The sequence below is a fragment of the Paenibacillus sp. KS-LC4 genome, from assembly GCF_036894955.1.
Lineage (GTDB): Bacteria > Bacillota > Bacilli > Paenibacillales > Paenibacillaceae > Pristimantibacillus.
On the sequence record NZ_CP145905.1, the window covers coordinates 1,759,285 to 1,816,955 of the forward strand.

A 57,671-nucleotide genomic window follows, 5' to 3' on the forward strand; every position below is an offset into this window, starting at 1 on the left:
ACAAAGCTATTGTTGAAAAATAAATCGGCCAACCGTGACAGCAGGCCAGCGCCAGACCGCGAAAAATGCAGCCGCGCTGCTGTATGCTTGTCGTTCTATATGCCGTCTACGATTCTACGTGCTCGAAGGCCCGCCTTATAAAGCAATACCTCCTCGTCTATGGAAAGCTTGGCTCTCCAATAAACATCCTCTTGCGTCATCCGCGCCTCCGCAGGCAGCATTTTATGCTCCAGCCACTCCATCAGCCTGCAATCATCGTTAAAATTTGAACGTTTTGAATTAGAGTTCTCATCTTTGTCCCCTCCTTGGTATACTTAGGAGGATAAACGTTGACGCTGCGTTAAAGTCAAGGGCAAGAAAGGGTGTTTCGCCAATATGAAATGGTTCCATACCGCAGACTGGCATCTAGGCAAGCTGGTTCAAGGTGTTTATATGACAGAAGACCAGCGTTATGTGCTGGAGCAATTGATTGACGATATTGAACGCGAACGTCCAGATGCCGTCATTATTGCCGGTGATTTATATGATCGGGCCATTCCACCTATTGAGGCAGTAGAGCTGCTCGATGAGGTGTTGCAGCATATCGTTATTAAGCTTGAAACGCCAGTGCTGGCTGTGGCTGGCAATCACGACAGTCCGGATCGAATTGATTTTGGCACAGCGATGATGGCAAGCCGAGGGCTGCATATTGCCGGAAGAATGAAGCGGGAGCAGAAGCCGGTTGTGCTCCGCGATGAGCATGGCGAGGTGCATTTTCACCTCGTGCCTTATGCGGACCCTGCACATGTGCGTTATGCGCTCGACGATGAGAGCATTCGCACGCATGACGATGCGATGAAAGCTTTGACAGAGCGGCTGCAAGCTCAGCTTGATCCTGCTGCGCGACATGTTTTTATCGGCCATGCTTTTGTTACGGCAACCGGAGAGGCGGAGCCGAATACGAGCGATTCGGAGCGTCCGCTGGCGATTGGCGGGGCGGAGCATGTGCGTGCCAGTTATTTTTCGCCCTTTCATTATACGGCGCTTGGCCACCTGCATCAGGCGCATTATGTTAGCGACGATAATATTAGATATGCGGGCTCTCCGCTTAAATATTCGGTTTCCGAGGAGCATCACGCCAAAGGCTATTATGTAGTAGAAATGGAAGACAAAGGCGCAGTAACGGTAGAAAAGCGGCCATTCCAGCCGCTGCGCGATTTGCGCCGCGTTTCCGGAACGATTGAAGAAATTGAACAGCATGCGAAAAGCGAGGATTATGTATTTGTTACGCTGCTGAATGAAAATCCAGTGCTGTTTCCGATGGAGAAGGTGCGTGCCATCTATCCAAATGCGCTGCATGTCGAGCGCAGGCCGGAGGCGGGACTGCTCGCAGATGCGGAGGCTTCTGCTGATCGAGAAATAGAGGCGGTTCGCCGCCGAGAGGCTGATCCGGTAGCGTTATTCGCTTCCTTTTATCAGGAGGTTAAGGGCAGTCCGCTCAGTGAAAGTAAAAAGCAGCGTTTCGCCGATGTCTTCGGGAAGCTTCTGCATGAGGAGGGAGGGGGCGCATGAGACCGCTCAAGTTAACGATGAACGCCTTCGGTCCATACCGGGATGCGGAAACGATTGATTTTGCTCAGCTGGACGAGCATCGGCTGTTCGTTATTTCCGGCAGCACAGGGGCGGGCAAAACCTCGATTTTTGATGCGATTTGCTTCGCGCTTTATGGCGCGGCCAGCGGGGAGGATCGCTCGGAGGCACGCATGCTGCGGAGTCATTTTGCCGGGGATGATACGCATACGTCGGTTGAATTTCATTTTGCAGTTGCGCAGCGGGAATATCAGGTTTTTCGTCAGCTTCCGCATCGTAAAGGCTCGAACAAAAGCGAGACGGGCGGCAAGGCAGAGCTATATGAGCTTGTAGATGGACAAGCTGTGCCGCTTGTCGACCGTTTTCAAGTTCGTGACGTCGATGCAAAGCTGGAGTCGATCATAGGCCTTACGAAGGAGCAGTTTAATCAAATCGTGATGCTGCCGCAAGGAGAGTTTCGCAAGCTGCTCACCTCGGATACGGATAATAAAGAAGAGATTTTGCGGCGAATTTTTCGTACGGAGCTGTATGAGAAGCTGGAGCTTAAGTTTCAGCAGCAAAACCGCGAGCTGAATGAAACGCTTAAGGAAGCACGGCTGCGCAATGACATGTATATGAAGCAATCGGGCGATGCGCTTCCTCATCGCGAGGGAAGCTTAATGGCAGCGACGCTGAGCCAGGAGGTGTATAATGCGGCGCAGTTGCTTGCCAGCTTGGAGCAGGAGGCAGCTTATTATAGCGAGCTAGTGCAGCAAGGCGATATGCAGCGGCAGCAAATGGACGAGCAGCTGCTTGCACATGAAGAGAGGCTGCGCGCCGCGCTGGCGCTGAACGCGCGGTTTGAAGAGCTTGCGGGGGAGCGAAGCAAGCTTGCGCAGCTTGAGCTGGGCCGCGCCGCGCAGGAAGCGAAGGGGCGCGAGCTGCAATTGGCTGAGCGGGCTGCGCTGCTCACGCCTTATGAGGAGCAAGCGAGCCGCGCCGGCAAGGATGCGGAGGCGAAGCAGCAGATCAGCGCGGCGAAGCAGCAGGAGGCAGAGACTGCGAAGCAGGCGCATGCCGCGGCGTCGCAGCGGCATGCTAGCGAGGAGCAGCGTGAGCCAGAGCGGCGGGAGGCGGAGCGTGAGCTGAACCGGCTGGAGGAGCTGGCGCCAGTGGTGCAGCAGATGGGGGAGCAGCGGCAGGTCGTGACGGAGCTAAGGGCAAGGGCGAAGCAGGCCCAGATGCAGCTGGAACGGGAAGAGGCAGCTATTGCGGCCGAGAAGGCAGCGAAGCAGCAAGGTGCTGCGCGGCTGAAGCTCATGGAGAGCGACGGCCAGCAGCTGCAAGCGAAGCAAGAACAGCTCAGGCGCGTTGAGCAGCAAGGCAAATACGTCTCCAAGCTAATCAAGCTGGAGCAGGAGCTGGCTGAGTTCAAGCGGTTGGAAGCGAGCCAGGATCAGGCGCTCTCCACCATTCGTGCCCGGCACGATCAGCTGGAGCAGCAATGGATTGAAGGCCAGGCAGGCTTGCTCGCCGCTCATTTGCATGACGGGAAGCCTTGTCCAGTATGCGGCAGTGTCGAGCATCCCGGCAAAATACAAGCGGCTGCCGATGTGCCTTCACGAGAGCAGCTTGCCGAGGCAAAGGAGCAGCTTGCTGTCTGCGAGCGTGAGCTGAATGCGTCAAGGCTGCAAGTAGCGGCGGCCCGTTCCAGCTGGGAAAGCAGCGCCGCCGAGCTTGCGGAATACGGCGCCTCTGCTGAGCATCTCGCTATGCAGCAAGCTGACCTACGCACGCAATGGAAGCAGCTGAAGGAAGAGACGGAACGGCTGCAGCAGCAAAGCGAAGAAATGCGCGTGCTTAAAGAGCAGACGGAAAAACGGGAAGCGGAGCTTGAGCGGCTTATTCAGGTAAAAGAGCAGCGGCAAGCAGCGCATCAGCAAGTACAAATTGAGCTTGGTGCGAAGGAGTCGCTGCTCGCCAGAGAGCTGGAACGCATACCCGAATCGCTTCGCGAGCCCGAACAATTGCAGCAGGCGCTCGCTGCCCAGCAGATGAAAGTTCGTCAGGATGCAGATGCCTGGCAGACTGCTGTCAAGCAGCTGCAGCAAGCCCAGCTTAGGTTGGCGGAGGCTTCCGTCCATGCCTTGCAGGCTAGCGAACAATATGAAGAAGCACAGCGAAACAGGGAGGAAGCTGAGAAGAGGCTGCTGAGCGAGCTGAAGGCTGCGGCATTCGATTCATTGGAGGCTTATCGCGCCGCCGTGAAAACGCCGCAGGAGCGGCAAGCGCTCAAGGAGCAACTGGACGCTTATAAATCTGCGGTTCAGGCGCTGACGAGCCGCGTAACAGATATGCAGCTGGAGCTTGCTGGAAAGCAGCCTACGGATATGCAGGAGCTGCATGCAGCGGGCGCCGAGCTTAAGCAGCAGTTGGGGACGATTGTCGCTGCACTGCAAACCGCTGCGCGTTATGGAGAAGAGGCCGTTCGGCTGATTCGCCAGCTCACAGCGACGAGCGAGCGTGTGAAGCAGCTCGAGGCGGAGCTGGAGCAGGTGCTCGACATTTATCAAATGCTTAAAGGAGACAATGCGCTTAAAATTTCCTTTGAACGTTATATATTGATTGAGTTTTTGGAGCAAATTTTGCAGGCGGCAAATGTGCGTCTGCAGCGGCTTTCAGGCGGGCAGTTTATGCTGCAGCGCAGCGATCGTTTGGAGGTCAGAGGGAAGCAAAGCGGTCTAGGCCTAGACGTGTATGATGCGTATACAGGACAAAATCGCGATGTGAAAACGATGTCCGGCGGGGAAAAATTTAATGCGTCTCTCTGCCTTGCTTTAGGAATGACCGATGTGATACAGGCGCATCAAGGCGGAATTTCCATTGAGATGATGTTTATTGACGAAGGGTTTGGCTCCCTGGATGAGGAGGCGCTGAACAAGGCGATTGAGGCTTTGGTTGATTTGCAGCGCGCCGGCCGCATGATTGGCGTCATTTCACATGTGCAGGAGCTCAAGCAGGCTTTTCCCGCTTGCCTTGAAGTTCATAAGACAAAGGAAGGCTACAGCCGCACGGCTGTAACGGTTCGTTAATAGAAAAAGGCAGGAAACAACGCGAACGCTGCTTCCTGCCTAGCTTTCTGAATATTAGTAGCCGGATAATGCGCTTGCTCCAGCAGAGATTACAGCAATGGAAAAAATAAAAAAGACGACAGTGCCCATTACGCCAAGTCCGTTCAGAATAATTCCGATAACCGCAAAAACCTTGCGGCGCTGCTTGGAGCATGCGCCAATAATACCAAGAATAAGGCCGACAAACGTAATGCCGACGCTGACGACAACCGCTACAATTGATGCCATAAAGGAGCCGACGCCTCCCCTAAACATGTCCTCAAGGTAGGAGGGATCTTCAAGCAGGTACTCATTTCCTGTAGAAATGTAACTGCCAATGGCCGTGAAAAACAGGATGATGCTAATAACGCCTATAAAAATAGAAGCAATGGCCATAATGAAGGAAGCAATGCCAAGGCCTGAATGCTTTAGCGGCTGGCTCGGCTGATAAGGTGTAGGATCGGAAAAGCCTGTTGATGGTGCAGATCCGTAAGGATTATAATCCGGTGTCTGAGTCTGGTCGTTATCCGATTTTGTAAATGAAATCGGTGTGGAATGGTTTTTATTATCTTCCATTAAGGTGTTCTCCTCCAGTTATATGTAAGTCGTATTAACACACAATTACAGTAAATTATACTCAATCCTGAAAGGAATGAAAACGGATGTTCCAAAAATATTTTACAATCGGTGCGATTGGTGCCGCTATTGCCGTAGGATTAGGGGCCTTTGGCGCTCATACTTTAAAGGAAATATTACCAGCTGATTTGCTCGCTATTTTTGAAACGGGTGTGCGTTATCATATGTATCATTCGCTTGGCCTAATGCTGGTCGCTCTGCTTGCGGATCGCTTGGGCGAGAGCAAATGGCTGCTTTCCGGAGCAAGGCTGCTGCTTGCGGGCATCGTTATTTTCAGCGGCAGTCTCTACATCCTTGCAATAAGTGATATTCGCGTGCTGGGAGCTATTACACCAATTGGCGGCGTAGCTTTTCTTGCTGGCTGGGTTTGCGTCATCGTTGCGACACTAAAGTCTCGAAAAAAAGCCGTTTGATTTGCATAAAATTTCTATGCCGAAACGGCGGTTTCGATTATAATAAGTCTAACCTTATTGGATTCGAACGTAGGAAGGAAGGTAGTGCGTGACGAAACGAGTGTTTGGTCGGCCTGATAGACCGCCACGTGACGCGCTTACACAATGGTTGTCCAAGTTGTGGAATCCGTGGCTGCAAGGCAGCTTGCTGCTCATTATCGTAGGAGTATGGGGGGCAGCGATGATTGTACCAGCAATACCTTCGCTTTTTATTTGGCTGGCTTCTTGTTTGACTGTGGTATTTGTTATAGGAAGCTTCGTCCTGATGGTCAGGCAGACCAAGACTTCAAATCCGCGTAGCTATCATAAACCAATGGGTGAGGCGCTGCTTCGCTCGGAAGCGGTCCCGCTGGCTATAATCGACCCGCAAGGCGTTATAATCGAGCTGAATGAAGGCACAGAGCGTGCTTTTGGCTATGAACGCGTGGAATTAATGGGAAATTGGCTGGCCTCTTTCGTAGATGCAGGCAGCCGCGATGCCTTACATACGATGCTGGAGCATTCACTTACCGGTTGTTCAAAGCAGGGAAACATTCATATTATACATCGGTCAGGCTATCCGCTTGAGCTGCATCTCGTATGCTCCCCAATGGTGCAGAATGAGAAGGTCATCGGAACGCTTGTGGTAAGCCATGACTTAAGTGATCGCAAGCGCAATGTGGAGCGAATTCGTTATATGGCCTACTACGATGATAGAACAGGATTGCCGAATCGAACGCTTTTTCAAAGGAGTTTGAATGAAAGCCTTGCTTTTGCCCACGATCATAACCAGCTTGTAGGGCTGTGTTACATGGACTTGGACCGCTTTAAGCTCGTCAACACCTCCTTCGGCCGCGAATTTGGCGATATGCTGCTTATGCAGGTGGCAGAGCGCTTTACAAGCGTTATGAACGAGCAGGATTTTGCCGCCAGGATGGAAGGCGATGAGTTCGCTCTGCTATTTAAAAATTTGGAGTCGGAGGAGCAGCTTCTAAGTCGTGCCCGCACGGTGCTAAAGGCGATTGAAGAGCCTTTCGAGCTTAAAGGCTTTCCGATTCAAATTACAGCAAGCATAGGTGCGGTCACGAGCCGTCTGGTCGAGGATGACGGTTATGTGCTGCTTAATAAAGCGGATATGGCATTAATGAAGGTGAAGCAGAATGGCAGAAACGATGCGCTGCTGTATTCCGAAAGCTGGAGCAATTATTCATTTGAGCATTTGTCGATGCAGCATGAAATGTATCGTGCCATTCAGCGCAAGGAGTTCATTTTATACTATCAGCCGCAATATGATATGATTTCTGGCGGTATGATCGGCGTCGAGGCGCTGGTGCGCTGGAAGCATCCGATTCGAGGAATGATCCCTCCGGGCGATTTTATTCCTTTGGCTGAGGAAAGCGGCATGATCGTGCAAATTGGCGATTGGGTGCTGGAAGAGGCTTGCCGCCAAAATAAATACTGGCAGGAATCAGGCTTGCCGCCTATGCCGGTTTCGGTTAACCTCTCCATTAGGCAGTTTGTTCAGCATGATTTGGCGAGCAAGGTGGCAGACGTTTTGGCCCGTACCGGTCTTGAATCGCAATATTTGGATTTAGAAATTACAGAGTCGATGACGATGGATGTGAACCATGTGTCGCGCTGCCTGCTGGATTTGACGGCGCTTGGCGTTGGCATAAGCATCGACGATTTTGGCACAGGCTACAGCTCTTTTCATTATTTGAAAAATTTCCCGATCGACCGGCTCAAAATTGACCGTTCCTTCGTCCGTGACATTCAGCAGGACCCAAGCGATGCGGAAATTGTAGCAGCTATTATTGCTATGGCACATAATCTTAATATTCAGGTCATTGCAGAGGGCGTGGAGACGCAGGAGCAAATTGAATTTTTACGCAAGCATAACTGCGACGAAATGCAGGGGTATTTCTGGAGTGCGCCAGTCCCAAGCGACAATATAGAGCAAATGCTGGGCGGCGATTACATGTAGAAAAAAGGTCTGTTTGAATGACTGGGAATGCACCCGGCTCATTCAAACGGACCTTTTCAATTTGTGCAGCTTCATAAATCAGGTCGTATAATCTTCTATTTCATTAAGCTTGAAGGTGTAGACTTGCTTCTCATCTACGTGGTAGACCGTAATCATGCTCGTTGCATCATCCACATTTAAAATTCGGCATGGAATGCTGAGCGTAATGCCAAGCCCCTTGTTTACAATAAGACGAATGAGAGTGTTGCTTTTCATAAATCTGCGAATGTCTGCAAATCCGTCATAAGGATCGGAGAGTGAAGGCTCAACAACCTTAGGCTTAGCGGCCTTAACAGATGGTACGTCTTTTTCTTTGACGGACTGTGGAGACTTGCTATTAGCGGAAGATTTATTGCTTTGCGCTTGTTTTTCATTTTGCGCAGGCGCTTTCTTATCGATTTGCATAGGAACCTGAACAGCAGCATCAGCTTTGCGTTGATCAATAACTTGTCCCAGATGAACACCTGATAAAATTCGATAATCCACAAATCCGCCAGCATTTAAGGCATGAATGACCTGCTCCAAGGCAGCAGCGTTGCTAACGTTCTCTACTAGCAATTCTACCTGGAGTACGTATGACTGTTTTTGTGTATTTTCCATCTGCTCTATAGTTCCTCCGACCTAATGTTAATTTTTGCATAACTACTATACCATTAATCAGATTGGATATATAGTGCTAAATTTTGTTAATCGTCCAATTCGGTAAAAACTTTTTTGCATATAATGCTTTGGCAGCTTTGGCAGCTAATTGATGGCAAAGGAGGTGAGCATATAATGATGCGAATGGTTCCTGCCACACTGCAAAATGGGCTGACCGTGATAGGTATTGAGGTAAAGCTTCCTAAGACGACATTGCTTGCTTGGACGACGGATAAAGGATATATCATGTGCGGTGCGCTTGATGTTGGCTTACTGAATGAACGATTGCATGATCGTGGGATTATCGCTGGAAGAGCCGTTGGCGTACGCACATTAGAGGAGCTGCTTGTTGCACCTTTGGAATCGGTCACGACAACAGCGGAAGGTATGGGAATTCATGTTGGAATGAAAGGAACAGATGCTCTTACCTTAATGGCATAATTTAAAAGAGCCTGTATCCTTATCTTTTGAAAAAATGGGATATAGGCTCTTGATTTTTATTTATTGGTTAAAAAGCTTTTTGAGATTGACATCATAAGGAGCTTGGACGATGCCTTTCTCCGTAATAATAGCTGTGACAAATTCATTCGGTGTAATATCGAAGGCTGGGTTGTAAACTTTCACCCCTTGCGGTGCTGTGCGTTTGCCAAACCCTTCGGTAATTTCCTCGGCGCTGCGCTCCTCAATCGGAATTTCTGCGCCAGTCGGCGTATTAAGGTCAATCGTGGACAATGGGCATGCTACATATACGGGAATGCCATGAGCCTTGGCAAGGACGGCAACGCTATAGGTGCCGATTTTGTTGGCGACATCTCCATTAGCGGCTACGCGGTCCGTACCAACAATGACAGCCTGAATCCAGCCTTTGGACATGACCATGCCTGCCATATTATCACAAATCAAAGTGACATCGACGCCAGCCTGCTGCAGCTCAAAGGCGGTTAGTCTAGCGCCTTGCAGTACAGGACGAGTCTCATCAGCGAATACACGCAGCGATATGCCGCGCTCAAGCGCAAGATAGAACGGCGCCAGTGCTGTACCGTATTTAGCAGTTGCAAGTCCGCCAGCGTTGCAGTGTGTGAGCACCCCCATGCCATCTTCAAACAAAGTGAGCGCATGCTCGCCGATTAAACGGTTGGTTTCTTCATCTTCACTGTGAATGGCGAGCGCTTCATTTAGCAGAGCCTGCTTCACTTCTTCAAGTGATAAATCGGTTGCAGCAAGCTGCTCTGCACAGGCCTTCATACGATCAAGAGCCCAGAATAAGTTGACAGCGGTCGGCCGTGAGGTGGCCAAATATTCAGCCTGGTTCAGTGCCTCTTCAAGCCAGCGCTTAAGGGTCGTTTCATTTCGGCTGCCAAGCACGACGCCATATGCAGCCGAAATGCCGATTGCAGGGGCACCTCTCACCTTCAAATGGCGAATCGCTTCCCATACATCCTCCGAAGTAACAAGCGGCAAGTATACGATTTCTTCAGGCAAAAGCCGTTGATCCAGCAAATCCAGACGGTCTTCCGCCCAAATCAAGGATTGTAGTGGGGTATTCTGGCTAGTCATTTTGCAAATTCCTTTCTTCTCGAAACATAAGGATGTATTTTTAAGCGTGCTTTGCTGTTGCTGACAAAACAATATCAATGGCTTGCTCTATTGAAATCGCCTGGCGATTCAGGTGAATGAGCGAGGTGCCGATTTCCAGCGCTAAGCGCTGTGCTTTCTCGCGCTCCGCAGCATCCTCGATACGGTCGATATCCGCAACATGGGCAAGGCCTACAATGCGTCGTACCATTTTGCAGCCAGCGAAACCGATGGTGTCCTGAAGCAGCTTGTTCATATAATATTGTTTATAGCCTGGTGTGCTTGATGCTAGTCGATCTACGTTATGTTCATCCCACAAAGCGCCAAATTTGTTCTCAAATTTATTCCAAATCTCGCGAACACTGCCGAGCAGATAGCTGCGGAAATCGGCAAGCTCTCCCTCATTTTTGATCCAGTGAGCTTGTCCTGCATAATTGAGCAGCAGATTGGCAATAACCGCACCTATGTCAAAGCCAATAGGGCCATAATAAGCAAATTCAGGATCAATCACTTTCGTCGATTGTGCCGTCACAAATACGCTGCCAGTATGAAGATCGCCGTGGAGCAGCGCCTGTGCACTCGTCAAAAACTTGCTGCGCAAAATAGCGACCTCTAGATGAAGGGCATCATCCGTGCGAAGTGCTTCAGCGGCATCAGCGATCGCCGCTTCAAAGTTATTGTTTGGCGAATCCGTATACGGATCATCAAAAATCAAATCTTCGGTTATTTTGCACAAGTCCGGGTTAATAAATGCTTTGACGCGTTCTTTCTTATCCTGCTGGTTCATGCCTAAATCGGAAGTGAAAAAGAGTGTATTCGCCATAAAGGTGGAAATGTCCTCGGCGAATTTCGGATATTGGTTGCCGTCTATAAGGCCCTGGCGCATAATCACATGGTCGCTGAGATCCTCCATTACCGTAAGGGCAAGCTCTGCATCATATTGATAGACGGTTGGCACAAGTCCCGGAGCCAGCTCATTTTGCAAAATCAGCGCTTCGCTCTCAATACGCGCCCGGTCAAGCGTAAGCGGCCAAGATTCTCCGACAACCTTGGCGTAAGGGAGTGCTTGTTTGACAATCAGCCCTTTACCGCTGGCGGGATCGGTAATATGGAATACCAAATTCAAATTGCCATCGCCGATCTCACGGGACGCAAGCTCAGCCCCGGCAGGGAAAAAGTCAGATATAGAGCGGGAAAATTCAATTGCTTCTTGCTCGGTTAAAGGATGATAAGCAGACAGTTTGTCCACCTCCGACTGTATTTTTCAAAATATAAGCATTTCTATATGCTTAGTATATCGAATATTATTTCGACTTGGAATACCTACAAATGATAACAAATGATATAATGTTACGTAAAGTAGGCAAGGATTTTGTCCGTTAAACACGAATAGCCGTGAATGGCAACGAAGGGCTTGGCGGATTTGCTGGAGTGGAGGAATTGGCATGAGTAACAGCATGACGCGGGAGCCGGTCGCTCTGAAGGAGTGGGCCGTAACCGTTAACGCATTGCGTGATGGTGAGCTCATTATGGTTTTGCGCAAAGGCGGAATTGAAGAGGAAACACGTGATTTTCAATTGGTTAGCAAAGGCTTCTACTTAATGCCTGCCTATGAGCATCAGAAGGAGCATCTGCTTAAGGCGCCATATCAAGGCAGAATCGAAAGTATAATGGAAGGCTGGTCGCCTGATAGAGATAGCATAACGCTTGGCGCCTATGCGGAAGCCACTCATGATATCGAGATTAACGATCAGGAAACGCTTGACCGGCTGCGGGATTTTCATATTTGGACGGATAAATTTTCAGAAGAAAGGCTAAAATGGAAGCGGACGAAGCCGTTGCATTTGCTGCTGCTTCGCGTATACCGGCTTGCAGAGCCTGCTGAATTAGAAATGTTCCCTGCCTATACGGGCTGCAAATCTTGGGTAAAGCTTGAAAGGGATCTAACTCATGCTGCAATGGTTCCTGTATTATCCGATGAGGAATTTGCGTCGCAAGTTGCCCAAATTAAAGCCGCGCTTTGCTTAGAATAGAGATAAAGCCTTATTTATGGCGGTTTCTTGTACATTGAGCGCTCTTGGCGTTGCTTTATAACAAAACTTATAATAAAATGATTATTGAGAAGACACTGAGAATTATATTGAATCACATTATAATAGAAGTCTTTTTGATAATATAAGACTTTATAAGTGATCCTTATAAATACGCTTATATTTCTCGGACTGAAACGCGCCGGGCCGCCAGAAGACGGCTTTCGGCCGTTTCACCTTGAAATATAGGAAAGTACATGATTTCGTCATACTTTCTCTATATTTCTCGGATTGAAACGCGCCGCGCTGCCAGAGGACGGCTTTCGGCCGTTTCACCTTGTTATAGGTGATTAGGTAAATAGACTAACCATGGAGGGATCAGCATATTATGGCAACACATTTTGTCATTGATGGCCTGAAGGCGGCTATCGAAGGAAAAGAGATTTTGAAAGGCATTAACCTTGAAATCAAAGGTGGAGAAATTCACGCAATTATGGGACCCAACGGTACGGGTAAAAGTACGCTGGCTTCGGCTTTAATGGGCCACCCGAAATATGAAGTAACAGAAGGAAGCGCATTTTTGGATGGAGAAGATCTGCTTGAGTTGGGTGTTGATGAGAGAGCGCGCGCAGGGCTGTTCCTTGCTATGCAATATCCAAGCGAAATTCCTGGCGTAACGAATTCCGATTTCTTGCGCAGTGCGATTAACGCTCGTCGTGAGGAAGGCAGCGAGATTTCTCTCATTAAATTCATTCGCCAAATGGAAGGCAAAATGAAAGCATTGGAAATGAACCCTGAGTTTGCCCATCGTTACCTGAACGAAGGCTTCTCCGGCGGCGAGAAAAAACGTAATGAGATTTTGCAAATGACTTTGCTTGATCCGAAAATCGTCGTTCTTGACGAAATTGACTCGGGTCTTGATATCGATGCCTTGAAAATCGTATCCAAAGGCGTTAACGAAATGCGCTCCGAAGATCGCGGTTTCCTCATTATTACTCACTACCAGCGTTTGCTGAACTATATAACACCTGATTTTGTACACGTTATGATGCAAGGCCGCATTGTAAAATCTGGTGGTCCTGAGCTTGCTGAGCGTTTGGAAAATGAAGGTTATGACTGGGTCAAAGAAGAACTGGGCATCGTGGACGAAACGGTTGGCCAGGCCTAAGCGGAGAGAGGGGTATAACGTATGAGTACACAACTATCGACTCCGACGGACCGCCAATCTGCAGAAGCTTTGTCCCGTAGCAAAAACGAGCCTAATTGGCTGGTTGATTTGCGTGGTGAAGCGGCTGAGCTTGCTGGCACATTAGAATGGCCAAAGCCGGAGAAAGTCAAAATTGAACGCTGGAACCTGACAGCTGTAGGCAGCTATGATCAGGCAGCTCCAGCAAATGCACTAACCGATTTGCCAGAAGTTGTTCGTGAATTGGTTGCTGAGGGCACTGAAAATCTCGTTATTCAGCAAAACTCAAGTCCGGTATGGACGCAGCTATCTGCTGAGCTGTCAGCGAAGGGCGTTATCTTTACCGATTTGGAAACTGCTTGCAAAGAGCACGGCGATCTTGTTAAGCCTTACCTATTCCAAGCGGTTGCCAAGGATGAGGACAAATTAACAGCTTTACACGCAGCATTGTGGAATGGCGGGGTATTCGTATACGTTCCTCGCAATGTAGAGGTGGAAATTCCACTGCAAGCTATTTTATTTAATACGAAAGCAGAGGCTGCCTTTGCACCGCATATCGTAATCGTAGCAGAATGCAACAGCCGCGTTACTTATGTCGATTATGTCGTTACGGAGCCAGGCGCTGTTACTGAGCCTTTCGTCTACCATTCTGTAGTTGAAGTTTATGTAAAAGCAGGCGCTCACGTTCGTTTTGGCTCTATCCATCATCTGGGTAGCAGCGGAGTGGATTTAACCGTTCGCCGCGCGATTATCGACAACGACGGCGTAATGGAATGGGTACTAGGCGATTTGAGCGATGGCAATACGCTTTCAGACACGAAGTCCGTGCTGAAGGGCAATGGCTCGCAATCTGATGCTAAAGTAATCAGTATTGGCAAAAACGCTCAGCAAATGAGCTTGACGACGCAGGCTGTGCATTTCGGCCTTCGCTCAGACAGCAACATGGTTACGCGTGCAGTAATGAAGGAATCTGCTTCGGCCATTATTAACGGTATCACTAAAATCGAGAAGGGCGCTACGAAAGCTAATGGCGTTCAAACCGAAAAAGTGTTGATGCTTAGCCCGAAAGCACGCGGTGACGCGAATCCGATTTTGCTAATTGATGAAGATGATGTTACAGCAGGACATGCGGCGAGCGTTGGACAGGTCAATCCTGAGCAAGTTTATTATCTGATGTCCCGCGGTATTAGCAAGCAGAATGCGGAACGCCTTGTAATCTACGGCTTTCTTGCACCCGTAGTATCTGAAATTCCGATTGATGCGGTACGCGAACAGCTTGAGAAATTGCTTGTGCGGAAGCTCGAAGGATGAATATAGCAGCAATTCGGGAGCAGTTCCCGATTTTGCATCAAGAGATAAACGGGCATCCGCTCGTTTATCTGGACAGCGCGGCATCTTCCCAGAAGCCGCGCTCCGTCATTGATGCGATTAATCGCTATTATGAGAAGGACCATTCCAATGTGCATAGAGGCGTTCATACGCTTGGTTCGCGGGCGACTGACGCTTATGAGGGCGCAAGGGAGAAAGTGGCTTCTTTTCTGAATGCGGCACTGCCGGAAGAAATTATATTTACGCGGGGTACAACAACCGCGCTGAATTTAGTTGCTTCAAGCTACGCCAGAAATGTATGTAAACCTGGCGATGAAATCGTGATTACGCAAATGGAGCATCATAGTAATCTCATTCCGTGGCAGCAGGTTGCGAGAGCTACCGGCGCTACGCTGAAATATATTCCGCTTCAGCCAGATGGCTCCTTTACGCTAGCTGATGCTGAGCTAACGATTACAGCCAACACGAAGGTCGTTGCGATGACTTATGTATCGAACGTGCTAGGACTCGTCAACCCCGTCAAGGAAGTTGCGGCTATTGCACATCGCAATGGCGCCGTAATGGTCGTTGACGGTGCGCAAAGCACGCCGCATATGCGCGTTGATGTTCGTGATTTGGATTGTGATTTTTATGCTTTTTCGGGTCATAAAATGTGCGGCCCGACGGGAATTGGCGCCTTGTATGGCAAGAAGGCGCTGCTCTCCAAGATGGAGCCGATTGAATTCGGCGGAGAAATGATTGACTATGTTGACTTGTATGAGTCGACATGGAAGGACATTCCTTATCGTTTTGAAGGCGGGACGCCGATTATTGCGAACGCCGTAGGGCTCGGTGCGGCAATTGATTTTCTGCAAGAAATTGGCATGGATGAGATTGACAAGCATCAGCGTCAACTGGCGGCATATGCTTATGACCGACTATCTGAGCTTGAAGGGGTTACGATATATGGCCCCAAGGCTGATCGTGCTGGGCTCGTTACGTTTAATTTGGGCGACGTGCATCCACATGATGTGGCGACAGTTCTGGATACGGAAGGCATTGCCGTTCGGGCTGGGCATCATTGCTGCCAGCCGCTTATGCGTTTTCTGAACGTTTCTTCGACAGCCAGAGCAAGCTTTTATGTATATAATACCGAGCAGGAAGTTGATCAGCTCATTGCTGGACTGCTCAAAACAAAGGAGTTCTTCGGTCATGCAATTGGATGATTTATACCGTAGAGTCATCATGGATCACTATAAAAATCCACGCAACCATGGAACATTGGAAGCCGATGCCGTTACGATTAAACTGAACAACCCTACCTGCGGCGACAGCATCGCACTCCAGCTTCAGGTGGACAACGGTTTAGTCACGGACGCGAAGTTTAGCGGAGAAGGCTGTTCCATCAGCCTGAGCTCTGCCTCCATGATGACGGAAGTCGTTAAAGGAAAAACATTTGATCAGGCGCTGGAGCTAGCGGATAAATTTTCTTCCTTAATGAAAGGTGAACCAGTCGAATTTGAAGGTTATGAGGACATTGAGGCGTTGTCTGGTGTCAATAAGTTCCCAGCACGAATTAAATGTGCCACCCTTTCGTGGAACGCTTTGCGTAAAGGAATCGAACAACAGCAAGAATAACATCATTTATGAAAGAGGAGAGTGAATACGATGGCTAAAACAATGCCGGAAATGGAAGAGTATAAGTATGGTTTCCGTGATGAGCATAAGTCGATTTTCCAATCAGGAAAAGGCTTGACGCCTGAAATCGTTCGCACTATTTCGGAAATGAAGGGCGAGCCGGAATGGATGCTCGATTTCCGTCTGAAATCACTGGAACAGTTCAACAAGATGCCAATGCCTAATTGGGGCGGCAATATGGATGATCTGGATTTTAATGATATTCAGTATTATGTAAAGCCTTCTGAGAAGCAAGGCAAAACGTGGGAAGAGGTTCCTGCTGAAATTAAGGAAACGTTCGATAAGCTTGGCATCCCTGAAGCGGAGCAAAAGTTCCTTGCTGGTGTATCCGCACAGTATGAGTCTGAGGTTGTTTACCACAGCATGCAAGAGGATTTAGAGAAGCAAGGTGTCCTGTTCACTGACATGGATACAGCGCTTCGCGAATATCCTGAGATCGTACGTGAGTATTTCAGCACAATTATCCCGCCGAACGATAATAAATTTGCTGCTTTGAACAGTGCGGTTTGGTCGGGCGGCAGCTTCATTTATGTACCAAAAGGCGTAAAATGCGAAATTCCGCTGCAGGCTTATTTCCGGATTAACTCCGAAAACATGGGACAATTTGAGCGTACATTAATCGTGGCTGATGAAGATAGCTTCGTTCACTACGTCGAAGGCTGTACAGCTCCAGTCTACAGCACAAACTCTTTGCATAGCGCAGTCGTTGAAATTTTGGTTAAGAAAAATGCCCGTGTTCGTTATACGACGATTCAAAACTGGGCACCAAACATTTTCAACCTCGTTACAAAACGTGCTGTTGCGGATGAAAATGCGACAATGGAATGGGTGGATGGCAACATCGGCTCCAAATTGACCATGAAATATCCGGCTGTTGTGCTTCGTGGCCGCGGTGCAAAAGGTATGGTTTTATCAATCGCAGTTGCGGGTAAAAACCAGCATCAGGATGCAGGCGCGAAAATGATTCACCTTGCTCCAGATACAACCTCGACAATTGTTTCGAAGTCGATCAGTAAGCATGGCGGTAAAGTAACTTACCGTGGTCTTGCTTCATTCGGTCGTAATTCAGATGGTGCAAAATCTAATATTAAATGTGATACTTTGATTTTGGATAATGAATCCACTTCGGATACGATTCCTTACAATGAGATCATGAACGATAACATTACTTTAGAGCATGAGGCAACAGTATCCAAAGTTTCTGAGGATCAATTGTTCTATCTGATGAGCCGTGGCTTGTCGGAAGCGGAAGCGACACAAATGATCGTTATGGGCTTTATCGAACCATTCACGAAAGAGCTGCCAATGGAATATGCGGTCGAAATGAACCGTCTCATCAAGTTTGAGATGGAAGGTTCTATTGGTTAAGCAAACATGCTTAACAATTTAAGCGAATAAACGACAAAAATGCCTGTTTCCTCACTGGTTGGCTTCAATCAGCTAAGGGAACAGGCATTTTGTTATACGAAAATTTCCTTGATTTTTAGATGACGTTCAACGGTCAAATCAATAAATTCATCATTGATTTGCAGAAGTGGCCTGAAAAACTCGGTTGGGTGAGTCATGACGATAATTCCGGTTTCGCCGGTTTCCAAATAAGCTTTTTTTCCAATGAAGTTGGGGATCATGTGCTTTATGAATGTATGTGTAATATGTGGATCTAGCTCTCTGAAGCTCAGCCTGTAAAGTTCCTTCAATACATAAAACAAATCGCGTTTTTTCTGATAAACTCGTTCGGAAATCATTGCGCTATAAATATCGACAACCGAGATAAGCTTGGAAACAGGCTCAATTTGGTCGCCATTAAGACCTTTCGGATAACCGCTGCCGTCATTACGCTCATGATGCTCAAGCGCACTTAAAGCAATGTAGCGTTCATCAAAGGATTTCTTTATAATATCATAGCCATAAGTAGTATGGTTTTTGATTTCATCGAACTCTTCCTTCGTAAGCTTACCGGGCTTGTTAAGAATGGATTCAGGGATTTTACTTTTTCCGATATCATGAAGGAAACCAGCTTTACCAATTTGCACCGATTTTTTTACGGAGTAGCCGAGCCAGGTAGCCAGATAGTAGGCCAGCATGCCCACTTGTACGGAGTGTTGGTACGTGTAGTCGTCTTTCGTATTAAGCAGTAGAAGCATAGATACGACGTCTCGCTCCATATTAAGATGCTTAATTAGCGGCTGGAAGGCATCTTCGACTTCTTGCTCATTAATGGTCTGATCCTCGCTAGCCTTAGCAAAAAGATTATGAAAGCCTTGAATTGCATTATCATAATCCGGTTGTACAGAAGGAAGCCACTTAGGGTTAACGGTTTGCTCTAATGTGCGCTCCGGTAAATTAACAATAGAGACAGATTCAACTTCAACATAATCAATTTGATGTTGAAGCAGCTTTGATATTTCTTTATTTTCCAGCAAGGTGCCTTTAGAAAGCACATGGAGACCGTATCCATTAAAGGTATCTTTTAATAAACGGTCTCCCGTTTTTAAATCAGTTACGTGAACCTTCATCGCTGCACCTCTATTGAATAGTTGATCACTTAAGTAGTATAGTAGCAATGATTTGAGGGTATGGCAATATGAGGGACTTTAATTTGAGTCAAAAGTCCTACAAATTTCGACAAAAAACGCTCATTATTTATCTTGATAATGTTTGAAATAGTCTAAATTCCTAATTTTTATTGCTTTTGAATAGAAAATTTTTACAATCGCTTGCTATTAGGCTTCATCCGAAAAATTTGCTAGCGGCATATCTGGATTCCAAGGGCCAAGCTGATGACCTTTCCACTCTGAGCCATCCTCCCAAATTTCTTTTTTCCAGATCGGAACAATTTGCTTCAATCGTTCAATAGCGTACCGGCTTGCATCATAGCAGCTGGCTCGATGTGGTGAGGAGATTGCAATGACTACACTAGTTTCTGCGATGTCGACAACACCAAGCCGATGTGTAATAGCACACAAGGTCCCTGGCCACTTCTGTGAAAGCTCATCACCGATTTGCTGCATCATGTTAACAGCCATCGGTTCATAAGCTTCATATTCCAAGCGAACGGTACGCTGTCCTTTCGTCCATTCTCGCGTTGTTCCGACAAAGGCAAGGGAAGCACCGTGCTCTGCAACAATAACTTTAGCTAAAACCTCCTCCGTCGTAATTTTCTCATTAGTAAGCATGTACAATTGTTCTAAGGTGGATTTTTGCTCATCTTCATTAGATTTTTCTTCTTGTCCTCCCGAAACCGGGGGAAGAAGCGCAAGCTCATCAGAAGCGTTTACAATGCTGTCTTCTTGAGCGTAAGCATGGTTGCAGGCAAGAAAAGAAATGCTTAAAATATCCGCTTGTTCGGGATAGGAAGCGATCAAATGCTTCTTCAATTCTGCCGCCGTCATTTTTTGCTCAATAGTCTCTATAATAAGAGAACGCACACCGAAGCGCTCTGACAAACCTGCAAACAATTCAATTTTCCATTCCATAATCATGTTATTTAACCTCACGTAATGATATAGCCGTACTATAACAGCATACCATAATCTATAGAAAAATGTTATGCTAATGAGACAGTCTAATACAGTTAGGCGACCGTTTATAACTTTTAAAATTAGGGGAGGCAGGCATGGATTCCGAACTACGATTAGAGCGAAATATTGTTATTTTACACACCAATGATATTCATAGTCGCTTGGAAAATGCCGCACGAATTGCTTCCTATATAGCTAATCAACGTCGCGTTCATGGTAAGGACAACTTGTTAGTCCTCGATATCGGCGACCATATGGACCGAATGAGAAGTGAAACAGAGGGCAGTGACGGTATGGTGAATGTCGCACTGCTTAATGAAGCAGGTTATGATGCGGTAACGATTGGTAATAATGAAGGACTAACTTATTCTAAGGAAAGATTGGCCGAGTTATATGGTGAGCATGCCAAATTTGCTGTTTTAGGGGCAAACTTGCTGGATGCGGCAACGAACAAGCAGCCTTCGTGGCTGTTGCCCCATATTATTGTAAATAAAGGCCATTTAAAAATTGGTTTAATTGGTGTTACGGCAAATTTTACAGATTTTTATGTTTTGCTCGGTTGGAATGCAACAGACCCTTTCAAAGCTATAAAACAACAAGCGGAGCAAATGCGTAAAGATGTGGATTTGATAATCGTATTGTCACATCTAGGGCTGGCGAATGATGAACGGATGGCGGAAGAATTGACTGGAGTTGACTTGGTATTGGGCGCCCACACTCATCATTTGCTTGAGGAAGCGTTGCAAGTCAGGCGCACTTCAATTTGCGCGGCTGGAAAATTTGGCGAGCATATCGGGCGTATCGAAATTTCGCTTGGTACTGCTGATGCAAAACCGCAATTTAAGGCGACTTGTGTCCCTACTGCTGCTTTTGAAGAACACCCTGACGCTTCAGTTATTATCGCAAAATATAAAGAAGAAGGACTCGTACGACTCAATCGTACAGTCGCGTATATAGATGAGCCCCTTTCGTCGGCTATTGCGTCAGAGTCGCCGCTTGCCAATTTGCTTGCTGCGGGTCTAAAGAGACATACGGAAGCAGACATCTCGATTGTCAATACCGGACAACTGCTTGGAGGCTTACAGCAGGGAGAAGTAACTGTTGGACAATTGCATGCGTTATGCCCGTCTCCAATTAATCCTTGCAAAATGCAGCTTACAGGCAGGCATATTAAAGAGGCTCTTGAGCAATCTCTATTGCCAGAATATACGGATAAACGAATTAAAGGTTATGGGTTCCGTGGCGAAGTATTAGGAACACTTTCTGTAGATGGTCTTCAGGTTATTTTTGATTCTGAGCGGCCGCCACTTGACCGAATCGTGAAGATAATGGTCAATGGGCAACCTCTAATGGAAGAAAAATGGTATAATGTAGCCTCCATAGATATGTTCACCTTCCATATCGGCTATTTGTCTTTAGGACAAGGAATCAATGTTGTTTATTATCTGCCGGAGTTTATTCGGGATGTATTGGCTGAAGCATTGAAAGAAAAGGCTAATATTGCTGACTGCAAGCTGCCAAGGTGGAATAATCTAGCATCATCGATATAACATTTTTATTAATTTTATCCGATGTATTAATATAAGAAGAAACCACTCAGTCAAGGAAGGATCGAGAAAATGCGTTTGATGCCTATAACAAAGACTCAGCCCGGCATGCGATTGGCCAAAAAGATCTTCTCACATGATGGTTTAGTGCTGTTAGGGGAAAATGTTGAGCTGACCAGTCGGCTTATTACTCGGCTCAAACAATGTGGAATACAGTATATATATATTCTTGATCCGAAAACCGATGATATTACGATGCCAGAAATTATTCGCGAGGAAACGTTATTAGTTGCTTTAAAGGAAATACGCACGAATTTTCGTGATATGATGGACCGACCAAAGCGTAAAAAAGGGGTTACGTATCCGTATATTGGCCAAACCTTCAAACAAATGATGAATTTGATTATTGATGATTTGTCCGCTCATAAGGATGCGATGATTATGCTGATGAATATGGGAACGGTAGATCATTATTTATATCAGCATTCTTTAAATGTGTGTGTCTACACGACGATTCTTGGAATAGCTTATAATTATTCGCATGAGGAACTAATGACGCTCGGTATGGGGGCTTTGCTTCATGATATTGGAAAAACACAAATTCCAATAGATGTCCTCCAAAAACCAGGATCATTAACCCCAGAAGAATTCATTATGATGAAAAATCACGCTCGTTTCGGCTTTGAACTCTTAAAGGATGAGCCTAATCTGCCGCTTATTGTGGCTCATTGTGCTTATCAACATCATGAACGTTTGGATGGCAGTGGATATCCAAGGGGAATTAAAGGCAATGAAATTCATGAGTATGCAAAGTGGATTGGGTTAGTGGATTCGTATGACGCTATGACGACTAATCGTATATACCGCGCACCGATGCTTCCGCATCATGCTATTGAGCTTCTGTATGCAGGAACGGGAACTTTATACGAACAGCATATGGTACAGTTATTTCGGGATAAGGTAGCCATTTATCCGATAGGTATTATGGTGAAAATCAATACAGGTGAATCTGGTGTAGTAGTGGACTTTAATCATGCCTATCCGCATCGGCCTATTATTCGTATATTAAACAACGAGGTCGGTGAAGAGCTTACCGTGCCTTACGAAATCGACATGTCTAAGCAGCTTAGCATTATGATTATAAGCGTAAATGATGAGCAAAATGATTTGCCTGCACGCTCTACTAAAAATGGGTAATTGTATGAGGAGCCTTCTGTCGTGGGCTCTTTATTTCTTTTTTCATGTCCATTTTATTGCTTCTTTTGGGCTCGAACATTACAATGGTACTAGAAATTATACAATCGAAAGATGCAGAAATCAGGTGTTGATAAAATGAATACATTAAATGCTATAGCAACAAATCCACTAGCTATGAATGGCAGCCCAAAGGTTTTGCCGCAGCTAACCCCAGTTAATGACCCATGGGATCCAATTCGTTCAATCCAGAAGTTCGGCAAGCATCAATTGACGAGCGTGGAAATGACGATTTCAAACTTATGCAATATGCGTTGCGAGCATTGCGCGGTTGGAGATACGCTAGTTATGTCGGAGCCGGCCAAATTGCCTCTAAAGGATATGCTTAAACGTTTGGATGAAGTTGAACATCTACAGACGATCAGCATTACTGGCGGAGAGCCCTCCTATTCGGCTAAAACAGTCAAGGAATATATGCTGCCGCTGCTCCAATATGCAAGAGATCGCGGTATTCGTTCCCAAATCAACTCCAATGTAACGTTGCCTTTCAGTCGCTACGAGGCGATTATTCCTTATTTGGATGTCATGCACATTTCCTTTAACTACACGAATGCGGATGATTTTCACCAAGTAGGCTTTGCTAAAGCGGGGCATCAAGTTTCCAGCGAAGCCTCGGTTAAGCTGTATGAGAGAATGATAGAAAATGCGCGTCTTCTAAGCAAAGCGGGTGTATTAGTATCTGCCGAGTCTATGATTAACTTCCGTACGCATGATAAAATTGATGAAATACACCGATTGATTGTAGAAATGGGTTGCGGGCGACATGAAGTGCATCCTATGTATCCAAGTTCATTTGCTAAAGATTTGCCAGTCATCTCCCCCTTGCAAATGCGTCAAGCTATTGAACGATTATTAGATAACCGGGATCCGTCAGTGTGGATGTTGTTTGGAACTCTGCCTTTTTATCAATGCAGTAACCATGCAGAGGAGCGTGCACTGCTCAGCCGTTTGGCTGCAGAGCCAAATGTCACGGTGCGCAATGACCCAGATGGACGCAACCGCCTAAATGTCAATTTATTTACGGGAGATGTGTTCGTTACCGATTTTTCTGATGTTCCATCATTTGGAAATATAGCAAGCTCTAAGTTGGATGACTTGTTCTCAAAATGGCTGAATCATCCGCTAGCTCAGGACGTAAACTGCTATTGCCCTGCTGCCTCTTGCTGCGGACCCAACTTACTGGTGAAGGACATGTACTATAAAGATGTAGATTTCCACCAACGCACCGCTCGTTTCGACTAAAGTTGCTATTTATAAAAAAGCTGACAAAATGACTGAAGCCCCTTCGTGCGCGTCAGTCATTTTTACGTATTTGCATGTAAATAAAAGAAAAATAAATCTAAGTGTGTCATTTTCAAAGAAAGTGAATGCACGTTTATTACAGACATGACATTCTGGATGTTGCCTTACTGTAAATCTTGCTTTAGCCCATTATCCCCTTAGCTCAGAAAAACGATCGCAGATGTTGACGGAACGAGCCATAATAAGTGTGTTATTGTTGTTCCATGGAGTCTAAAACAATAGGAATAGGATCACCCCCGAACACGGATGGATAATAATTTATGTAGGGAAAAATTGTTCTGAGGTATGGTCACAGTATAATAATATAAAAATTGGAGATATCAAATTGCCAGTGGCAGTAGAGTACTCTTTAATATGGGTCCGTTAAAGCATAAAGATGTAAGTTTGAGTAAGAGGGAATGCTGGCCTAGGATGGCATTATTCAGAAAAAAGCAAATGTAATCAAGATAAGACTGCAAATGAAGAATGCTAACTCCCTTAAAACAGGCTTTTAATTTAATGATGGAATGTTTATATTGCTTTCTAAGAAATCTAGTATCTGCCATGCAGTACAAAGGATGAATGATTATATCATTAGTACATGAATGTGTAACGTAGTTGCGAGTAAAGTTCATTATACCAGAGCGTAATAAGCGCCTCTCACTTAAATGAGCAGATGGAATAACTTTGAACTTAAAGTGCGATGCGGAGCAAAAGCTGGAAGAGCAGGCAATAACAATTGAAGACTCTTTAGATGAGTCATAATTAGGTGAATGTTGCTTTTTAGCATACAACTCCACTGCAGCTTTAATAACACCGGATAACTTTTCATTTTCATCGGCGTGGCTGATCAATTGACGGATTTTATAAAGTATGCTCCAGGCGGTTTTATAAGTTATTTGCAAAGCTAATGCTACTTGGGCCGCGTTAATCTGAATTTCGTGCAGGGAAATGAGAAACATCACAAGTAACCATTTGCGTATCGGTGTTCGACTCTTGTCCATGAGAGTACCAGCTGTTAAAGTCGTCTGATGTCGGCAGGAATAGCATTGATATAAAATAGAGCAGCGTGAAGCAATTCTATAGGCTGAGTGGTGATTGCAACGAGGGCAGCGAAAACCTGCTGGCCATTTAATTTTATACAAAAAGGAATAGCATGCTTCATCAGTGGAAAAGCAGCTATCAAACTTTGCAATAGAATCAGAAATGGCTTGCATCGTGATCACCTCTTATTTTTAGGAACGTATGTTCTTATTTTAATGGGATTATGATGTGAAGTCAATGAGTTAGATCGGTTGATAAAAAAGTTATCTGAGCTAAGGGGATAATGTCTGTAAGCAACAAAAACAGCAAAGCTATTTTAGGATAGAGTTCATCTTCGATAGAGCGCCAATGATAGATTGAGCGGGGAGTTGCGGGGGCTTTGCATAATTAGTATGATAAGGGCACACAATTCGAGGAGGCATTTACATATGGCTGGAGCGAAATGGACGAAGCCGGAAGCGGTTATTTTTGATATGGATGGCACGTTGTTTGAGACGGATACGCTGCTAGTATCTGTTCATGAGCGCTTGTTTCAAACTCTGCGTGCAGAAGGACTTTATAATCATCCAACACCGCCAATTGAGCGATTGCTCAGTTGTCTTGGCATGTTGCTGGAAGATATATGGCGAAAAGTAATGCCTGATGGCTCAGAAGAGGCACATAGGCGTGCTGACGAGCTTATGCTGCGCTATGAGCTGGAGCAATTGGAAGCAGGAGAAGGAAGGTTGTATCCTCAAGCGGAGGAAATGCTGAAAAGGCTTAAGGGTCATGGTATCAAATTGTTCGTAGCCAGTAACGGACTGGAAGAATATGTGCGCGGGGTAGCACGGTACAAGGGCATATACGATTTGTTTGACGGGTTGTATAGTGCAGGGGAATACCAAACGGCGACCAAAGTAGATTTGGTTGCTCAACTGCTAAATGACCATCAAATTGCAACGGCATGGATGGTCGGGGATCGTTCTTCTGACGTGGAAGCGGGAAAAGCAAATGGACTTAAAGTAATTGGCTGTGCTTATGCAAGCTATGGTCGGGATAGCGAGCTGGTGGGAGCAGATTTGCTGATCGCCAAGCTGTCGGACATCGTTGAACTGTTGGATGAGGGGTAAATGAAATAATAAGAACCTGGAAATGGCGTCTATATGGACGTCAAAGCCAGGTTTTTTTAGATGAATCATTAGGCGGAATCGGTCGTGGATTTGCTTAAGCCGTCCATATGGGTCAAATTACTGTTGTTGGTATTCGTAATAGTATTTTTGGCTTTTCCAGATTTATTCTGCCTATAAAGCCATAGGGCATATTCTAGAGGTTTAACAATCGCTTGGTTATAAGCTTCCTTCTCGCCCGCTTGGGCGAAAACCTCCCTTGCAGGTTTCGGGTTGACCTCAAGCAGCCAGATTTGGCCCTTGCGGTCAATAGCCAGATCGAGAGCAAGCTCACAAAGCTGTCCATAAACCTGCTCAAGATGTTTGGCGACGCTAATGCTGAATTGTTCGGCGTCAGCCTCAATATCTTTAACGAGCGAGGCATCGCTTACCCACTGCTGTAACAGTTCAGTCATGGGAACGGCATGGCCACCTCCGTGCAGATTGGAAGTTACACTGCCAGAAGGTCCTACTCTGCCTGCGCAGCCTGTTACACTCCAATTGCCTTCTCCATTTTTTTGGACGAGCATCCGGTAGTCATGCACGCGTCCGTTTGGCAGCTTGAGGTGGATGCCCTGCTGGGCAATGTAACGTGTCCCTTTTAAATCCCATGCGGATAAATAACCGTTCAAGGAGGCAGCGCTTATTTTTTGCGGACTAATAATTCGTCTTGCTTGGTCGCGGCCTTGAATCAGAAGGTTTCCGCTTTTTTTGCGTTCAATACGCAAAATGCCTCTTCCGCCTGTGCCGTTTATGGGTTTAAGGTAAATAAGCGGATATTTGCGCAGCATCTCGGATACGACCTGGGCACTTTCTGCAATGCGTGCTGCCGGAAGATAGCTTTTAAATCGGGAGTCCTTTATTAACGTTCGGTGTATCGTCCACTTGTTGCGAAGCGGACGGTTGAGGAAGTTCAGGTGACTATAACGGGAACGAAAATGCAGCAGTTGATCAAACCGATAAGTACGTTGAATGCGACAGCGGTCAAAAATCATGTGTGGAAAAGAAGTCCATTTTCGCGACCATTTTTTGGACGCCTCATTATAAATTAAAGCATGAATGCGATTTTGTTTGTAGTTGACGTCTTGAGGAGTGAAAATAATAATGTCGAGACCTAGCTTTCGGCCAGCAGTCGTCATTTTACGGTAAATATCTCGTTCTTCAAGCAATCCATTCTCATTGAGATATAACGTCAATATTCCGAGTACAGGCTGCTTCATTAGGAGCTCTCCTTTCAAAACGGAGCGTCGGCTTGCCGGTCGGTCCGGTGAACATAGATACTGCTTCCATTCCAAGGCGGAAGCAGAGTGCCATGCTTGGGATATTGTCGACCGCAACATGACAAGTTAATTGGCCCAATCTGCTAATCAGACTCCGAGCGACAGCCGTTCCGACCCCAAGTTTGCGGGCTTGTGGTTGGACGACGAAAAAGCATTCCTTATTTTGCTTATCGCCTTTTACTGCGAAGCCCACGCCAAGTAACCGCGAGCCTTGCCTGGCGATTGAAACGGCTGCCTCGGAATAGCCGGTTTCATGCGATTGGATGAGCTGGGCAGCATCTAGGGCGCGAAAGGCCTGAATGGAGGCAGCTGTCAGCCTTTTATCGCTATATTGAACAGCAAAGTCAGCCAGTCGCCTGCGATAGCTGTTCCATTGTTGTGGAGTGAGCAGCTGCACTTCCATCATTAGGGGCCTCCTACCTTGCTTGCTTTTTTATTGGTTAAATATAATCCGTATTGAAAAATACGCTCCAGCGATTTTTGGCGAATGTGAGGTTCGTCGAACTTCATTGGTTTGGAATTGGCTTCGAAAAACCAAACGCTGCCCGAGCTGTCTATTCCAAGATCCATTGACATTTCGCCAAGCGTTTGCCCTGAGGCACGTTCGATTTGCCTCGCAATTAGCAAGGCGGTGCGTTTAGCTTTCAAAAGTATTCTACGCGCCTGTTCTACATTAAAAGAACTAATGAGCAGCTTCTCCGGATCTTCAATCATTCCGCCGCGAGGCACATGAGTTGTAATGCTTGAGGAGCCGGCGACCCTCGCGCCGATTCCCGTCATTTCCCATCTGCCATTACTGTTCTTCTGTACAAGCGCACGGAGGTCGAAGCGGCGGTCATTAAAGGAAGCGAGCTGGATACCCTGCTGGGCGATGTAGGCCTCGCCTGCGCTTTGCTTCTGAATGCGGCTCCAAAGCTTCGTTATCGTGGCGCAATTATAAGTAGCGCTTTTGCGTTCCTCCTGGATCTTCAAACGAAAGGGCAACTGCTTCTCTGCTTTTACGGTAATGGTCATGATGCCTTTTCCTGCTTTGCCGCTTTCTGGCTTCAAATATAGAAAGGGATGTTTTTGCATCATTTTGCCGAGTCCAGTGAGGGACATTAACTTGCGGGTTAAAGGGATGTAGGGCTTAGTTGTTTTGGACTGGCGAAGCCACTCGAATAAATGCCACTTGTTGAAAAAAAAGGGGTTGAATAAGGTAACCCTTGGATCCTTAATACAAGCATTGATTTTATTTTTGACGGCTGGCAGCAGCTCATCCTCCCGTTGAGGGATGCGATTGTAAATGATGTCTGGAAAGGGGAGCAGACGCTGCTGCCATATTTCCTGCTGCTCGTTAAAAATAAAGCCCTTTAGACTAGTACGGCTTAAATATAAGTTTTTTGCAGTAAGCACATAAACGATGAAGCCCTGCTCTCGGCCTACACGAATTAAATCGGCAAAATTACTGCGGTTGCCACGAAATAGCTGGATATCATCCTCTATGGTCAAAATAGCGAGTACGGGCCTTCCGGCCCGGATCTCTGCTGTTGTTTCCTGTTCCTTAAACAGCTGTTCCATTAGCTGTCACCCCCTTGGAACTTGCTGAGGTACAGGCAATGTTCAATAATATAATCCAGTGAGGCGCGACCTTCCGATTTTAAGGAAGGATGCTTGAAAATAGAACGTCCAGGCTTAGCATTGGCCTCAAACATCCATATCTCGCTATTTTTATCAATGCCGATATCAAGCCCCAGTTCGCCAAGACGGTGAGGATAGTTGCGTTCAATGGCTTCCGAAAGGTTGATGGCTACTTGTTTCGCTTTGTCCAGCACATCGGCGGCTTCACTGCCGAAGGTCCGGCTTAGCGCCTGCTGCGGTGTCATAAGGGAGCCGCCGTTTTTGACGTGGGTAGTGACGCTGCCACGTCCGGCTTTTTTTGCGCCAATTCCTGCGGGCACCCATTCGTTCTGGCCATTTTTATGCATATGAAAACGGAAATCAAGCGGACAGCCGTCAATTTCGGCGAGCCGTATTCCCTGTTGGACGACATAGTTATTGAGTGAGCTGCCATGGCGGGCATGCAGCATGCGGATCATGCTTTGGAAGTTCGTAAAGCGCAGCAGCACATTTTGATTTCCTTTGCGGTACCTTGCGAAATAGCCCCGCTTAGGATGATAGGTCAAGCGATAGATGCCGATGCCAAGGCTGCCGGCTGTAGGCTTGAAATATAAGAATTGATGCTCTTCAAGCATCTCCTTAATTTTTTCTGGTGTAGGACCCGACACGGATTCAGGCAAATGCTGTAGAGCTTCAGGGTCTTTATCGAGTAATTTATAAACATCCGATTTATTGAAAAAGCTCCAGTTAAAGAACGGGATTTTCTTCCTTACAAACCGCTCGCGCAGCGAGTTGATTGTGGTCGAGGTTTCCGCTTTTCGGCTGGGAAGCCGGTTGTAAACCACGTCAGGGAGCGGCACCGTTTTGCGATACCAGCTGCCTTGGGCGTTCAAAAAGTAGCCATTGACGGTTTCCTGCTGCCAGTTGATGTCGTTTGGAGTAAAGCCGAATAGATACGCCTTGCGTTCTCCTGACCGGATGACTTGCTTAATGAAGCCGGTTCTTGCTCCAAATGGCGCACTATCGGAGGAGGGGGAGCCAGTATCGCTTAAGATGCCGACCAAGGGTCCAAGCTGAATTTCGTTGTTTCCAGATTGAAGCAAAGAAATATTGCCAGTCTTCGGTACTTTGATAGACTGGCGGACGCCCGCCGATAAATACAGATGGTTGCCTTGGCGCTTGACTGGGCGGATGGCAGCGGTAATGACTTCTCTGCCTAGCTTGAGGTGCATCGTTTTTTTGCCAGACAGCTTTAGTTCTTTAAGAAGCGGACTGGACAGATAGACGACTCGATCAGTTTGTTGGGAAAAGTGTACGTTGCAAGTTGTCAAACTCATGGAAGAACCTCCTGAACGTTGTCATACCGAGAACGGTCTAATACGGGTGATGGAGTAATTAACGGCGTATGGAGACGGCGGGCCAGCATTTGGGCATAGCCTAGTGGCCGCTCAAGAGATTGTGCAGCACATCCCTCAAGGCCAAGTCGCCTAAACGCCGATCTTCCTGGTCTGGAGTTCGCTTCCAGAAGCCATAATCGTCTGCCCTGCTCAATGCCAAAATCAAGCCCAAGCTCAGCAAGTCTGCCGAATCTTTGTTCAAGCTGTATTGCTGCATAGAGGCTTATATCGTGTATTTGCTTCAATAGCTGATCTTTTACCGCTTCGCTGTATTCAGCTATAAGCAGTTCCTTCGCAGATCTGACTCCGCCTCCTCCGTGCAGGTTGGAGGTGATTGAGCCGGTCTGTCCGCAGCGGGCTGCAAGGCCGGTTACTTGCCAGAGGCCTAATGCATCTTTTTGTACCAAAGCCCTTATATCGAAAGGTTCGCCCGTTTTTAGCTGGAGCTGCAAATACGGTTGAATAATATAGCTGGCTGACCCGATAAACTTGGCTAGCCAATGCTCCAGTGCGTCCTGACTGCCTAGCCGCTTCTGGAAAGAGAGATTGTTTTTGCTGCGCCCTGAGACAGACCAATAGCCGGAGGTATGACGCTGGAGCAGCAATGCGCCTTTGCCCTGCATGCCTGAGGCGGGCTTGAGAAACAGCCCGGAGCCTGGAGCGGATAGTCGGCTGCGCAACATAGCGCCATGGCTATAACGTTGGGTAACCGGCAGCAACGGCTGTATACGCTCATCATTCGCGAGTGCTTCGTAGACGTCCAACTTGGAAGGGAGGCTGCCGTTCAAAATGATGTGCGGCTTGCGGGCCGCAATAGCTTGCAGGGTGCTGCGACAGGCAAGCTGCTCTTCTGTGCTTTTGCAGAAGCGCCGATCGTAAATAATATCGGGAAGCTTGCAGTTGCCCTTCTCCCAGCGCTCATTCAGAAAGCGATAGCCCTGAAGCTGGCCGTCATCTCCGTTAAATTCGCTGGGGGAAAAGATGTACAGATCCATCTTTTTCCTTCTAGCGGTTTCCGCAAGCTGCTTGTAAAAAGCAGGCTCGGGAAGCTTAGGCTCTTCCTTATGGGCATGCATCTCAATGGAAGCAACATATAATCCAATCGTCATGCCTTCTGCTGTCATAGGCGCCTCCGCTAGAAGCCCGATAAAAATCGGGAATATTGAATAACCATGCGAACGGATGGACGAATTTTATTATCATTCAGTGGCGTATTGTCATTTTTGGAAGGCTTGGAGTTGACCTCCAGCAACCATACTCTGCCGCTTGTATCAATGGCCAGATCGATGCCGAGCTCACCGAAATGGGCGGGGATATGCGTCTCAATCCCTTTGGCAATGAGGAGCGCTGCTTGCTGTAGCCTGCTCGAGGCATCCGCTCGGCCGCTCGTCAAATTTGATTTGGAAATCGCCTCGCTAACGGTACTTAATGTGCCGCCTCTTGCGAGGTTGGAAACAAAATGCTGACCGCCAGCTGTCCGGGCAACAATCGAAGTGATTTTCCATTTGCCGCTGACATTTTTCTGTACAAGTGCCCGGAAGTCGACGGGCCGCTTCTGAATTTCAATTAGCTGGAGGCCTTGCTGCACCTGATAGCGTACGGTTTTCATTTTCGCTGAGATGGCAGAATACAGCTTGAGCTGGCTCGGATAAAGCTGCTTCCGCGAGCCTGTCGTTGTAGTAAATTGGGCTTGGTAACCGCCATTTTCAGTCTTTGATACCCGGATGATCCCTTTGCCAAGGCTTCCTCTGACAGGCTTCAAAAAGATGTTGGCGTGTTTGCTGCACATGCCTTTAAGGGTGGCGAAGCTGCGCAAGGAATAGGACTCTGGCAAATAGCGGATGGCAGCTTCATCCTTCTTGAGCGCCTCGAATACTTCCGTTTTATCAAGAAACTTTTCATTAAAAACAGTTGTCTGAAACCTGGATTTTACTTCTTTGAAAAAATGTTGTACGCTGGGTTTGTTCTCTAGTTTTCGTGAAGTAAGTCGATTGTTAATCACATTTGGAATGGGAAGCGACGTCCTTTGCCAGCCATCCGCATAGATCCAGCCTTCCACGGTTTTCTGCTCGCCAGTAATTTGGCCGGGAGTGAAGAAGCACACATGCCCGCCTTGCGCGGCACAGCCATCAACCAGCTCCTTGCAGAACATGGTGATAGAACCAAACGGCTTATCGGGCGTTCCTGGATAATCCCTGCTGATTAGAATACCGATAAGCGGACCGAGTGAAAGGGTGGCTGATCCGGATTTATAGTTGATTCTTAAGGCAACGCCATTCGTAATGCCCATTTTGCGCGCTAGGCTCTGGCTAATTCGAATGCCATCATAACGTGCGACGGGTAATACTTTGACATGTTGCTTAAGTGAGCCGAAAGTCATCGCTACAGGCTGGCCCTGAGGGATTTTCCACTGTTTCATATAGGAATCGCCCAGCATGAGCGTATCCTCGGCGAGCATGCCTGAGCTGATAACCTGGACGGCTACTTTCGATTTGAGCATCGTAAATCTCCTTCCAAGCAGGAGGATTCCGGCAAGCGGGTAACAGCCGCTGGGTGTTTTGCACGAATTAATTCATCATATGAGGACATCTATCCCTTGGTGATAAGATACTAACAGCTGTTTACGCAAATAATGGAGGGGAAAAGCCATGAATGTTTACGACAAAACGTATGAGCTGGCAAAAGCATTAAAGGATAGCGAGGAGGCCCGTTTGCTAAAGGACGCAAAGCAGGCTGCGGACGCTGATCCTGATGCCAAACGGATGCTTGCTGAATTTCGCGAGCGCCAAAACGAGCTGCAGCAAAAAATGATGGCGGGCGAGGAGCCGTCTGCTGCCGATATGGATACGTTGAACAAGCTGTATGAGGTCATTTCGCTGAATCCGCTTATCAGCAGCTTGATGGAGGCAGAGCGTAGGTTCTCCATCGTTTTTGAGGACATCAATCGCATTATGTCCGATGTGCTGAAATCCATCGTTGATTAACGCCTTCGGTCATATCCCTCGTCCTTGCCTCATATAATGTGAGGAGTGCTACAGAGGAGCTGAGGAATATGAGAAAAGGCAGGAGCCGTCATGTATTATATTTACTAGTTGCGGCAGCGATGCTAGTCTACGGGGTGCCAAGACTGGATTTGGGCGCTCCATGGAGCGGGACAAGCCTGTTTGGCATCGTCTGGCTGGTGTTTTCGCTAGTCATTGTGGCGGCGCAAATTGACGCGCTGATGCAAGGCGAAGCGCGGAGGCAGCAGATGCAGCGCATAAAACGCGTCAAACGCCAGGCGATGGAGCGCAAGCTGCAGCAGGTCATTGCGAGGCGGGGCGCCAGGGGCTAGCTAGCAAGCACGAAGCAAAAACAAATAAGGCCCAGCGATGGTCGCTGAGCCTTATTTGTTTTTTCAATCATGAATCCAATTCTTTGAACTGGACGAGCTGCTTTACGAATTTGTAAACCGCTTCTTGTTCTTTGACGGTTAGTCCATGTAGTTGATGGGCGATTTTGTCAGCGTAGCTATTGTCTTCTGGGCTTGTCTGCTGCGAAGCATCCAAATGAACAAGCTGTTCCAGTGGAGAATCGAGCGCTGCGGCAATTTTGCCGAGCACATCGACGGTTGGACTTTTCTCTCCTCGCTCGACTTGCCCCATATACGAAGCATTAATGTCCGCTCTGAGCGCCAGCTGCTCCTGGCCTAAGCCCTCGTATTTTGCGCAGTGTGCGGATGTTATCTCCAATGTATCGGGCAAATTTACTCAAATTGTTCACCTCAGCCTAAAGATAGAGCTTTAGATGCCAACCAACAACGTTCTATAGAACCTATTAAATATAATGACTAAAGTCATTGACGAAAATACTCGACTTCACTATAATTATGTAAAATGGTCCTTATTAAACTTCTTTTTACTTAAAAAGGTTCTTTTTACAAGGGGATTGGGAGATGGTAGACGAATTTGAGTTTTTCCGAAAAGTTCAGCTGTATTACCGTCAAGTGCGCTTCAACGTGCGCTTGAGCTATACGATTTTTCATAAAAAGGAGAAGCTGCTGCTTGCGCATGGCGTGTTGCACTGCCGGGTTGAGCCCCATGCGCAATTGGTTGAGTATCGAATCAGCTTGGAGTCGGAAGCGGCCTCGCGTCCTTATAGCGAGAAGGCCTCCATTTTATTTTCCACTGTATACGAGGAATTTCCGCAGCAGTCGATTAAGCTGGAAGATGTGCTTGCCTATCAGCTGAGATACTCCGTACCGATTGTTTATGATTGGCAAACCTTTATTATTGAAGGAATGAGTACGGCTTTAAGCAAGAGTGTATTGCAACCTGTTTTCGATAAATATAGATTTGTGAATAAGCAGGGTCAGGAAATAGACGCCAAACTTAAGGTCGCTGCCGTTATGGTGGATTGGTATAATGAAAATATTAAAAGTTAGCCAGCAGTGTTGAAACCCAAAGGGAGGTACAGGTGTGTCTAAAGTCGGTTCCGGTTCAGAGACCAGCACCAAGCATGAACTGATTCTTGCACATATACAAGAGCTGAAGATCGGAACAAAAATCTCGGTCAGAGTGATTGCAAAAACGCTGGGAGTCAGTGAAGGAACAGCCTATAAAGCCATTAAAGAAGCGGAAGCAACCGGGCTCGTCAGTACAAAGGAACGTATTGGGACGGTTCGCATCGACCGTAAAAGAAAAGAAGCACTTGATCAGCTTACGTTCGGCGAAGTGGCGGAAATTGTGGAAGGCCAGCTTTTTGGCGGCGCATCAGGCCTTGAGAAAACGCTGCATAAGTTCGTCATTGGAGCTATGGAGCTTGATGCTATGCTGCGTTATATTGATGAGGACAGCCTGCTTATTGTGGGCAATCGGATCGGTGCACACAAGCGGGCGCTGGAGCAAGGAGCAGGCGTGCTCATTACAGGCGGCTTCGAGACGAGCGAGGAGGTTAAAGCGCTTGCTGATGAGAAGGGACTTCCAATTCTCTCTTCGCGCTATGATACGTTTACCGTTGCCTCCATGATTAACCGCGCTATGTATGACCGTCTCATTAAGCGAAAAGTAATGCTGATAGAGGATTTGGTTACGTTCAGCAGGCCCGCTGATGTGCTGCGTCCGAGTGAAACGGCAGGCAGCTTCAAGGAGCTGCGTCGCAGAACAGGCTATTCCCGGTTTCCCGTGGTGGATGATCGTGGTAAAGTCGTAGGCATGATGACAGCAAAGGATGCTTCCGGCGCACTAGATGAGCAGACCGTGGATAAGCTGATGACTCGCCATCCGATTACGGCTGCGCCGAATATTACCGTTACATCCGCTGCTCATACGATGGCGGCGGAAGGGATCGATTTGCTGCCCATCGTTGATCGGCATCGCAAGCTGCTTGGTGTCATTAGCCGCCAGCAGGTCATTGATGCGCTCCGGTTTGCCGGCAAGCAGCCGGAATCGGGCGAAACGTTCGATGATTTAATGTGGTCAAGATTTATGGCTAGCGAAGATGCAGCGGGCGAATTTGTTTATAAAGGGGTTGTAACGCCGCAAATGTCAGGCTCGCTCGGCATGATATCGGAAGGCGTGCTCGTTACGCTTATGACACAGGCGGGCAGAAGAATGATTCGCGAGACGGGGAAGCGCGATTATTTGCTTGAGAGCATGACGACTTATTTTGTTAAGCCGGTTGAATTGGACAGTGAAATAACGATTATACCGCGGGCGATGGAGATGAGCCGCAAATCAACAAAGCTGGAAATTGAAGTATGGGATCGGGGCGGGCTGGCAGCGAAAGCGATGATGTCAGCCCAGATGATTGATCCGTAAAATAGCGCAGCGTTCGCCGCTGCCTTTTTATTAGCGGCGCGGCGTGCGCAGCAGGCTGAGATTGCGCAGGCCAGCGAAAAGATTGAATAGGCCAATGACCATGAATAGCGAGCCGATAACGATACGCACGGTGGATTCATTAGACAAAAACAGCTGAACGCCGGCAATAAATATGAGCATGACGCCCATGCTTATATTCATTCTAGCTCCGTACAGCATACGAATTGCGCCATCAGTTGCCCTGCGGGATCTGTAGCTGAATATAACCGTCAGCAGCAGGGTGAGGAAAATTACGGGTGCAAATAAATATTGCATCAGTGAGTCCATTGGTTTTAAAGCAGCTCCTTTGCATGCGGAATGATGATGCTCTATTCCGTATTTCTGCTGCTATTGTAGCATGAATGGCACCCAAAACAGAAGCAGTGCAGCGCATGTCTTTACGCTGCACTGCTTTTTATAATAAATCACTAGAAGCGTGGTGAAAAAGGCGAAGCGGAATGAAAAGGTTGAGCTGGAGAAGCGTCAGCGTTCGTTTTTACCCTTTTCATGCAGCATAGCCTCTTTTTCACCACGCTTCTAGCTCGGTCCGCGATCATGCAGGCGGACTTTAATCCACAGATGCAGCACGTTCTCGACAACAAGCATCGTTTTTACCTCGACCTCGTAATCTTTCTCCAGCACATCGTTGTAAATTCTCTTGCTTAGCAGCTTCCTTGCAAATTGGGCATTGGAATCAATTTCGTAAATGCTTTGCCCGATAAACACGGAAAGATCGGCCTTAATTCGCCGAATCAGTTCGGCCTCCGTCACTTTATCCAGCTGTGGACGACCTGCCTTTTGTCCGGCTTCCAGCTCGATTCTCGGCAAAATACTCTTAATAACCGTATGCTGATGCTTGAAATCCTTTAGGTTGTTAATGTCCTGCTCATACTGCTCCAATTGAATTTCGAGCTCGCTTTTGAGACTGACTAGCGCCTCGAATTGTGCTTGATAGAGGGAGTTGTAAACGACCGCGCCGATAATCATGCCGAGCAGAAGTATGCCAAACATTTGCAGCCCTTTCATATATCGCTCAAACGGGGGCAGCCGCATCGCCTAACCCGTCCCTTTGCATATGAGCTTGACTAGCTCTGTGCCCATATGAGCCCCTAGAAAAGCAGCGATAATATAGCCGACCTGCTGTGCCGCGGGGGACAGATGCCCCTCCATAATGTTGCTTTCTATGACACGCATTGGATCAATGGAGCCGCCTACAGCGGCTACTATAGCCCATATTTTTAAATTCGCTGCTGTATTGACCATCATGGAGGTGGGGGGCATCAGCAGAAACACCGATCCAATGCCAGCAAGCATGGAGCCGCCTAAGACGACGCCAAAGGCAATGAAGAAATCGAGACCCGCCTTCATCAAAAAATAATTCACTTCGCTCACCAGCTCTCTTCTCCAAGTGGAGCCCGTCCGGCTCCTATTATCATTGTATGGGCGGTGCCTTGGCGATTATGATAAAATAGACAAATAGAGTTGGAACACCTGAGGGGGCGAGGCGCAATGACCGCTAATGAGTCGCCATTCGTGCATCTGCACGTTCATAGTGAATATAGCCTGCTTGATGGCGCGGCGCGAATACGCGATTTGACAGCCCGCGCTGCGGAACTGGGGATGAAGGCGCTGGCGCTTACGGACCATGGCGTCATGTATGGAGCTATTCCATTCATCCGTGCCTGCCAGCAGCATGGTATTAAGCCGATTGTAGGCTGCGAGATGTATATGACCGCAGGCTCGCGGTTTGAGAAGGGCTCGCGCAAGGAGAACCCGATCTATCATTTAATTTTGCTTGCCAAAAATGAAACCGGGTATCGCAATCTTATGAAGCTGAGCTCGATCGCTCATTTGGAGGGCTTTCATTATCGGCCGCGCGTCGATCCAGAAATGCTGGCTAAGCATGCGGAGGGCATCGTCTGCCTAAGTGCTTGTCTTGGAGGCGAGGTTTCACAGCATTTGCTGCATGACCGTCCAGAGGAAGCGCGCAAGGCGGCGGAGCGGTACCGGGACATTTTTGGCGATGATTTTTATTTGGAGCTGCAGGATCATCATTTGCTGGAGCAGAAAAAAGTGAATGCAGCGATGATTGAGCTGGCACGGGAAACAGGTATTCAGCTGGCGGTTACAAACGATGTCCATTATATGACGGCTGCTGACGCGGAAATGCAGGATGTACTGATTTGCATTGGAACGGGAAAATCCGTCGATGACGAGGACCGTATGAAAATGCAGACGGACCAAATGTATTTAAAAAGCGGGGAAGAGATGGCTGCCCTATTCCGCCATGTCCCGCAGGCTATTGCAAATACGGCAGCTATCGCGGACAAATGCACGCTGGAGCTGGCTTTCGGTCGGGCACCGCTTCCGGTATTTCATCCCGTGCCAGAGGGGGCAAGCTCAGCAGGGTATTTGCAGCAGCTATGCAGCGAAGGACTGCTTGCGAGATATAGCTTGCTGCCGGAGTGGACGCAGGAGCCGGACTTCCGCCGGCAGGCGGAGCAGCGGCTTGCCTATGAGCTGTCCGTTATTGAAAAAATGGGCTTTAGCGATTATTTTTTAATCGTCTGGGATTTTATTCGTTTTGCTCATGAGCAGGGTATTCGTACAGGCCCGGGACGGGGGTCGTCAGCCGGCTCTCTGGTTGCTTATACACTGCGGATCACCGACGTTGATCCGCTGAAATACAAGCTGCTCTTTGAGCGTTTTCTAAATCCGGAGCGCATCTCAATGCCCGATATTGATATTGACTTTAATGATGAGCGCCGGGATGAAGTCATTGCTTATGTCGCCCAAAAATATGGCGAAGGGCATGTTGCCCAAATTATTACGTTCGGCACGATGGCGGCGAAAGCGGCGGTTCGCGACGTCGGACGCGCGATGAATGTGCCGTTTGCCGAGGTGGACCGCGCGGCGAAGCTTATTCCGCGTCAGCTCGGCATTACGCTTGCCGAGGCGCTGCGGACGACTGAGGGACTGCGCGAGGCGGCAGAGCGCCTGCCTAAGACGGCAGCGATGCTGGATATGGCGCTTAAGGTAGAGGGGATGCCGCGCCATGCCTCTACGCATGCGGCTGGCGTTGTTATTGCCAGCGAGCCGCTTACGGAGTATGTACCGCTGCAAGCGGGCGGTGAAGGGGCTGTTTTGACCCAATATTCGATGGAGCATCTGGAAGCGATTGGGCTGCTCAAGATGGACTTTCTGGGACTGCGCACCCTTTCGATTTTGGAGCGGACGCTGAATTGGGTGAAGGAGCAGTACGGCGAGACGATTGATTTTCGCACGATTCCTGACAACGACCCGGAAACGTATGCGATGCTCGGCCGCGGCGAGACGACGGGTATTTTCCAATTGGAGTCCTCCGGTGTGCGCCGCGTGCTGCGGGACTTGAAGGCGTCGGAGTTTGAAGATATCGTATCGGTCCTAGCTTTGTACCGGCCGGGTCCGATGGAGTTTATTCCTAAATATATTCAAGGCAAGCATGGCGAGGTGCAGGTGGAGTATCCTCATCCCTCCCTAGAGCCGATTCTTGCGGATACGTATGGCATAATCGTGTATCAGGAGCAAATTATGCAGATTGCCTCCAGCATGGCGGGCTTCTCGCTGGGCGAAGCAGATTTGCTGCGCCGTGCCGTTTCGAAGAAAAAGCGCGAGGTGCTGGATGAGCAACGGGAGCATTTTGTGAAGGGCAGCGTGACGCAGGGCTACAGCGAGGACGAGGCGAATCTCGTTTACGATATGATCGTGCGTTTCGCAGACTATGGCTTCCCGCGGGCACATGCGGCTGCTTACGGCGTGCTGGCTTTTCAAACGGCATGGCTGAAGGCGCATTATCCGGTTCCATTTATGGCTTCCATGCTGGCGTCTGTGAATGGCAACCAGCGGAAAACAGCGGAATACGTCGATGAATGCCGCCGAATGGGCATTCAGGTGCTGCCGCCCGATGTCAACGAGAGCGGCGTCACGTTCACGCCAGTTGAAGGAGCGGTGCGCTTTGGGCTCGCCACGGTTAAAAATGTTGGTACGCAGGCGATCGAAGCGCTGCGGAAGGAGCGGGAGGACAAGCCGTTTGTGAGCCTGCTCGACCTATGCCGCCGCGTTGATTTGCGCGTCGTGAACAAGCGCGTGCTGGAGTCGCTGATTCAAGCAGGAGCCTTCGATTCGCTGCCGGGACACCGGGCGCAATTGCTCGGTGCCCTAGAGGAGACGGTCGAGGCGGCGGTGAAATGGCGCAAGGAGCGTGCTGAGCTGCAAATCGAGCTGTTCGGCTTCGATGAGGTGCAGAACTGGGATGTGGAGCTGCCGGATATTAGACCGTTCTCGACAGCTGAGCAGCTGGAGTTTGAGCGCGAGCTGCTAGGTATGTATTTGTCCGGGCATCCGCTCGACGCCGTGGAGGAGCAGCTTGCGCCGCTTGGGCTCGACCGGCTGTTCGAGCTTGCGGATGCGGCGGAGGGAGCGCCGGCGGTAGCGGCGGTGCATATCGTATCGCTGAAGCCGTTCACGAACAAGAAGGGCAATGCGATGGGTTTTCTGGAGCTGGAGGATCGCATCCTCCGCGTCGAAGCCGTTGTGTTCCCGGCCGTGTGGAAGCGCTGCGGGGATAAGCTGGAAAAGGGAGGCCTCGCCATTGTGCAGGCGACCGTGCAGCATCAGGATGAGGAGTTTAAACTCATCCTGGAGGATGTTGTGCCGCTTGCAGGCGGAGCTGCTGCGGCCGGGGCGCCGCTCGCAGAGCAGGCGCAGCGCCTCTTGCGGCAGGCGCAAGCCCGCGCCGCGAGAGGCGCGTGGCCCGGTCCCGGACAGGCGAAGCCGTCCGGGCAGGGCCAGAGCGGGGCGCGGGCGGCAACGCCAGCCGCCCCGGCGGGCCGCAGGCCCGGCACGGCTGCTGCGAGCGAAGCGCAGCAGGCGCAGCCGCGGGCACCGCGGCAGGAGCCCGCTGGGCGAAAGCGCCAGCGGGTTTACATCAAGCTCGCAGCCGCGCGCGAGCAGCTTGCCGCGCTGGAGCGGCTCAAGCAGCTGCTGGCCGAGCACCCCGGCCAGCTGGACACCGTTCTGTTCTACGAACGCGAACAGAAGCTGATCGCCCTTAGCGACAGCTACCGCGTCAAGCCGTCGCCGGAATTGTTCGGCGAAATTGAGCAGCTATTTGGCGAAGGCGCGGTCGTCGTCAAATAGGCGAGAGGCAGAAAAGCATGAAATAGCGTTCCCTTATAGGGCTGGTCTTTGCAGTCAAGAGCGAAGACCAGCCTTATTTTAACCCCATCCCTCAAGCTAGGTATCCTCTCCGCAAGCGAATTCAAAATGATGCACATATCTACTGATATTCGCATACATTTAGGGATACAAGCGGAGAAATGCGGGAGGCCAGCTGCTGCTTGCGGGCTTAGGGATACAGCTTCCGCGAAGGGCTGCAGCTTGAATAAGGCTGCGAAAGCCGCATTGCCGCTGCTTACGCTGCATTGCAGCGTACAAGCATGGGAGGGATGGATATGGCTTCAACATCCAGAATTGAAGCGTGGCTTAGCAAGCGCGGAGTGAAGGTTGATGATATTGCTGAAATTGTATATTCACTGCAGCGGCCTTACAATGCGAGCTTATGCATGAAGGAATGCGAGGATAGCGTCCGGGCTGTACTGGGCAAGCGCGAGGTGCAGTATGTTTTATATACGGGCATCGCACTAGACGAGCTTGCGGAGCGCAAATTGTTGCCCGAGCCGCTACAGGCGATAATGGAAAATGACGAGTCGCTGTATGGCGTGGACGAGACGCTTGCGCTTGGCATTACGAATGTGTACGGAATGATTGGCTTGACGAGTTTTGGTTATTTGGATAAAGTGAAGCCTGGCATAATAAGTCAGCTTAATCTTAAGGGGAGGCATATTCATGTGTTCCTCGATGATCTCGTAGCAGGACTTGCGGCAGCGGCCTCAGCAAGAATTGCCCATCAGGACCCGAAAGCGCAGCAATACCATTTGCCCGATTCCCCATGATTATGATATTATTATAAGATCATATGACCTGTTAACGGGACTTAGCTATGTTTAAGATGTAAACTTTGCCCGTAGCAAAGTTTTCAGGAGGTACCACAATGTGGACGGTCATTTATATCGCACCAACAGCAAAAATCGCAGAGAATATCAAGAAACGGCTTACGGAAGAAGGATTTCTCGTGAAGATCCGTCCAGTCAATCTGTCTAAACAGCAATTCGAAATATTGGTGCCGTCGGGTGAGCTGGAGGAAGTTCAAGAAGTATTTAACTCCTTGTTTCAGCCGTAATGGATTCCATTATTCGATTGCGCCTTGAGAGGTGTCATACGTGCAAATAAAGGACTTGTTTACGAAGAAGAAATACGCGACAGTACCTTCGGAGCGCCCTAAACGCGACATTCCAGAAGGACTGATGAATAAGTGTACGCGGTGCGGAACGATTCAATACAGCAAGGAGCTGGAGAAGAATCTAAAGGTCTGCTCCTCCTGCGGCTATCACTTCCGACTTTCGGCTTGGGAGCGCATTGCCTTAACGCTTGATGAAGGACAGCTAACGGAATACGATACCGATCTTGTATCGGAAGATCCGCTTGGTTTCCCAGGCTATGTGAGCAAGCTGGAGCAGCAATTGGCTAAGAACCCGAACTTGCGTGAAGCAGTTGTTACCGGCGAAGGAACTATCGGCGGTCTACCTGTCGTTGTCGCTGTCATGAGCTTTGACTTTTTCAGCGGCAGCATGGGCTCAGTCGTAGGGGAAAAGATAACACGGGCTGTAGAAGCGGCGCTTGACAAGCGCCTGCCGCTTATTATTTTCTCGACATCGGGTGGCGCACGCATGCAGGAAAGCATTCTCAGCCTCATGCAAATGGCCAAAACAAGCGCAGCGCTTTCGAAGCTTCATGAAGCGGGCGGCTTGTTTATCTCGGTATTCACCGATCCAACGATGGGTGGCGTATCGGCGAGCTTCGCAAGTCTTGGCGACTACAATTTGGCCGAGCCTGGCGCGTTAGTAGGCTTCGCAGGCCGCATTGTAATCGAGCAGACGATTCGTCAGAAGCTGCCGGACAACTTCCAGACGGCGGAATTCAATTTGCAGCATGGACAGCTTGATATGGTTGTACACCGTAACGACATGAAGCATATGCTGACCAAACTGCTTGATATGCATACCGCAGGGGAGGGATTGTCTAATGGCGGGTGAGCTTCCGTTCGAGAAACCACTCAGTGATTTAAGAGAAAAGATAAAGACGCTGGAGGCGCTCGCGGCGGGCAATGGCATGGATTTTTCTGAGGAAATTGCCCGGCTTGAAGAGCGCTGCAAGCAACTGGAACAGGAAATGTACCAGGAGCTGACCCCCGCGCAAAAAATGCATGTAGCGCGCCATCAACAGCGTCCTACCACGCTGGATTTCATTCAGGCGGTGTTTACCGATTTCATCGAGCTGCATGGCGACCGCTTGTTTGCCGATGATTTAGCTATCGTAGGCGGACTTGCCAAGCTGAACGGCGTACCGGTAACGGTTGTCGGACACCAGCGCGGCAAGGATACGCGCGATAACATCGCCCGTTTCTTCGGAAGTCCCCACCCGGAAGGTTTCCGCAAGGCGCTGCGCTTCATGCAGCAGGCCAATAAATTTAATCGTCCCATTATTACATTTATTGATACGAAAGGTGCGTATCCTGGCAATACTGCTGAGGAACGGGGCCAATCGGAAGCAATTGCCCGTAATTTGCGGGAGATGGCTAGTTTCGGCGTTCCGATTATTTGCGTCGTTATTGGCGAAGGCGGCAGCGGCGGCGCGCTTGCGCTTGGCGTAGGCAATCGGGTGCTGATGCTGGAAAATGCGATCTATTCTGCGATTTCGCCGAATGGAGCAGCCTCGATTCTCTGGAAGGATGCATCGAAAGCCGATCAGGCCGCTGAAGCGATGAAGATTACAGCCAAGGATTTACTCGCGTTTGAAGTCATCGAGGACATTGTGGAGGAGCCGCAGGGCGGTGCGCATCGTGATCTTGCTTATACAGCAGAGCACTTGAAGGCCAAGCTGTGGAGCCATTTGCAGGAGCTTCGCGCGATGACTCCGGAAGCGTTGAAGGAAGACCGCTACAGCAAATTCCGCAAAATAGGCAAGTTCCAGATTGCTAAGCAGTTGCAGGTTGAAGAGAAGCAAACCGCTGAGCTGGCGGGCGAGCTTGTCGAGGCTGCGGCAGCAAGCGGAGAACCAAGCACCGAGAAAGCCGTGCAGCCACAATCGGCGCAGGTATAGTTTACAAATATTTTATACTGTACAAGCTGCCCGTAATCGTGTAATTTAAGTTGTGGTCAAGGTGAAACGGCTGTCGCCATCCTTTGGCAGCGCTGCTCGTTTCAGTCCGAGAAATAGAGAGAAAGTATGGCGAAATGATATACTTTCCTATATTTCAAGGTGAAACGGCTGTCGTCGTCCTTTGGCGGCGCTGCGCGTTTCAGTAACGGAAATATAAGCTTATTTATATGTGAACAGCTTATAAATACTTATATGTTTAAAAGAAGATAAACTAGCAAGGCCTACCAATCAAGCAGGCAATATAACGGAGGAAAACTAAACATGCGTAAAACAAAGATTGTATGTACAATCGGACCATCCAGCGAATCACTTGAAAACACGAAGAAGCTTATTCAAGCGGGCATGAACGTTGCTCGTCTGAACTTCTCCCATGGCGATTTTGAAGAGCACGGTAACCGCATCAAGAATATTCGTCAAGCAAATATCGAACTCGGCAAAACAACAGCCATTCTACTTGATACGAAAGGTCCAGAAATTCGTCTGGGCAAATTGAAAGAAGAGCCAATTGAGCTGGTTCAAGGCGAGAAGGTCGCGTTGACAACAGAAGAAATTCTTGGCGATGTAACGCGTATTCCAATTACGTATACGGATCTGCCTAACGACGTATCGGTTGGTTCAACCATTTTGATTGATGACGGCCTCATTGGCTTGACGGTTGAAGATGTGCAAGGTACAGAAATCATTTGCCGTATCGTCAACAGCGGTCAAATTAAAAGCAAGAAGGGCGTTAACGTACCGGGCGTAAACATCTCGCTTCCTGGTATTACAGAGAAAGACGCGAATGACATCGTCTTCGGTATTGAGCAAGGCGTAGATTTCATTGCGGCTTCCTTCGTGCGTAAAGCAAGCGATGTTTTGGAAATTCGCGAGCTTTTGGAGCGCCACAATGCGGGTCATATCCAGATTATTTCTAAAATTGAGAACCAGCAGGGCGTAGACAACCTTGATGAAATTTTGGAAGTTTCCGATGGCCTGATGGTTGCCCGTGGCGACCTTGGCGTTGAAATTCCAGCAGAAGAAGTACCACTCGTACAAAAAGCAATGATTCAAAAATGTAACCGCGCTGGCAAGCCCGTTATTACAGCAACACAAATGCTGGATTCGATGCAGCGCAACCCGCGTCCGACTCGCGCTGAGGCGAGTGACGTAGCGAATGCGATTTTTGACGGTACAGACGCGATCATGCTTTCTGGCGAAACAGCCGCTGGTAAATATCCAGTTGAATCGGTACAAACGATGGCCCGTATCGCTGAGCGTGCAGAATCCGCTCTTGAATACCGTGAAATTTTCACGAAGCAAGCGAATGCACAGCAAACAAGCGTAACGGAAGCGATCTCCCAAGCGGTAGCTAATTCCGCATTTGATCTGAAAGCGAAAGCGATCGTTACTTCGACGCAAAGCGGCTTCACTTCCCGTATGGTATCCAAATACCGTCCGAAAGCGCCAATCATTGCGGTAACAACAGAAGAAACGGTTATGCGTCGTCTGGCACTTGTATGGGGCGTTTATCCAGTTAAAGGTGCGCTCGTTGATTCCACAGACGGTTTGTTCGAAAATGCAGTAACGGGTGCGCTTAGCACGGGCTTGCTTGCTCTTGGTGATACAATCGTTATTACGGCGGGTGTGCCAGTTGGCCGCTCTGGAACAACAAACCTAATTAAAATTCACCACATTGGCGAGCTTCTGGCAAATGGACAAGGTATCGGCAGCCAAACGGCTACTGGTAAAGTAGTCGTTGCCCGCACGCCTGAAGAAGCGATTGCAAAAACAACACAAGGCTCGATACTGGTAACTGTTTCGACCGATAAAGAATATATGCCTGCATTTGAGAAAGCGGCTGCTGTCGTAACGGAACAAGGCGGTATTACTAGCCATGCAGCAGTTTGCGGCATCAACCTCGGAATTCCAGTTATTCTGGGTATTAGTAACGCTACGACGATTTTGGAAGATGGAATGGAAGTTACGCTTTATGGCGAAACAGGCGTCATTTACTCCGGTCAATCCAAATCCGTATAACTTTTGAATTAGAATGGCTTTCGGCCGTTGCAATTTAACTGCATATTCTCTGCTCGTATAGGACAGAGCAACAACAAGCGATGGTGAATTCACCGTCGCTTTTGTTGAAATTTAAGGGAGGTTTACATTTTGAGCAGTCCGTTATCTGGCTGGTTCGCACATCCGCTACGCGTTCGTTATCAGGAAACGGATCAAATGGGAGTTGTGTATCACACCAACTATTTGAATTGGTTTGAAATTGGCCGCACCGAGCTGATACGATCGGCAGGCTTTGATTATAAATCTATTGAACAAAGCGGAATGCTGCTGCCGGTCATTGATTTGCAATGCCATTATGCTTTGCCGGCGCGATATGACGATACGCTGCTTATTTGCACTCGCATAGCGGACTTTTCCTCCGTGCGCTTAGCCTTCGAATCTGAAATTCGCAAAGTGGATGAGGCGTCATTTAAGCCGGCTTTTTACGAGCGGGGAGATAGCCTTCCGGGGGAACGGCTCGTTTCGGGAGGAACGAAGCATGTTTGGGTGAATAAGGAGTGGCGTCCCATGCGTTTGGACAAAGGGCTTCCTGCGCTGTATGATTTAATAAGGCAGATAATAAGCTAAAGGATGGCTGCTGCTGCCTGCATATTGTGGACGGGAGGAATTTGTAATGAAAAGGTGGATAATCGCAGCATTAATCATATTGCCTTTAATAGAGCTTTGGGGCATCGTACAAGTAAGCGGCTGGCTTGGCGGCTGGCAGACATTTGGGCTCATCGTTCTGTTCAGTATGGCGGGTGCGTATTTAACGCTGGCGGAAGGACGCAAGGTGTGGACAGAGGCGCAGCTTCAGTTGCAGCAGGGTCAAATACCTGGTCGCAAGCTGCTTGAAGGTTTATGTGTGCTGGCAGGCGGTTTGCTGCTGCTGATTCCCGGATTTTTCACCGATCTGATCGGAATTACCTTTCTGCTGCCGTTTACGCGTTCCTTTTATCAGCAGGTCATGCTGCATTGGCTGGAGAAACGGATACGCGGCGGGTCTTTTTCTATACGCAAGTTTTAATATATTTACATTAGCTTAACAAATTTATAATATGACACGAATAGTTGTAGCGCATAATAGGGGCATATATGAGGGAGGCGCACATAATGACAAAACATTTGTCCCACTATGTTAACAGAGATTTGAGCTGGGCCGAATTTAACTGCAGGGTGCTTCAAGAGGCGCAGGATATAAACAATCCTCTGCTGGAGCGGGCCAAGTTTCTGGCCATTGTATCCAGTAATTTAGACGAATTTATGAGTGTTCGCGTAGCGGGCATTCAAGAGCAAATTAAGGCGGGTTATTCTAAAATTGATTTTACAGGCTATACTCCCGCTGGCTTATGGAAACGATTAATTAAACGCACGAATCAAATGGTGCATGAACAATATAAATCTTATCGGGATGTGCTGCGCGGCTTGGGACGGGAAGGCATTACGATCCGTTCAATGAATGAGCTGAATCTGACCCAGTCCAAGGCCGTATCGGAGTATTTTCATGAAATTGTATTTCCTGTCCTGACACCGATGGCGGTTGATCAGAGCAGGCCTTTTCCACTTGTACATACGAAGGAGCTATATTTGGCTGTTTTATTGCGTCATCCAGATGCCGCGCCTGAGGAAGATCCGCTGTTTGCGATGGTGCAGGTGCCATCCATTTTAACGAGATTTGTGCCGCTGCCTGAGCGTCCGAATAGCAAAAAACGCGAATATGTGCTGCTTGAGGATCTGATTGAGCAATTTATTGATACCCTTTTTAATGGTTATGGCGCTTATGCGGTACATGCATTTCGGTTGACGCGTAATGCTGATTTTACGCTTAATGAGGATGCCGAGGACTTGCTCGAGGAGATTGAGAAGGAGCTGCGCAAGCGCCGTTGGGGTATTTCCGTACGGCTTGAGGTTGCTCGCGGCATGCATCCAGATGCACTTGATATTCTCAAGGATGAGCTGGAAATCTCGGATAACCTCATTGAAATTGATGGTCCGCTCGATTTAAGCTTTTTGATGAAATTCGCCCATGCCATTCCAGGCTACGACCATTTGCGATATGAGAAGATGGAGCCTGTCTATCCTATGGAATTTGATGACACCGACGACATGTTTGAGGTGATTCGCCAGCGCGATGTGCTGATGTACCATCCGTATGAATCGTTTGATGCGGTTAATGATTTTGTAATGCAGGCAGCGACCGATCCAGATGTGCTTGCAATTAAAATGACGATGTATCGGGTCAGCGGCAAGTCTGCGCTCGTTCAGGCGCTTGCTAAAGCGGCCGAATCCGGCAAGCAGGTGACGGTTGTTGTTGAACTGAAGGCGCGATTCGATGAGGAGCGCAATATTGCATGGGCTCGCCAATTGGAGAAAGCAGGCTGCCATGTTGTTTACGGTCTGATCGGGCTGAAAACCCATGCGAAAATATTGCTTGTTGTGCGCAGGGAGCAGGACACGCTGCGCCGTTATGTGCATGTTGGCACGGGCAATTACAATGACAGCACAGCGACGCTGTACACCGATATCGGCCTGTTTACCTCGCATCCGACAATCGGCGGCGATGCATCGGCGCTGTTTAATGAGGTGACGGGTTATTCTGATCCGTATGACTGGAAAGCCTTTGGTGTAGCTCCAACGGATCTCAAGCAGAAGCTGTTCCGTCTCATTGACCGAGAAATCGCCCATGTAGCGGCTGGCAAGAAGGGCCGTGTCATTGCGAAGATGAACTCGCTCTCCAATCAGGAGATGGTCGATAAACTTTATGAGGCATCGCAGGCAGGCGTGAAAATCGATTTGATTGTCCGCGGCGTATGCTGCTTGCGCCCTGGCGTGGCTGGCCGAAGCGAGAACATTCAGGTAATCAGCATTGTGGACCGTTATTTGGAGCATGCACGGGTTATGTATTTCCACAATGGCGGGGAAGAGGAAGTGTATTTGTCCAGTGCCGATTGGATGACGCGCAATCTGATGAAGCGAGTGGAGCTGATGTGTCCAGTGTACGACGCCCATTTGCGGCAGACGCTTATCAACATGCTGAGCTTGAATTTGAATGACAATGTCAAAGCGAGGAAGCTTCTGTCTAGCGGTACTTATGTTCATGTTGAAAATGATCATAAACCGTTTCGCAGCCAATTCGAGGCTAGACACATTCCAGGCTGGAAAGTACAAGTATAGAGAAATGAAAAAGCGCGGTGATAAAGGAATGCTCGTTTCCTTTTCACCGCGCTTTTTAGGTATGGAAGGAAAGCACCGCCGACTAAGCTTAAATATAATCAGGCAGCTCAAGCACAGGAACTCGTTTCCATAGCTTGGAAAACTCGGCAGCGAGCTCTCCTACCTCCAGACGCTCAACGGTCAGCGAGCTGCTAGGGCGCACAGCATGCAGCTTAAGCTGCTCTGGAGTAAGGGAGACGCTCAATCTGCTTAGCGCCTGTGTCTCGCTGCGGTCAAGCGCTGATGCGAGCTGCAGCAGCGTACCCAGCCTGCCGATTAACTCGTAGTCGGACTCGACAAGCATCTCTTTGTAGGGACGGAGCTGCTGCCGTGCCCGACTTTTGCTTTTGTAGGAAGCGATGGAAGCCGTAATTAAAATTTCTTTATGGGACAATCCGTTCAAATGAGAGTTGACGATTAAATAAAAGGTATGCTTGGCATAGTCGTAGTAGTCGATGGAAGCGCCGATTCGAAATAGGCTTGAAGCGGCATCAAGCAAGATCCGCGAGCGCGAAGGCATTTGGTGCAGCTCTCTGAGCTCATCGTAAAGTTGCAGTGCAAGCCGGTTCACCTGCGATACATGTTGCATCGGTGCAGCGGGATGGAGCATGCTAATGTTGTGCAGGCTGAAGCCAAGCACATCCTGATGCTGAGACCCTTGTGGAAACCTGGTATCATGGAAAATACCGTCGCGAAGTCCAGCACCGCAAATAATATAGCCGGTAGCCTTAGTCAGCTTGTAAAGCTGGCGCAGCACGGCTAGGCCGGGCACAATAACGTCCACCCGATCTTTGGACAGTCCGGGAAACTTGCTGCGCTTGTCCAGCGGCAGGGCACGCAGTTGATCAAAAACCATTTCGGCCTCTGCGCCGGGTAGCGCGTAATTATGCGTTTGCTGAAAAGGGTAGCTCGTCGCCGCTTGATGAATTTTGCCCAGCGCCCTAGCGGTGCCGCCGACGCCAATCAGAGGCAGTCCCTGCGCTTTGGAGAGCCATGGAACGGACTTGAAGGCATCAAGCGCAACGCTGTCAAGCGCGCGCAGAGCCTCGTCGCTAAGCATGCCCTTCGCCGCGAAACGCCGATTCAGACTGACGCAGCCAAAAGGAAAGGAGACGGAGTGCAGCAGCTTGCGTCCGCGAAACAGCGATACCTCTGTGCTGCCGCCGCCAATATCGACTAACAGCCCATCCTCCAGATCCATTGCATTAATCATCCCAAGGAAGCCAAAGGCGGCCTCCTGTTCGCCGCTAAGCAGTTCTATATCAAGCCCGGTTTCGGCTTTTATTGCTTCCAGCACAACCATGCGGTTCGAAGCATTGCGGATCGCTGCCGTAGCCACTGCGCGAATTTCCCCGGTGCGGTTATGGGCGCAAATTAAGCGGAAATGGCTAAGTGTGCCGAGCAGCTCGCTAATTGCCTCAGCCGAGAGATTGCCTTGCTCGTCAATTCGCTCACTAAGCCGTGCTGGACGTTTGCTCCCATCAATGACGCGGTGAGCTCCGTTTGCTGTGCGTTCATAAACGACGAGCCTAACCGAGTTGGAGCCTATATCTATAATACCTATGCGATGCTCATTCATAGCGAACCTCCGTTTTTTTTGAAATATAGAGAAAGTGTAACCTGACGATCTCCCTCTCTCTGTATTTCTCGGAATGAAACATGCTGCGCCGCCAAAGGCTGGCGACAGCCGTCTCACCTTGCAATAATTTATTTTAACATAGCGGCTGCTGAATGTCTTAATAAGCGTAAGGGATATTAGAGGGAGCCACCAGGCGCATCAATCAAAATAACCGAAATTTGTCGAATTAAGAATAAAAATGGATTTGCAAGTCATATTAAAGGAGGCAGTTTATTAAACTAAATGGAGGTATTAGAAATGAATCAGTTTTCACAAACGAATATTAGCCAACAGCTTTCACAATGCGAGCAGCTTCTGCAGCAATTGATGCAGCAAACTCAGCAAGCATCAGGCATGTATGAGCAGCTTTTGAAGCAAGAACAAACGAATGCTGCACAGCTGGAGCAAATTGCACAGCGCGAGCATCAAGCAGCCCATATGATCCAAACCTCATTGCAAGGCCACCAAAAGGCGATGCAGCAAATGCAGCAAATTTCTAGTATTTGCAATCAAATTTCCAGTTTAAATGCGAATCAGTCCTTCGCTTATCAACAGCCACAGTACCTAGGCTCATCTTTCGGAGAGCTAAATCACTAAGCACCAAACCATTTGATCTGAAAAATAAAGCTGCGGCTGTTTCCCGGTTTTTTGCCGGGGAGCGGTCGTTTCGTCTATTTACAAACGTTTATTATAGATTGAAACCGTGATCAGTTAGTACTCTGCCTGTTTTTCTGTTAAGATAGAAAACAGGTGTTTACATCTAACTACATAAGCAGGAACCAGATCTTTCAGGATGTCCAAAGGTGAGGTTATTTCACATGCCAGCTGCCCCATCACATTTTTTTTTCTTACTGATAAAGCATTTTTATATGTAGTTTTGTTCACTTTGTTGTCAAAATCATTTATGATTATACGGACGACATGGATTCGAATGTCATTTTGCGATGTGAAATTTCCAAGCTAAAGGAGAGAGAACGATGACAGCAACTAAAGGTCTGGAAGGAATTGTCGCCGCTTCTTCGTCAATCAGCTCGATTATTGACGGAGTGTTGACATACCGTGGGATAAATATTGATGATTTGGCAGAAAATGCGACATTTGAAGAGGTTGCCTATTTGTTATGGTATGGCAAACTGCCTAATCGTTCCGAGCTAGCAAAACTGCAGGAGCAGTTAGATGCATACACAGCAATTCCAGAAGGCGTTATCGAGCAAATGAAGCTGTATCCGAAGGATACAAATTCGATGGCTGCACTTCGTACAGCTATTTCAAGCCTTGCTCTATATGATGGGGCGGCTAATGAAATGACTGCTGAAGCTAATCAGTTGAAAGCAATTAAGCTGCAAGCGCAATTGCCAGCCGTTGTAGCAGCGTTCGCTCGCATTCGTGAAGGCAAGGATCCTGTTGCTCCGAAGAAGGGCGTATCCATCGCTCATAACTTCCTTTACATGCTTACAGGCAAAGACCCTGAAGAGATTGCTGTGAAAGCGCTTGATCAGGCGCTTGTGCTCCATGCCGATCACGAGCTTAACGCCTCTACCTTTGCAGCTCGAGTAACGGTTGCGACTTTGTCTGACATCTATTCGGGCGTGACTTCGGCAATCGGAGCGCTTAAAGGGCCGCTGCATGGCGGTGCTAATGAGGCGGTAATGGTGATGCTGGAGGAAATCGGTACATTATCTAATGTTGAGTCTTATATCAACAACGCGCTTGCAAACAAGCAGAAAATTATGGGCTTCGGTCACCGCGTTTACAAAAACGGCGATCCGCGCGCGAAGCATCTGCAAAAAATGTCGCAAGAGCTCGGCAAGCTGACTGGTAATTTGGAGCTTTATGAAATGTCGATCAAGATCGAGGAGCTTGTTACGGGTCAAAAAGGCCTCAAGCCGAACGTAGATTTTTACTCCGCTTCCGTCTATACAACACTAGGCATTGCACGTGATCTATTCACGCCAATTTTTGCGATTAGCCGCGTTTCCGGCTGGAGCGCTCATATTCTTGAGCAATACGAGAACAATCGCTTGATTCGTCCTCGCGCCGACTATATCGGTCCAGTCAACGCGAAATATATTCCAATCGACGAGCGCTAAGAGACTGCGACGAAATAAAGTACCGCTAATTTATTGACAAAACTCCCAAAATCGTGGAGATTTTGTCAACAAAAGCGGGTGCTAATTCCCTCTCAGCTACTAAGCGCTGCTGTTATTACGGTTTCACAAATTAAAGGAGGAATTATAAACAATGGCTCAATTCGAAAAATTCGCATTACCTACTGAAGGCGACAAAATTACAATCGACAACGGTGTACTTAACGTACCTAGCAATCCAATCATTCCTTTCATCGAAGGCGACGGCACAGGCCGCGACATCTGGCGCGCTTCGAAACGCGTGCTTGACGCAGCTGTTGCAAAAGCTTACGGTGGCGAAAAAAAGATCGCTTGGTATGAGGTATTTGCCGGTGAGAAAGCATTTAATGAATACGGCGAGTGGTTGCCAGCAGATACGCTGACTGCCATTCGTGAATATATCGTAGCAATCAAAGGTCCTTTGACTACGCCAATCGGCGGCGGTATTCGTTCCCTGAACGTAGCGCTTCGTCAAGAGCTTGACCTGTACGTATGCCTTCGTCCTGTTCGTTACTTTAACGGTGTTCCTTCCCCAGTAAAACGTCCTGAGCTGGTTGACATGGTTATTTTCCGTGAAAACACAGAGGATATTTATGCGGGTATCGAGTACCAAGAAGGTTCCGCAGAAGTTAAAAAAGTTATCAACTTCCTGCAATCTGAATTGGGCGTTAACAAAATCCGTTTCCCTGAAACTTCTGGTATCGGCATCAAGCCGGTTTCCAAAGAAGGCTCCCAGCGTCTTGCCCGCGCAGCAATTGAATATGCGCTTAAGCATGGCCGCAAGTCGCTTACACTTGTACACAAAGGCAACATCATGAAATTCACAGAAGGAGCCTTCAAAAACTGGGGCTACGAAGTAGCTGAAACTGAATTTGCAGAGCAAACCTTCACTTGGGGTCAATACGACCGCATTAAAGAAGCAGAAGGAACTGACGCTGCAAATGCAGCACAAGCAGCTGCTGAAGCGGCTGGCAAGCTGATCGTGAAGGACGCTATTGCGGATATCGCTTTGCAGCAAGTTCTGACTCGTCCGACTGACTTTGATGTAATCGCAACACTGAACCTGAACGGTGACTACCTGTCCGATGCGCTTGCAGCGCAAGTTGGCGGTATCGGTATCGCTCCAGGAGCTAACATTAACTACTTGACCGGACATGCTATCTTTGAAGCTACGCATGGTACGGCTCCTAAATATGCGGATAAAGACGTTGTTAACCCAGGCTCGGTTATCCTCTCCGGCGTCATGCTGCTTGAGCACCTTGGCTGGCAGGAAGCGGCTGACCTGATCTACAAAGGTCTGGAAACGTCGATTAACAACAAAACCGTTACTTATGACTTTGCCCGCCTGATGGATGGCGCTAAAGAAGTAAAATGCTCCGAGTTCGCTGACGAGGTTATTAACAACTTTTAGAGCCAACAATATTTGGAGGTAATGAGACAATGGCAATCAAACGCAGAAAAATTACAGTTGTCGGAGCAGGCTTCACAGGTGCTACAACTGCCCTGATGGCAGCACAAAAAGAGCTAGGCGACGTTGTGCTCGTCGATATTCCGCAATTGGAAAACCCGACTAAGGGCAAAGCGCTTGACATGCTTGAATCGACACCTGTACAAGGCCTTGATGTTAACATTATCGGAACTTCTGACTATGCAGATACGAAGGATTCCGATGTCGTTATTATTACAGCGGGCATTGCCCGTAAACCCGGCATGAGCCGTGACGATCTTGTTAACACAAACGCGGGTATTGTGAAATCCGTTTGTGAGAATGTAAAGGCAACAAGCCCTAACGCTTATGTCATTATTCTTAGCAACCCGGTTGACGCTATGACTTATGTTGCTTACCAAGCGCTTGGTTTCCCTAAAAACCGCGTGATCGGCCAATCCGGCGTTCTTGACACTGCTCGTTACTGCACCTTTATTGCGCAAGAGCTTAACGTTTCCGTGGAGGATGTTCGCGGGTTCGTGCTTGGCGGTCATGGCGATGATATGGTTCCACTTGTTCGTTATTCCAATGCTGGCGGCATTCCAATCGAAAAGCTGATCTCGGCTGAGCGGATTGAAGCTATCGTACAGCGCGCTCGCGTTGGCGGCGGCGAAATCGTTAATTTGCTTGGCAACGGCAGTGCGTATTATGCGCCTGCTGCGGCGCTTGTGCAAATGACAGAGGCGATTTTGAAGGACAAAAAACGCATTATTCCAGTTATCGCTTATCTTGAAGGCGAATATGGCTATGACGATCTATTCATGGGCGTACCCGCTGTAATTGGCGGCGATGGCATTGAGAAGGTGCTGGAGCTTGATTTGACGGCTGACGAAAAGGCTGCGCTTGATCAATCGGCGCAATCGGTTCGAACGGTCATCCAAATCGTGTCTGCTTAATTGATTTAGCCAAAGCAAGCTGGCTTTTATAAAAGATTTGGTACGGGAGGACCCTGACACTTTGCTGGCAGGGTTTTTCCGTTTGAAATATAACGATATCGGTCTCAAGGGAGGGACAAAAGTATGCTGGAGCAAGCTAGAGCCGAGCTGAAACGGGTGTACGGCTATGACTCGTTTCGACCTGGACAGGAAGCCATTATTCAAGGAATACTGGAAGGCCGGGATACGCTTGCCATACTCCCGACTGGCGGAGGCAAGTCCGTCTGTTACCAAATACCGTCCTTGCTGCTAAATGGAACGACGCTTGTAGTGTCTCCGCTCATATCGCTAATGAAGGATCAGGTCGATGCGCTGAACAGACTCGGCATTCCAGCCGCTTTTCTGAACAGTTCGCTTGGAGCTGTTGAGTATCGGGAGGTGCTGCGAAGCGCGTTCAGAGGCGATTACAAGCTGCTTTATGTGGCGCCAGAGCGGCTTGATGCGCCGATGTTCAGCTCACTTAGCGAGCAGATGGAAATTCCAATGATCGCTATTGACGAGGCGCACTGCGTTTCACAGTGGGGTCATGATTTCCGCCCAAGCTATCGCCAGCTCGCAGGCTGGATTGGGCAGCTGGCGAATCGTCCGCTAGTTGCAGGCTTTACCGCAACGGCAACGGATGAGGTGGCGCGGGATGTATCGGCTATGCTGGGAATGCATGATCCCAATATTTTTGTCAGCGGCTTTGCAAGGCCGAACCTATCGCTGTCGGTCATTAGCGGTGCGGACAAGAAGAAGTTTTTGCAAAAGTTTATTTCCGAGCGCGAGGAGCAGTCGGGCATTATTTATACGGCTACGCGCAAAGAAGCCGAGTCCGTGCATGATCAGCTTGTACGCAAAGGCATTGCCGCAGGCAAATACCACGGCGGGCTATCCGACGAGGAGCGGGCTACGACGCAGGAGCGCTTCCGTTTTGATGAGCTGCGCGTCATGGTTGCCACGAATGCGTTTGGCATGGGCATCGACAAGCCTAACGTGCGTTATGTGCTTCACTGGCAAATGCCCGGCGACGTGGAGTCGTATTATCAGGAGGCAGGCAGGGCCGGACGCGACGGCGAGGAAAGTGAATGCATTTTGCTGTTCGAGCCTCAGGATGTGCAGGTACAGCGGTTTTTGATCGAGCAGGGTGTTGGTGATACAGAACGGAAGTCGATACAGCTGTCCAAGCTGAATACGATGATGAATTACAGCCGGACGCATCGCTGTTTGCAGCAGTTTATCGTCGATTATTTTGGCGAGAGGAACGTGGAGCCGTGCGGGAAATGCGGCAACTGCCTCGATAAAAGCGAGCTCATTGATCGTACGTCGGAAGCGCAGAAGGCTCTTTCCTGCGTTGGCAGAATGCGCGGGCGGTTCGGCGTGACGATGGCAGCCAAGGTGCTTAAAGGCTCTCGCGACAAACGGCTGCTGGAGTTCAGGCTGGATGAGCTCACCACCTATGGGCTGCTCAGCAGCTGGCCGGAGAAGGAAATTACCGATTGGCTGTATTGGCTTGTAGCTGAGGGCTACCTGCGAATGAGCGATGGGCAATATCCGACCGTCTCGCTTACGACGAATGCGCTGCCTGTTCTCGAAGGCAAGGAGACGGTCATGCAGCGTCTGCGGACGACGGTGAAGCGTCGGGATTCGGGACAGGGTGGAGTCGCTTCTCCGCTGTTCGATGCGCTGAAGCAGTGGCGCAAGGAGACGGCAGCCCGCGAAAATGTGCCGCCGTTTATGCTGTTTTTTGATGCAACACTCAAGGAACTGGCCGATGCAAGGCCGCTCACGGAAGATGAGCTGCTGCAAACGAAGGGAATTGGTGCAGCCAAGGCGCGGAAGTATGGCGCGGAGGTGCTGGCAATTATCGGC

Annotated in this window: 52 protein-coding genes (1 of these 52 running past the window's edge); 33 read left to right on the plus strand and 19 right to left on the minus strand. The window is 48.6% G+C overall.

The features are described 5' to 3' along the window. Positions 1-95: 95 nt before the first annotated feature. Positions 96-242, minus strand: coding sequence for a hypothetical protein (locus tag V5J77_RS07555; protein WP_338555164.1), 147 nt, complete (start codon positions 240-242; stop codon positions 96-98). A gap of 133 nt (positions 243-375) precedes the next feature. Between V5J77_RS07555 and V5J77_RS07560 the strand changes: the two genes are divergently transcribed. Then, a complete protein-coding gene (locus V5J77_RS07560) occupies positions 376-1,551 on the plus strand; it encodes an exonuclease SbcCD subunit D (protein WP_338555165.1) in 1,176 nt (391 codons plus the stop codon). Further along, the gene (locus V5J77_RS07565; RefSeq protein ID WP_338555166.1) at positions 1,548-4,640 is read left to right on the plus strand and encodes an SMC family ATPase; all 3,093 of its coding nucleotides are present in this window, start codon (positions 1,548-1,550) and stop codon (positions 4,638-4,640) included. Before V5J77_RS07560 ends, V5J77_RS07565 begins: the two co-directional genes overlap by 4 nt. Positions 4,641-4,694: 54 nt before the next feature. On the opposite strand, the gene V5J77_RS07570 is transcribed toward V5J77_RS07565, so the two are convergent. Beyond that, a complete protein-coding gene (locus tag V5J77_RS07570; protein WP_338555167.1) occupies positions 4,695-5,234 on the minus strand; it encodes a hypothetical protein in 540 nt (179 codons plus the stop codon). 86 nt (positions 5,235-5,320) lie between these two features. Here V5J77_RS07570 and V5J77_RS07575 point away from each other — a divergent pair, with 86 nt between their 5' ends. Both V5J77_RS07575 and V5J77_RS07580 read left to right on the plus strand, forming a co-directional pair. Then, positions 5,321-5,707 (plus strand): DUF423 domain-containing protein, encoded by a 387-nt coding sequence (locus V5J77_RS07575; protein ID WP_338555168.1) that lies wholly within the window; start codon positions 5,321-5,323, stop codon positions 5,705-5,707. An 88-nt stretch (positions 5,708-5,795) separates the two neighbouring features. Continuing rightward, positions 5,796-7,709 carry a bifunctional diguanylate cyclase/phosphodiesterase gene (locus V5J77_RS07580; protein ID WP_338555169.1) on the plus strand — a complete coding sequence of 638 codons (1,914 nt, stop codon included), beginning with the start codon at positions 5,796-5,798 and terminating at the stop codon, positions 7,707-7,709. 78 nt (positions 7,710-7,787) lie between these two features. Here V5J77_RS07580 and V5J77_RS07585 read toward each other — a convergent pair whose 3' ends face one another. After that, on the minus strand, positions 7,788-8,348 hold the full coding sequence (locus V5J77_RS07585) for a hypothetical protein (RefSeq protein WP_338555170.1): 561 nt from the start codon (positions 8,346-8,348) through the stop codon (positions 7,788-7,790). 174 nt (positions 8,349-8,522) lie between these two features. Between V5J77_RS07585 and V5J77_RS07590 the strand changes: the two genes are divergently transcribed. Then, on the plus strand, positions 8,523-8,828 hold the full coding sequence (locus tag V5J77_RS07590; RefSeq protein ID WP_338555171.1) for a DUF1805 domain-containing protein: 306 nt from the start codon (positions 8,523-8,525) through the stop codon (positions 8,826-8,828). A gap of 60 nt (positions 8,829-8,888) precedes the next feature. Here the strand turns inward: V5J77_RS07590 and mtnA are convergent, their stop codons facing one another. Next, positions 8,889-9,944 carry an S-methyl-5-thioribose-1-phosphate isomerase gene (gene mtnA / locus V5J77_RS07595; protein ID WP_338555172.1) on the minus strand — a complete coding sequence of 352 codons (1,056 nt, stop codon included), beginning with the start codon at positions 9,942-9,944 and terminating at the stop codon, positions 8,889-8,891. A 40-nt stretch (positions 9,945-9,984) separates the two neighbouring features. Continuing rightward, positions 9,985-11,202 (minus strand): S-methyl-5-thioribose kinase, encoded by a 1,218-nt coding sequence (gene mtnK / locus V5J77_RS07600; RefSeq protein ID WP_338556624.1) that lies wholly within the window; start codon positions 11,200-11,202, stop codon positions 9,985-9,987. 205 nt (positions 11,203-11,407) lie between these two features. On the opposite strand from mtnK, the gene V5J77_RS07605 reads away from it, so the two are divergent. The 6 genes from V5J77_RS07605 (at position 11,408) to sufB (ending at position 17,552) form a co-directional block, all read left to right on the plus strand. Next, on the plus strand, positions 11,408-11,995 hold the full coding sequence (locus tag V5J77_RS07605; RefSeq protein WP_338555173.1) for a DUF1802 family protein: 588 nt from the start codon (positions 11,408-11,410) through the stop codon (positions 11,993-11,995). Between the two features lie 385 nt (positions 11,996-12,380). Further along, the gene (sufC, locus tag V5J77_RS07610) at positions 12,381-13,160 is read left to right on the plus strand and encodes a Fe-S cluster assembly ATPase SufC (RefSeq protein WP_338555174.1); all 780 of its coding nucleotides are present in this window, start codon (positions 12,381-12,383) and stop codon (positions 13,158-13,160) included. 21 nt (positions 13,161-13,181) lie between these two features. Further along, positions 13,182-14,489 (plus strand): Fe-S cluster assembly protein SufD, encoded by a 1,308-nt coding sequence (gene sufD, locus V5J77_RS07615; protein ID WP_338555175.1) that lies wholly within the window; start codon positions 13,182-13,184, stop codon positions 14,487-14,489. Continuing rightward, positions 14,486-15,712, plus strand: a complete 1,227-nt coding sequence (locus tag V5J77_RS07620; protein WP_338555176.1) for a cysteine desulfurase — start codon at positions 14,486-14,488, stop codon at positions 15,710-15,712. The genes sufD and V5J77_RS07620 overlap by 4 nt, the downstream gene beginning before the upstream one ends. Further along, positions 15,699-16,124: a Fe-S cluster assembly sulfur transfer protein SufU gene (sufU, locus tag V5J77_RS07625; RefSeq protein ID WP_338555178.1), complete on the plus strand. Its 426-nt coding sequence runs from the start codon at positions 15,699-15,701 to the stop codon at positions 16,122-16,124. The genes V5J77_RS07620 and sufU overlap by 14 nt, the downstream gene beginning before the upstream one ends. 30 nt (positions 16,125-16,154) lie before the next feature. Then, positions 16,155-17,552: a Fe-S cluster assembly protein SufB gene (gene sufB, locus V5J77_RS07630; protein ID WP_338555179.1), complete on the plus strand. Its 1,398-nt coding sequence runs from the start codon at positions 16,155-16,157 to the stop codon at positions 17,550-17,552. A gap of 92 nt (positions 17,553-17,644) precedes the next feature. Here the strand turns inward: sufB and V5J77_RS07635 are convergent, their stop codons facing one another. Further along, positions 17,645-18,700, minus strand: coding sequence for an HD-GYP domain-containing protein (locus tag V5J77_RS07635; RefSeq protein WP_338555180.1), 1,056 nt, complete (start codon positions 18,698-18,700; stop codon positions 17,645-17,647). A gap of 207 nt (positions 18,701-18,907) precedes the next feature. Beyond that, complete coding sequence (locus V5J77_RS07640; RefSeq protein WP_338556626.1) at positions 18,908-19,660, minus strand: molybdenum cofactor biosynthesis protein MoaE; 753 nt, start codon at positions 19,658-19,660, stop codon at positions 18,908-18,910. A 140-nt stretch (positions 19,661-19,800) separates the two neighbouring features. On the opposite strand from V5J77_RS07640, the gene V5J77_RS07645 reads away from it, so the two are divergent. The 3 genes from V5J77_RS07645 to yfkAB all read left to right on the plus strand — a co-directional run bounded on the left by V5J77_RS07645 (position 19,801) and on the right by yfkAB (position 23,748). Next, positions 19,801-21,255, plus strand: coding sequence for a bifunctional UDP-sugar hydrolase/5'-nucleotidase (locus V5J77_RS07645; protein WP_338555182.1), 1,455 nt, complete (start codon positions 19,801-19,803; stop codon positions 21,253-21,255). Positions 21,256-21,324: 69 nt separating this feature from the next. After that, the gene (locus V5J77_RS07650; protein ID WP_338555183.1) at positions 21,325-22,449 is read left to right on the plus strand and encodes an HD-GYP domain-containing protein; all 1,125 of its coding nucleotides are present in this window, start codon (positions 21,325-21,327) and stop codon (positions 22,447-22,449) included. 174 nt (positions 22,450-22,623) lie between these two features. Next, on the plus strand, positions 22,624-23,748 hold the full coding sequence (yfkAB, locus tag V5J77_RS07655; protein WP_338556628.1) for a radical SAM/CxCxxxxC motif protein YfkAB: 1,125 nt from the start codon (positions 22,624-22,626) through the stop codon (positions 23,746-23,748). Between the two features lie 380 nt (positions 23,749-24,128). Here yfkAB and V5J77_RS07660 read toward each other — a convergent pair whose 3' ends face one another. Continuing rightward, positions 24,129-25,004 carry an IS1595 family transposase gene (locus V5J77_RS07660; RefSeq protein WP_338555184.1) on the minus strand — a complete coding sequence of 292 codons (876 nt, stop codon included), beginning with the start codon at positions 25,002-25,004 and terminating at the stop codon, positions 24,129-24,131. Between the two features lie 255 nt (positions 25,005-25,259). Between V5J77_RS07660 and V5J77_RS07665 the strand changes: the two genes are divergently transcribed. Further along, positions 25,260-25,940, plus strand: coding sequence for an HAD hydrolase-like protein (locus tag V5J77_RS07665; protein WP_338555185.1), 681 nt, complete (start codon positions 25,260-25,262; stop codon positions 25,938-25,940). Between the two features lie 68 nt (positions 25,941-26,008). Here the strand turns inward: V5J77_RS07665 and V5J77_RS07670 are convergent, their stop codons facing one another. The 6 genes from V5J77_RS07670 to V5J77_RS07695 are packed head-to-tail and all read right to left on the minus strand — an operon-like array spanning position 26,009 to position 32,752. Continuing rightward, positions 26,009-27,196, minus strand: a complete 1,188-nt coding sequence (locus tag V5J77_RS07670; RefSeq protein WP_338555186.1) for a YheC/YheD family protein — start codon at positions 27,194-27,196, stop codon at positions 26,009-26,011. Further along, positions 27,153-27,662: a GNAT family N-acetyltransferase gene (locus V5J77_RS07675; RefSeq protein WP_338555187.1), complete on the minus strand. Its 510-nt coding sequence runs from the start codon at positions 27,660-27,662 to the stop codon at positions 27,153-27,155. The genes V5J77_RS07670 and V5J77_RS07675 overlap by 44 nt, the downstream gene beginning before the upstream one ends. Beyond that, positions 27,662-28,816: a YheC/YheD family protein gene (locus tag V5J77_RS07680; RefSeq protein WP_338555188.1), complete on the minus strand. Its 1,155-nt coding sequence runs from the start codon at positions 28,814-28,816 to the stop codon at positions 27,662-27,664. Before V5J77_RS07680 ends, V5J77_RS07675 begins: the two co-directional genes overlap by 1 nt. After that, positions 28,816-30,192, minus strand: coding sequence for a YheC/YheD family protein (locus tag V5J77_RS07685; RefSeq protein ID WP_338555190.1), 1,377 nt, complete (start codon positions 30,190-30,192; stop codon positions 28,816-28,818). Before V5J77_RS07685 ends, V5J77_RS07680 begins: the two co-directional genes overlap by 1 nt. Continuing rightward, the gene (locus V5J77_RS07690; RefSeq protein WP_338555191.1) at positions 30,189-31,376 is read right to left on the minus strand and encodes a YheC/YheD family protein; all 1,188 of its coding nucleotides are present in this window, start codon (positions 31,374-31,376) and stop codon (positions 30,189-30,191) included. The genes V5J77_RS07685 and V5J77_RS07690 overlap by 4 nt, the downstream gene beginning before the upstream one ends. An 11-nt stretch (positions 31,377-31,387) precedes the next feature. Beyond that, complete coding sequence (locus V5J77_RS07695; RefSeq protein WP_338555192.1) at positions 31,388-32,752, minus strand: YheC/YheD family protein; 1,365 nt, start codon at positions 32,750-32,752, stop codon at positions 31,388-31,390. Positions 32,753-32,900: 148 nt separating this feature from the next. Here V5J77_RS07695 and V5J77_RS07700 point away from each other — a divergent pair, with 148 nt between their 5' ends. Both V5J77_RS07700 and V5J77_RS07705 read left to right on the plus strand, forming a co-directional pair. Next, positions 32,901-33,236: a YlbF family regulator gene (locus V5J77_RS07700; RefSeq protein ID WP_338555193.1), complete on the plus strand. Its 336-nt coding sequence runs from the start codon at positions 32,901-32,903 to the stop codon at positions 33,234-33,236. Between the two features lie 68 nt (positions 33,237-33,304). After that, the gene (locus V5J77_RS07705; RefSeq protein WP_338555194.1) at positions 33,305-33,586 is read left to right on the plus strand and encodes a hypothetical protein; all 282 of its coding nucleotides are present in this window, start codon (positions 33,305-33,307) and stop codon (positions 33,584-33,586) included. A gap of 67 nt (positions 33,587-33,653) precedes the next feature. On the opposite strand, the gene V5J77_RS07710 is transcribed toward V5J77_RS07705, so the two are convergent. After that, positions 33,654-33,995, minus strand: a complete 342-nt coding sequence (locus V5J77_RS07710) for a helix-turn-helix transcriptional regulator (protein ID WP_338555195.1) — start codon at positions 33,993-33,995, stop codon at positions 33,654-33,656. 191 nt (positions 33,996-34,186) lie between these two features. Between V5J77_RS07710 and V5J77_RS07715 the strand changes: the two genes are divergently transcribed. Beyond that, complete coding sequence (locus V5J77_RS07715) at positions 34,187-34,675, plus strand: hypothetical protein (RefSeq protein WP_338555196.1); 489 nt, start codon at positions 34,187-34,189, stop codon at positions 34,673-34,675. Between the two features lie 34 nt (positions 34,676-34,709). Next, positions 34,710-36,050 (plus strand): DRTGG domain-containing protein, encoded by a 1,341-nt coding sequence (locus tag V5J77_RS07720; protein ID WP_338555197.1) that lies wholly within the window; start codon positions 34,710-34,712, stop codon positions 36,048-36,050. Positions 36,051-36,080: 30 nt separating this feature from the next. Here the strand turns inward: V5J77_RS07720 and V5J77_RS07725 are convergent, their stop codons facing one another. From V5J77_RS07725 to V5J77_RS07735, 3 genes are all read right to left on the minus strand, one after another. Beyond that, positions 36,081-36,377, minus strand: coding sequence for a YtpI family protein (locus V5J77_RS07725; RefSeq protein ID WP_338555198.1), 297 nt, complete (start codon positions 36,375-36,377; stop codon positions 36,081-36,083). A 249-nt stretch (positions 36,378-36,626) separates the two neighbouring features. Continuing rightward, entirely contained in the window at positions 36,627-37,142 is a 516-nt protein-coding gene (locus V5J77_RS07730) for a hypothetical protein (RefSeq protein WP_338555199.1), read from the minus strand. 3 nt (positions 37,143-37,145) lie between these two features. After that, on the minus strand, positions 37,146-37,472 hold the full coding sequence (locus V5J77_RS07735) for a YtrH family sporulation protein (RefSeq protein ID WP_338556630.1): 327 nt from the start codon (positions 37,470-37,472) through the stop codon (positions 37,146-37,148). 126 nt (positions 37,473-37,598) lie between these two features. On the opposite strand from V5J77_RS07735, the gene V5J77_RS07740 reads away from it, so the two are divergent. The 9 genes from V5J77_RS07740 to ppk1 all read left to right on the plus strand — a co-directional run bounded on the left by V5J77_RS07740 (position 37,599) and on the right by ppk1 (position 49,616). Continuing rightward, a complete protein-coding gene (locus V5J77_RS07740; protein WP_338555200.1) occupies positions 37,599-41,267 on the plus strand; it encodes a DNA polymerase III subunit alpha in 3,669 nt (1,222 codons plus the stop codon). A gap of 314 nt (positions 41,268-41,581) precedes the next feature. Next, entirely contained in the window at positions 41,582-42,082 is a 501-nt protein-coding gene (locus V5J77_RS07745; RefSeq protein ID WP_338555201.1) for a phosphatidylglycerophosphatase A, read from the plus strand. 98 nt (positions 42,083-42,180) lie between these two features. Then, positions 42,181-42,369: a hypothetical protein gene (locus V5J77_RS07750; protein WP_046229439.1), complete on the plus strand. Its 189-nt coding sequence runs from the start codon at positions 42,181-42,183 to the stop codon at positions 42,367-42,369. A 40-nt stretch (positions 42,370-42,409) separates the two neighbouring features. Then, complete coding sequence (gene accD / locus V5J77_RS07755; RefSeq protein ID WP_338555202.1) at positions 42,410-43,282, plus strand: acetyl-CoA carboxylase, carboxyltransferase subunit beta; 873 nt, start codon at positions 42,410-42,412, stop codon at positions 43,280-43,282. Further along, positions 43,272-44,348 (plus strand): acetyl-CoA carboxylase carboxyltransferase subunit alpha, encoded by a 1,077-nt coding sequence (locus tag V5J77_RS07760; RefSeq protein ID WP_338555203.1) that lies wholly within the window; start codon positions 43,272-43,274, stop codon positions 44,346-44,348. The genes accD and V5J77_RS07760 overlap by 11 nt, the downstream gene beginning before the upstream one ends. Before the next feature lie 321 nt (positions 44,349-44,669). Next, complete coding sequence (pyk, locus tag V5J77_RS07765) at positions 44,670-46,424, plus strand: pyruvate kinase (protein WP_338555204.1); 1,755 nt, start codon at positions 44,670-44,672, stop codon at positions 46,422-46,424. 195 nt (positions 46,425-46,619) lie between these two features. Beyond that, positions 46,620-47,030 carry a thioesterase family protein gene (locus V5J77_RS07770; protein ID WP_338556632.1) on the plus strand — a complete coding sequence of 137 codons (411 nt, stop codon included), beginning with the start codon at positions 46,620-46,622 and terminating at the stop codon, positions 47,028-47,030. A gap of 46 nt (positions 47,031-47,076) precedes the next feature. Next, positions 47,077-47,469: an FxsA family protein gene (locus tag V5J77_RS07775; RefSeq protein WP_338555205.1), complete on the plus strand. Its 393-nt coding sequence runs from the start codon at positions 47,077-47,079 to the stop codon at positions 47,467-47,469. Positions 47,470-47,555: 86 nt separating this feature from the next. Then, positions 47,556-49,616, plus strand: a complete 2,061-nt coding sequence (ppk1, locus tag V5J77_RS07780; RefSeq protein ID WP_338555206.1) for a polyphosphate kinase 1 — start codon at positions 47,556-47,558, stop codon at positions 49,614-49,616. A gap of 88 nt (positions 49,617-49,704) precedes the next feature. Here ppk1 and V5J77_RS07785 read toward each other — a convergent pair whose 3' ends face one another. After that, positions 49,705-51,234, minus strand: a complete 1,530-nt coding sequence (locus tag V5J77_RS07785) for a Ppx/GppA family phosphatase (RefSeq protein ID WP_338555207.1) — start codon at positions 51,232-51,234, stop codon at positions 49,705-49,707. A 297-nt stretch (positions 51,235-51,531) separates the two neighbouring features. On the opposite strand from V5J77_RS07785, the gene V5J77_RS07790 reads away from it, so the two are divergent. The 5 genes from V5J77_RS07790 to recQ form a co-directional block, all read left to right on the plus strand. Then, on the plus strand, positions 51,532-51,870 hold the full coding sequence (locus V5J77_RS07790; RefSeq protein ID WP_338555208.1) for a hypothetical protein: 339 nt from the start codon (positions 51,532-51,534) through the stop codon (positions 51,868-51,870). A gap of 380 nt (positions 51,871-52,250) precedes the next feature. Next, entirely contained in the window at positions 52,251-53,363 is a 1,113-nt protein-coding gene (citZ, locus tag V5J77_RS07795) for a citrate synthase (RefSeq protein ID WP_338555209.1), read from the plus strand. A gap of 151 nt (positions 53,364-53,514) precedes the next feature. Further along, the gene (gene icd, locus V5J77_RS07800) at positions 53,515-54,810 is read left to right on the plus strand and encodes an NADP-dependent isocitrate dehydrogenase (protein WP_338555210.1); all 1,296 of its coding nucleotides are present in this window, start codon (positions 53,515-53,517) and stop codon (positions 54,808-54,810) included. 29 nt (positions 54,811-54,839) lie between these two features. After that, positions 54,840-55,781, plus strand: coding sequence for a malate dehydrogenase (gene mdh / locus V5J77_RS07805; protein ID WP_338555211.1), 942 nt, complete (start codon positions 54,840-54,842; stop codon positions 55,779-55,781). A 123-nt stretch (positions 55,782-55,904) separates the two neighbouring features. Continuing rightward, positions 55,905-57,671, plus strand: the 5' portion of a protein-coding gene (gene recQ, locus V5J77_RS07810) for a DNA helicase RecQ (RefSeq protein ID WP_338555212.1). The gene runs 441 nt beyond the window's last position; 1,767 of the gene's 2,208 nt are visible here — the first part of the coding sequence; the start codon lies at positions 55,905-55,907; its stop codon lies beyond the right edge, outside the window.

Bases quoted from the DNA above. Each gene is read 5' to 3' on its own strand.
- V5J77_RS07555 (WP_338555164.1), bottom strand. From the start codon at position 242: ATGGAGTGGCTGGAGCATAAAATGCTGCCTGCGGAGGCGCGGATGACG.
- V5J77_RS07560 (WP_338555165.1), top strand. From the start codon at position 376: ATGAAATGGTTCCATACCGCAGACTGGCATCTAGGCAAGCTGGTTCAA.
- V5J77_RS07565 (WP_338555166.1), top strand. From the start codon at position 1,548: ATGAGACCGCTCAAGTTAACGATGAACGCCTTCGGTCCATACCGGGAT.
- V5J77_RS07570 (WP_338555167.1), bottom strand. From the start codon at position 5,234: ATGGAAGATAATAAAAACCATTCCACACCGATTTCATTTACAAAATCG.
- V5J77_RS07575 (WP_338555168.1), top strand. From the start codon at position 5,321: ATGTTCCAAAAATATTTTACAATCGGTGCGATTGGTGCCGCTATTGCC.
- V5J77_RS07585 (WP_338555170.1), bottom strand. From the start codon at position 8,348: ATGGAAAATACACAAAAACAGTCATACGTACTCCAGGTAGAATTGCTA.
- V5J77_RS07590 (WP_338555171.1), top strand. From the start codon at position 8,523: ATGATGCGAATGGTTCCTGCCACACTGCAAAATGGGCTGACCGTGATA.
- mtnA (WP_338555172.1), bottom strand. From the start codon at position 9,944: ATGACTAGCCAGAATACCCCACTACAATCCTTGATTTGGGCGGAAGAC.
- V5J77_RS07605 (WP_338555173.1), top strand. From the start codon at position 11,408: ATGAGTAACAGCATGACGCGGGAGCCGGTCGCTCTGAAGGAGTGGGCC.
- sufC (WP_338555174.1), top strand. From the start codon at position 12,381: ATGGCAACACATTTTGTCATTGATGGCCTGAAGGCGGCTATCGAAGGA.
- sufD (WP_338555175.1), top strand. From the start codon at position 13,182: ATGAGTACACAACTATCGACTCCGACGGACCGCCAATCTGCAGAAGCT.
- V5J77_RS07620 (WP_338555176.1), top strand. From the start codon at position 14,486: ATGAATATAGCAGCAATTCGGGAGCAGTTCCCGATTTTGCATCAAGAG.
- sufU (WP_338555178.1), top strand. From the start codon at position 15,699: ATGCAATTGGATGATTTATACCGTAGAGTCATCATGGATCACTATAAA.
- sufB (WP_338555179.1), top strand. From the start codon at position 16,155: ATGGCTAAAACAATGCCGGAAATGGAAGAGTATAAGTATGGTTTCCGT.
- V5J77_RS07635 (WP_338555180.1), bottom strand. From the start codon at position 18,700: ATGAAGGTTCACGTAACTGATTTAAAAACGGGAGACCGTTTATTAAAA.
- V5J77_RS07640 (WP_338556626.1), bottom strand. From the start codon at position 19,660: ATGGAATGGAAAATTGAATTGTTTGCAGGTTTGTCAGAGCGCTTCGGT.
- V5J77_RS07645 (WP_338555182.1), top strand. From the start codon at position 19,801: ATGGATTCCGAACTACGATTAGAGCGAAATATTGTTATTTTACACACC.
- V5J77_RS07650 (WP_338555183.1), top strand. From the start codon at position 21,325: ATGCGTTTGATGCCTATAACAAAGACTCAGCCCGGCATGCGATTGGCC.
- yfkAB (WP_338556628.1), top strand. From the start codon at position 22,624: ATGAATGGCAGCCCAAAGGTTTTGCCGCAGCTAACCCCAGTTAATGAC.
- V5J77_RS07660 (WP_338555184.1), bottom strand. From the start codon at position 25,004: ATGCAAGCCATTTCTGATTCTATTGCAAAGTTTGATAGCTGCTTTTCC.
- V5J77_RS07665 (WP_338555185.1), top strand. From the start codon at position 25,260: ATGGCTGGAGCGAAATGGACGAAGCCGGAAGCGGTTATTTTTGATATG.
- V5J77_RS07670 (WP_338555186.1), bottom strand. From the start codon at position 27,196: ATGAAGCAGCCTGTACTCGGAATATTGACGTTATATCTCAATGAGAAT.
- V5J77_RS07675 (WP_338555187.1), bottom strand. From the start codon at position 27,662: ATGATGGAAGTGCAGCTGCTCACTCCACAACAATGGAACAGCTATCGC.
- V5J77_RS07680 (WP_338555188.1), bottom strand. From the start codon at position 28,816: ATGGAACAGCTGTTTAAGGAACAGGAAACAACAGCAGAGATCCGGGCC.
- V5J77_RS07685 (WP_338555190.1), bottom strand. From the start codon at position 30,192: ATGAGTTTGACAACTTGCAACGTACACTTTTCCCAACAAACTGATCGA.
- V5J77_RS07690 (WP_338555191.1), bottom strand. From the start codon at position 31,376: ATGACAGCAGAAGGCATGACGATTGGATTATATGTTGCTTCCATTGAG.
- V5J77_RS07695 (WP_338555192.1), bottom strand. From the start codon at position 32,752: ATGCTCAAATCGAAAGTAGCCGTCCAGGTTATCAGCTCAGGCATGCTC.
- V5J77_RS07700 (WP_338555193.1), top strand. From the start codon at position 32,901: ATGAATGTTTACGACAAAACGTATGAGCTGGCAAAAGCATTAAAGGAT.
- V5J77_RS07705 (WP_338555194.1), top strand. From the start codon at position 33,305: ATGAGAAAAGGCAGGAGCCGTCATGTATTATATTTACTAGTTGCGGCA.
- V5J77_RS07715 (WP_338555196.1), top strand. From the start codon at position 34,187: ATGGTAGACGAATTTGAGTTTTTCCGAAAAGTTCAGCTGTATTACCGT.
- V5J77_RS07725 (WP_338555198.1), bottom strand. From the start codon at position 36,377: ATGGACTCACTGATGCAATATTTATTTGCACCCGTAATTTTCCTCACC.
- V5J77_RS07730 (WP_338555199.1), bottom strand. From the start codon at position 37,142: ATGCGGCTGCCCCCGTTTGAGCGATATATGAAAGGGCTGCAAATGTTT.
- V5J77_RS07740 (WP_338555200.1), top strand. From the start codon at position 37,599: ATGACCGCTAATGAGTCGCCATTCGTGCATCTGCACGTTCATAGTGAA.
- V5J77_RS07745 (WP_338555201.1), top strand. From the start codon at position 41,582: ATGGCTTCAACATCCAGAATTGAAGCGTGGCTTAGCAAGCGCGGAGTG.
- V5J77_RS07750 (WP_046229439.1), top strand. From the start codon at position 42,181: ATGTGGACGGTCATTTATATCGCACCAACAGCAAAAATCGCAGAGAAT.
- V5J77_RS07760 (WP_338555203.1), top strand. From the start codon at position 43,272: ATGGCGGGTGAGCTTCCGTTCGAGAAACCACTCAGTGATTTAAGAGAA.
- pyk (WP_338555204.1), top strand. From the start codon at position 44,670: ATGCGTAAAACAAAGATTGTATGTACAATCGGACCATCCAGCGAATCA.
- V5J77_RS07770 (WP_338556632.1), top strand. From the start codon at position 46,620: ATGGGAGTTGTGTATCACACCAACTATTTGAATTGGTTTGAAATTGGC.
- V5J77_RS07775 (WP_338555205.1), top strand. From the start codon at position 47,077: ATGAAAAGGTGGATAATCGCAGCATTAATCATATTGCCTTTAATAGAG.
- ppk1 (WP_338555206.1), top strand. From the start codon at position 47,556: ATGACAAAACATTTGTCCCACTATGTTAACAGAGATTTGAGCTGGGCC.
- V5J77_RS07785 (WP_338555207.1), bottom strand. From the start codon at position 51,234: ATGAATGAGCATCGCATAGGTATTATAGATATAGGCTCCAACTCGGTT.
- V5J77_RS07790 (WP_338555208.1), top strand. From the start codon at position 51,532: ATGAATCAGTTTTCACAAACGAATATTAGCCAACAGCTTTCACAATGC.
- citZ (WP_338555209.1), top strand. From the start codon at position 52,251: ATGACAGCAACTAAAGGTCTGGAAGGAATTGTCGCCGCTTCTTCGTCA.
- icd (WP_338555210.1), top strand. From the start codon at position 53,515: ATGGCTCAATTCGAAAAATTCGCATTACCTACTGAAGGCGACAAAATT.
- mdh (WP_338555211.1), top strand. From the start codon at position 54,840: ATGGCAATCAAACGCAGAAAAATTACAGTTGTCGGAGCAGGCTTCACA.